The organism is uncultured Exiguobacterium sp. (genome assembly GCF_964277885.1).
Taxonomy (GTDB): domain Bacteria; phylum Bacillota; class Bacilli; order Exiguobacteriales; family Exiguobacteriaceae; genus Exiguobacterium_A.
The window spans coordinates 286,114-343,784 of record NZ_CAXYJR010000005.1 but is presented as its reverse complement, the minus strand read 5'-3'; the positions used below and the strand labels follow the sequence as shown (position 1 = coordinate 343,784).

Annotated in this window: 54 protein-coding genes (2 of these 54 only partly in view); 18 read left to right on the top strand and 36 right to left on the bottom strand. The window is 46.7% G+C overall.

The genetic code is table 11. The features are described from left to right. Together ACHWTJ_RS03435 and ACHWTJ_RS03430 are read right to left on the bottom strand one after the other, a co-directional pair. A protein-coding gene (locus ACHWTJ_RS03435) for a histidine kinase dimerization/phospho-acceptor domain-containing protein (RefSeq protein ID WP_394679111.1) crosses the window boundary here: on the bottom strand, positions 1–168 show its beginning. Its footprint begins 1,098 nt before the window's first position; the window shows 168 of its 1,266 coding nt (coding positions 1–168); the start codon lies at positions 166–168; its stop codon lies off the left edge, out of view. Next, positions 165–821, bottom strand: coding sequence for a response regulator transcription factor (locus ACHWTJ_RS03430; protein ID WP_174316549.1), 657 nt, complete (start codon positions 819–821; stop codon positions 165–167). The genes ACHWTJ_RS03435 and ACHWTJ_RS03430 overlap by 4 nt, the downstream gene beginning before the upstream one ends. A gap of 130 nt (positions 822–951) precedes the next feature. Here ACHWTJ_RS03430 and ACHWTJ_RS03425 point away from each other — a divergent pair, with 130 nt between their 5' ends. The 5 genes from ACHWTJ_RS03425 (at position 952) to ACHWTJ_RS03405 (ending at position 7,196) form a co-directional block, all read left to right on the top strand. Continuing rightward, on the top strand, positions 952–2,103 hold the full coding sequence (locus ACHWTJ_RS03425; protein ID WP_394679110.1) for a hypothetical protein: 1,152 nt from the start codon (positions 952–954) through the stop codon (positions 2,101–2,103). Between the two features lie 199 nt (positions 2,104–2,302). Next, on the top strand, positions 2,303–5,125 hold the full coding sequence (locus tag ACHWTJ_RS03420) for an EAL domain-containing protein (RefSeq protein WP_394679109.1): 2,823 nt from the start codon (positions 2,303–2,305) through the stop codon (positions 5,123–5,125). Between the two features lie 86 nt (positions 5,126–5,211). Further along, the gene (locus tag ACHWTJ_RS03415; protein ID WP_055969019.1) at positions 5,212–6,093 is read left to right on the top strand and encodes a YitT family protein; all 882 of its coding nucleotides are present in this window, start codon (positions 5,212–5,214) and stop codon (positions 6,091–6,093) included. A 23-nt stretch (positions 6,094–6,116) separates the two neighbouring features. Continuing rightward, a complete protein-coding gene (locus tag ACHWTJ_RS03410; RefSeq protein WP_294743873.1) occupies positions 6,117–7,013 on the top strand; it encodes an alpha/beta hydrolase in 897 nt (298 codons plus the stop codon). Between the two features lie 15 nt (positions 7,014–7,028). Continuing rightward, a complete protein-coding gene (locus ACHWTJ_RS03405) occupies positions 7,029–7,196 on the top strand; it encodes a hypothetical protein (RefSeq protein ID WP_394679108.1) in 168 nt (55 codons plus the stop codon). A gap of 60 nt (positions 7,197–7,256) precedes the next feature. Here the strand turns inward: ACHWTJ_RS03405 and ACHWTJ_RS03400 are convergent, their stop codons facing one another. From ACHWTJ_RS03400 to ACHWTJ_RS03340, 13 genes are all read right to left on the bottom strand, one after another. Then, positions 7,257–8,081, bottom strand: a complete 825-nt coding sequence (locus ACHWTJ_RS03400; protein WP_174316553.1) for a squalene/phytoene synthase family protein — start codon at positions 8,079–8,081, stop codon at positions 7,257–7,259. A gap of 194 nt (positions 8,082–8,275) precedes the next feature. Then, positions 8,276–8,500, bottom strand: coding sequence for a carbon storage regulator CsrA (csrA, locus tag ACHWTJ_RS03395; RefSeq protein WP_023469287.1), 225 nt, complete (start codon positions 8,498–8,500; stop codon positions 8,276–8,278). Beyond that, the gene (gene fliW, locus ACHWTJ_RS03390) at positions 8,500–8,940 is read right to left on the bottom strand and encodes a flagellar assembly protein FliW (protein WP_035396203.1); all 441 of its coding nucleotides are present in this window, start codon (positions 8,938–8,940) and stop codon (positions 8,500–8,502) included. Before fliW ends, csrA begins: the two co-directional genes overlap by 1 nt. Positions 8,941–8,944: 4 nt before the next feature. Then, entirely contained in the window at positions 8,945–9,523 is a 579-nt protein-coding gene (locus tag ACHWTJ_RS03385; RefSeq protein ID WP_294743878.1) for a DUF6470 family protein, read from the bottom strand. A gap of 13 nt (positions 9,524–9,536) precedes the next feature. Beyond that, positions 9,537–10,514, bottom strand: coding sequence for a flagellar hook-associated protein FlgL (gene flgL / locus ACHWTJ_RS03380; protein ID WP_394679107.1), 978 nt, complete (start codon positions 10,512–10,514; stop codon positions 9,537–9,539). A gap of 18 nt (positions 10,515–10,532) precedes the next feature. After that, complete coding sequence (gene flgK, locus ACHWTJ_RS03375) at positions 10,533–12,086, bottom strand: flagellar hook-associated protein FlgK (RefSeq protein WP_394679106.1); 1,554 nt, start codon at positions 12,084–12,086, stop codon at positions 10,533–10,535. 12 nt (positions 12,087–12,098) lie between these two features. Next, on the bottom strand, positions 12,099–12,506 hold the full coding sequence (locus ACHWTJ_RS03370; protein WP_294743884.1) for a flagellar protein FlgN: 408 nt from the start codon (positions 12,504–12,506) through the stop codon (positions 12,099–12,101). 121 nt (positions 12,507–12,627) lie between these two features. Continuing rightward, positions 12,628–12,876 carry a flagellar biosynthesis anti-sigma factor FlgM gene (flgM, locus tag ACHWTJ_RS03365; protein WP_023469293.1) on the bottom strand — a complete coding sequence of 83 codons (249 nt, stop codon included), beginning with the start codon at positions 12,874–12,876 and terminating at the stop codon, positions 12,628–12,630. 459 nt (positions 12,877–13,335) lie between these two features. Next, positions 13,336–13,668, bottom strand: coding sequence for a ComF family protein (locus ACHWTJ_RS03360; RefSeq protein ID WP_294749508.1), 333 nt, complete (start codon positions 13,666–13,668; stop codon positions 13,336–13,338). A 302-nt stretch (positions 13,669–13,970) separates the two neighbouring features. Further along, entirely contained in the window at positions 13,971–15,182 is a 1,212-nt protein-coding gene (locus tag ACHWTJ_RS03355; RefSeq protein WP_394679105.1) for a helicase-related protein, read from the bottom strand. A gap of 182 nt (positions 15,183–15,364) precedes the next feature. After that, the gene (locus tag ACHWTJ_RS03350) at positions 15,365–16,207 is read right to left on the bottom strand and encodes a DegV family protein (protein ID WP_294745011.1); all 843 of its coding nucleotides are present in this window, start codon (positions 16,205–16,207) and stop codon (positions 15,365–15,367) included. A gap of 130 nt (positions 16,208–16,337) precedes the next feature. Beyond that, positions 16,338–17,033 (bottom strand): response regulator transcription factor, encoded by a 696-nt coding sequence (locus ACHWTJ_RS03345; protein WP_294743893.1) that lies wholly within the window; start codon positions 17,031–17,033, stop codon positions 16,338–16,340. Further along, positions 17,030–18,202, bottom strand: coding sequence for a sensor histidine kinase (locus tag ACHWTJ_RS03340; protein WP_294743895.1), 1,173 nt, complete (start codon positions 18,200–18,202; stop codon positions 17,030–17,032). Before ACHWTJ_RS03340 ends, ACHWTJ_RS03345 begins: the two co-directional genes overlap by 4 nt. Positions 18,203–18,299: 97 nt before the next feature. Here ACHWTJ_RS03340 and ACHWTJ_RS03335 point away from each other — a divergent pair, with 97 nt between their 5' ends. The 3 genes from ACHWTJ_RS03335 (at position 18,300) to ACHWTJ_RS03325 (ending at position 20,431) form a co-directional block, all read left to right on the top strand. Further along, complete coding sequence (locus ACHWTJ_RS03335) at positions 18,300–18,941, top strand: YigZ family protein (RefSeq protein ID WP_294745008.1); 642 nt, start codon at positions 18,300–18,302, stop codon at positions 18,939–18,941. Positions 18,942–19,008: 67 nt separating this feature from the next. After that, on the top strand, positions 19,009–20,040 hold the full coding sequence (locus ACHWTJ_RS03330) for an LCP family protein (RefSeq protein WP_294743898.1): 1,032 nt from the start codon (positions 19,009–19,011) through the stop codon (positions 20,038–20,040). After that, positions 20,015–20,431, top strand: coding sequence for a GNAT family N-acetyltransferase (locus tag ACHWTJ_RS03325; RefSeq protein ID WP_394679104.1), 417 nt, complete (start codon positions 20,015–20,017; stop codon positions 20,429–20,431). The genes ACHWTJ_RS03330 and ACHWTJ_RS03325 overlap by 26 nt, the downstream gene beginning before the upstream one ends. 51 nt (positions 20,432–20,482) lie before the next feature. On the opposite strand, the gene chrA is transcribed toward ACHWTJ_RS03325, so the two are convergent. From chrA to ACHWTJ_RS03295, 6 genes are all read right to left on the bottom strand, one after another. Continuing rightward, on the bottom strand, positions 20,483–21,634 hold the full coding sequence (gene chrA, locus ACHWTJ_RS03320) for a chromate efflux transporter (RefSeq protein ID WP_394679103.1): 1,152 nt from the start codon (positions 21,632–21,634) through the stop codon (positions 20,483–20,485). Between the two features lie 52 nt (positions 21,635–21,686). Beyond that, a complete protein-coding gene (locus ACHWTJ_RS03315) occupies positions 21,687–22,790 on the bottom strand; it encodes a DUF418 domain-containing protein (protein WP_394679102.1) in 1,104 nt (367 codons plus the stop codon). 52 nt (positions 22,791–22,842) lie between these two features. Then, positions 22,843–23,886 carry a glycosyltransferase family 4 protein gene (locus tag ACHWTJ_RS03310; RefSeq protein ID WP_294743906.1) on the bottom strand — a complete coding sequence of 348 codons (1,044 nt, stop codon included), beginning with the start codon at positions 23,884–23,886 and terminating at the stop codon, positions 22,843–22,845. An 85-nt stretch (positions 23,887–23,971) separates the two neighbouring features. Beyond that, positions 23,972–24,781 (bottom strand): SLAP domain-containing protein, encoded by an 810-nt coding sequence (locus ACHWTJ_RS03305; RefSeq protein WP_294743908.1) that lies wholly within the window; start codon positions 24,779–24,781, stop codon positions 23,972–23,974. Beyond that, a complete protein-coding gene (gene secA2 / locus ACHWTJ_RS03300) occupies positions 24,774–27,149 on the bottom strand; it encodes an accessory Sec system translocase SecA2 (RefSeq protein ID WP_394679101.1) in 2,376 nt (791 codons plus the stop codon). Before secA2 ends, ACHWTJ_RS03305 begins: the two co-directional genes overlap by 8 nt. Positions 27,150–27,362: 213 nt before the next feature. Then, positions 27,363–27,764 carry a hypothetical protein gene (locus ACHWTJ_RS03295; RefSeq protein ID WP_023469307.1) on the bottom strand — a complete coding sequence of 134 codons (402 nt, stop codon included), beginning with the start codon at positions 27,762–27,764 and terminating at the stop codon, positions 27,363–27,365. A gap of 301 nt (positions 27,765–28,065) precedes the next feature. Here ACHWTJ_RS03295 and ACHWTJ_RS03290 point away from each other — a divergent pair, with 301 nt between their 5' ends. Further along, positions 28,066–29,589, top strand: a complete 1,524-nt coding sequence (locus tag ACHWTJ_RS03290) for an N-acetylmuramoyl-L-alanine amidase (RefSeq protein WP_294749518.1) — start codon at positions 28,066–28,068, stop codon at positions 29,587–29,589. 145 nt (positions 29,590–29,734) lie between these two features. Here ACHWTJ_RS03290 and pgmB read toward each other — a convergent pair whose 3' ends face one another. From pgmB to ACHWTJ_RS03275, 3 genes are all read right to left on the bottom strand, one after another. Next, entirely contained in the window at positions 29,735–30,397 is a 663-nt protein-coding gene (gene pgmB, locus ACHWTJ_RS03285; protein WP_394679100.1) for a beta-phosphoglucomutase, read from the bottom strand. Between the two features lie 185 nt (positions 30,398–30,582). Next, on the bottom strand, positions 30,583–30,915 hold the full coding sequence (locus tag ACHWTJ_RS03280) for an Asp23/Gls24 family envelope stress response protein (protein WP_029342549.1): 333 nt from the start codon (positions 30,913–30,915) through the stop codon (positions 30,583–30,585). Between the two features lie 57 nt (positions 30,916–30,972). Then, positions 30,973–32,034 carry an acyltransferase family protein gene (locus ACHWTJ_RS03275; RefSeq protein WP_294744990.1) on the bottom strand — a complete coding sequence of 354 codons (1,062 nt, stop codon included), beginning with the start codon at positions 32,032–32,034 and terminating at the stop codon, positions 30,973–30,975. Between the two features lie 42 nt (positions 32,035–32,076). Between ACHWTJ_RS03275 and ACHWTJ_RS03270 the strand changes: the two genes are divergently transcribed. Continuing rightward, entirely contained in the window at positions 32,077–32,817 is a 741-nt protein-coding gene (locus ACHWTJ_RS03270; protein ID WP_294743919.1) for an SGNH/GDSL hydrolase family protein, read from the top strand. A 344-nt stretch (positions 32,818–33,161) separates the two neighbouring features. Then, positions 33,162–33,629 carry a hypothetical protein gene (locus tag ACHWTJ_RS03265; protein WP_294743921.1) on the top strand — a complete coding sequence of 156 codons (468 nt, stop codon included), beginning with the start codon at positions 33,162–33,164 and terminating at the stop codon, positions 33,627–33,629. 60 nt (positions 33,630–33,689) lie between these two features. Here ACHWTJ_RS03265 and ACHWTJ_RS03260 read toward each other — a convergent pair whose 3' ends face one another. Together ACHWTJ_RS03260 and ACHWTJ_RS03255 are read right to left on the bottom strand one after the other, a co-directional pair. Continuing rightward, a complete protein-coding gene (locus ACHWTJ_RS03260; RefSeq protein WP_294743922.1) occupies positions 33,690–34,286 on the bottom strand; it encodes an alpha/beta hydrolase in 597 nt (198 codons plus the stop codon). Next, positions 34,283–35,218 (bottom strand): VOC family protein, encoded by a 936-nt coding sequence (locus ACHWTJ_RS03255; RefSeq protein WP_394679099.1) that lies wholly within the window; start codon positions 35,216–35,218, stop codon positions 34,283–34,285. Before ACHWTJ_RS03255 ends, ACHWTJ_RS03260 begins: the two co-directional genes overlap by 4 nt. A gap of 178 nt (positions 35,219–35,396) precedes the next feature. On the opposite strand from ACHWTJ_RS03255, the gene ACHWTJ_RS03250 reads away from it, so the two are divergent. The 3 genes from ACHWTJ_RS03250 (at position 35,397) to ACHWTJ_RS03240 (ending at position 37,983) form a co-directional block, all read left to right on the top strand. Next, a complete protein-coding gene (locus tag ACHWTJ_RS03250; RefSeq protein ID WP_394679098.1) occupies positions 35,397–36,290 on the top strand; it encodes an ABC transporter ATP-binding protein in 894 nt (297 codons plus the stop codon). After that, positions 36,280–37,479 (top strand): ABC transporter permease, encoded by a 1,200-nt coding sequence (locus ACHWTJ_RS03245; RefSeq protein ID WP_294749524.1) that lies wholly within the window; start codon positions 36,280–36,282, stop codon positions 37,477–37,479. The genes ACHWTJ_RS03250 and ACHWTJ_RS03245 overlap by 11 nt, the downstream gene beginning before the upstream one ends. 66 nt (positions 37,480–37,545) lie before the next feature. Continuing rightward, positions 37,546–37,983, top strand: a complete 438-nt coding sequence (locus ACHWTJ_RS03240) for a hypothetical protein (RefSeq protein WP_294749526.1) — start codon at positions 37,546–37,548, stop codon at positions 37,981–37,983. Positions 37,984–38,029: 46 nt separating this feature from the next. Here ACHWTJ_RS03240 and ACHWTJ_RS03235 read toward each other — a convergent pair whose 3' ends face one another. The 8 genes from ACHWTJ_RS03235 to ACHWTJ_RS03200 form a co-directional block, all read right to left on the bottom strand. Then, positions 38,030–38,659: a helix-turn-helix domain-containing protein gene (locus tag ACHWTJ_RS03235; RefSeq protein ID WP_294743931.1), complete on the bottom strand. Its 630-nt coding sequence runs from the start codon at positions 38,657–38,659 to the stop codon at positions 38,030–38,032. A gap of 30 nt (positions 38,660–38,689) precedes the next feature. Then, entirely contained in the window at positions 38,690–40,621 is a 1,932-nt protein-coding gene (locus ACHWTJ_RS03230) for an ABC transporter permease (protein WP_394679097.1), read from the bottom strand. After that, the gene (locus ACHWTJ_RS03225; protein ID WP_294744971.1) at positions 40,587–41,351 is read right to left on the bottom strand and encodes an ABC transporter ATP-binding protein; all 765 of its coding nucleotides are present in this window, start codon (positions 41,349–41,351) and stop codon (positions 40,587–40,589) included. Before ACHWTJ_RS03225 ends, ACHWTJ_RS03230 begins: the two co-directional genes overlap by 35 nt. After that, entirely contained in the window at positions 41,344–42,336 is a 993-nt protein-coding gene (locus ACHWTJ_RS03220) for a HAMP domain-containing sensor histidine kinase (protein WP_294749532.1), read from the bottom strand. The genes ACHWTJ_RS03225 and ACHWTJ_RS03220 overlap by 8 nt, the downstream gene beginning before the upstream one ends. Further along, entirely contained in the window at positions 42,333–43,019 is a 687-nt protein-coding gene (locus ACHWTJ_RS03215; RefSeq protein WP_294743937.1) for a response regulator transcription factor, read from the bottom strand. Before ACHWTJ_RS03215 ends, ACHWTJ_RS03220 begins: the two co-directional genes overlap by 4 nt. Before the next feature lie 97 nt (positions 43,020–43,116). Next, a complete protein-coding gene (locus ACHWTJ_RS03210; RefSeq protein ID WP_294744965.1) occupies positions 43,117–45,033 on the bottom strand; it encodes an ABC transporter permease in 1,917 nt (638 codons plus the stop codon). Beyond that, positions 45,020–45,781 (bottom strand): ABC transporter ATP-binding protein, encoded by a 762-nt coding sequence (locus tag ACHWTJ_RS03205; protein ID WP_294744962.1) that lies wholly within the window; start codon positions 45,779–45,781, stop codon positions 45,020–45,022. Before ACHWTJ_RS03205 ends, ACHWTJ_RS03210 begins: the two co-directional genes overlap by 14 nt. Before the next feature lie 156 nt (positions 45,782–45,937). Then, on the bottom strand, positions 45,938–46,441 hold the full coding sequence (locus ACHWTJ_RS03200) for a PTS glucose transporter subunit IIA (protein ID WP_294743943.1): 504 nt from the start codon (positions 46,439–46,441) through the stop codon (positions 45,938–45,940). 175 nt (positions 46,442–46,616) lie between these two features. Between ACHWTJ_RS03200 and ACHWTJ_RS03195 the strand changes: the two genes are divergently transcribed. Then, entirely contained in the window at positions 46,617–48,323 is a 1,707-nt protein-coding gene (locus tag ACHWTJ_RS03195; RefSeq protein WP_294743945.1) for a M3 family oligoendopeptidase, read from the top strand. Between the two features lie 104 nt (positions 48,324–48,427). Here the strand turns inward: ACHWTJ_RS03195 and ACHWTJ_RS03190 are convergent, their stop codons facing one another. Both ACHWTJ_RS03190 and ACHWTJ_RS03185 read right to left on the bottom strand, forming a co-directional pair. After that, a complete protein-coding gene (locus ACHWTJ_RS03190) occupies positions 48,428–51,214 on the bottom strand; it encodes a bifunctional diguanylate cyclase/phosphodiesterase (RefSeq protein WP_294744956.1) in 2,787 nt (928 codons plus the stop codon). A 139-nt stretch (positions 51,215–51,353) separates the two neighbouring features. After that, positions 51,354–51,776, bottom strand: coding sequence for a CBS domain-containing protein (locus ACHWTJ_RS03185; RefSeq protein WP_023469329.1), 423 nt, complete (start codon positions 51,774–51,776; stop codon positions 51,354–51,356). 173 nt (positions 51,777–51,949) lie between these two features. On the opposite strand from ACHWTJ_RS03185, the gene ACHWTJ_RS03180 reads away from it, so the two are divergent. From ACHWTJ_RS03180 to ACHWTJ_RS03170, 3 genes are all read left to right on the top strand, one after another. Beyond that, the gene (locus tag ACHWTJ_RS03180) at positions 51,950–54,223 is read left to right on the top strand and encodes a methyl-accepting chemotaxis protein (protein WP_294743950.1); all 2,274 of its coding nucleotides are present in this window, start codon (positions 51,950–51,952) and stop codon (positions 54,221–54,223) included. 118 nt (positions 54,224–54,341) lie between these two features. Then, positions 54,342–55,502, top strand: coding sequence for a helix-turn-helix domain-containing protein (locus tag ACHWTJ_RS03175; protein ID WP_294743952.1), 1,161 nt, complete (start codon positions 54,342–54,344; stop codon positions 55,500–55,502). A 101-nt stretch (positions 55,503–55,603) separates the two neighbouring features. Then, positions 55,604–57,671 carry the 5' portion of a bifunctional glycosyltransferase family 2 protein/CDP-glycerol:glycerophosphate glycerophosphotransferase gene (locus ACHWTJ_RS03170; protein ID WP_294743954.1) on the top strand. 74 nt of this gene lie beyond the right edge of the window, so only the first 2,068 of its 2,142 coding nucleotides appear in the window; its start codon is at positions 55,604–55,606; its stop codon lies beyond the right edge, outside the window.

The following is a 57,671-nucleotide window of genomic DNA, read 5'->3' as shown; positions in this document are numbered from 1 at the left end:
AATCGCCTGTTTGATGATGTTCGCTTCCCGAGCGAGTTGATCGTACCGTTCGCCTTCTGCGAATCGATTGACGAGGAACGCCGTCAAGACGAAACTGAGAACGCCCATCACGAGTAACGGACCGATGACGGCGTATAAGAATTTTCGGATCAAAGGCCGTCGTTTCATTCAATCGCCTCCAATCGATAGCCGACCCGGTGGACCGTCTTCAATTGTCGTTTAATGACAGGTAGCTTATCCCGCAATTGTTTGACATGCGTGTCGACGGTCCGAGTATCGCCACCGAATGCATACCCCCAGACGTCATCGAGAATCTGATCCCGGCTGAGTGCTTCACCGAGGTGTTCAATGAAATAGAGTAACAGTTCGAATTCCATCTTCGCGAGACTGACCGCCCGCTCACCTGTTTTGACTTGACGTCCCTTCTCATCGATTGTCAAGTCACCGAATGCATGGCGAGCGACCGGACGGACTTTTAGTGCCCGTTCGAGCCGGATCGTCAATTCTTTCAGGACGACCGGTTTGACGAGGTAATCATCGGCACCGAGTTCGAGTCCGAAGACGCGATCATCGGCCTCGCCGCGTGATGTCATCATGAAGACGACCGGCGGCTGAACTTGTGATTTGATGCCTGGTACGAGTGACCAACCGTCACCGTCTGGTAAGCGGACGTCGATCAAAACGGCATCAAACGCTGTCGTCAGGCACTGTTTCGCCTCTGCTAACGAACCAGCAATCGTTACGTCATACGCATGGTGCCGGAGGAAACGGGCCGTCACCTGCGCTAATTTTTGTTCATCTTCAATTAATAGTACGTTCATGGTCATCCCTCCACTACTAGTGTAGCGTCTTTTTGCCCAGATTTGCCTTTCTTCGCAGTTTCTTTGCAACTTCCTCACAACTTCTCTTTCGTGACCCTCTACCATAAAAGGTGAAAGGAGTGATCATCCCATGACATTCAAAAAACAATGGATCACTGCATTGACAATTAGCGCATTAACAGTCGGAGGCGCATCAGCATACGCTGCGACGAACGACGACTCGAGCACGACAAAACAAGCGAAACACGGGCACCACTTCGAAGGTATGAAAAAACACGACATGACGTTACTCTTGAAAAAATTGAACCTGACACAAGCTGAGGCAGATGCTGCACGGGAGAAAGGGCAATCAATCGCCGATCTCGCAAAAGCAAAAGGGATCTCGTTCGCTGATTACAAAAAAGCGGAACTTGCGGCAGCGAAGGAACAGCTCGCAAGTCTCGTTAAATCAGGCGACTTAACACAATCGCAAGCAGACGATATGTTGAAGCGTCAAACGGAACGGTTCAGTGGCGTCAAGAGCTACGATGAACTCAAAGACAAAATGCCGATCGGTCGTCACGGCGGACCCGGTTTCTTCAATGAATCATTGATCGCCGACGTCCTGAAAGCACTCGGACTGAGCCAGTCGAAATTCGACGCCGCGAATCAATCGCTTGCGGCTTATGCGAAGGCACAATCGATCAAGTTCGCTGACTATAAAAAAGCATTACTTGCGGCGCAGACGAGTGAACTCAATCAACTCGTCAAAGATGGGAAGATGACGAAAAAACAAGCAACGGAAATCAAGTCTCGCCTGACAGAGGAATACAAGGATGCGAAGAGCTACGACGATCTTCCCGATCGCGGCGAACACGGCAAGCGCGGTGACCATGGACCAGGTGGCGTCTTCGGTGACTCGACGTCAGCAATCCTAAAAGCACTCGGACTCGATGAAGCGAAGTTCAAGAAAGCGAATCAACCCTTACCTGAATTCGCGGAAGCGAACAAGATCGCTTACGCCGATTTTGAGAAAGCCGTTCTCAACGCTCAAAACGCTGCTGTCGATCAACAAGTCAAAGATGGCAAGCTGACAGAAAAACAAGCGAAACAAATCAAGGAACATATCCAGTCGCGCGCAGATAAGGTCTCAAGCTACGCTGACCTTAAAAAAGGTCCAGCACGCGATGGTCATGGTCCAGGTCACGGACATGGTCCGGATGGTGACATGCCAGGCGCACCGGATCAAGGACCGGATGCGGATCCGAACGCCAGTGACACTTCGGTCGATTTAGCGATTTAACATGTAAAACGAAGCTCATACCGTTGAGCTTCGTTTTTTGTCGTACTTAATCTCTTAATTTTGAAATAAAATTGCATCGTTTTCTAACTTTTTATTCGTTTTTTTGAAATAATAGTCTATTGTTTAAGGAATCATTGCAACGATTCTCGCCTTCATCCGATAGTAAGACTGAAGCGTTACTACGTATGGAGGTGAAGAGATGGCGTTTTTTGAGGCCATGAAAACAATCCGACGATCAGATACGGCACCGATTCATATCGGTGGGCTTGAAGTATCTCGTCTTGAACAATCAGAAGCCTTTTTCCATCATCAAACCGATGCGATTTTTGTCTTTGATGCTGCTGGTACGATCATCTATTTCAATGAACATCTTCCAGAAATCCTAGGATACTCGGAACATACCTTATACGAGCACTTTTCCGTGTTTAATCCTCCAGATCAAATGGAGGCGGTCTCGCAATTTTTCCAGCGTGCGTTACAAGGGGAAACCGTTCATTATACAGCAAGAGGGTTGCACGCAGACCAACATCTCGTCACCTTAAAGATTACGAACATGCCGATTGAACAGGAAGGACATGTCATCGGTGTCTATGGCGTAGCACGTGATGTGACACGCGAAAAACAACTCGAAGAAGACGTCTCGGAAATTCGCTCCCAACTGGAGCTGACCGAGCAAGTGCCTGAGTTAGTCTTATTCTATTATGACTTACGGTCGCATCAAATCGAGCCTTCACCGTCACTTCTCAAGTTTCTCGGGCTAAGGGAAGAACAGTCATCAATCGAGCAACAACGGTTACTCGAACGGATTCATCCTTGGGATTTTGACCCGCTCCGCTTTGAGATCGAGCGCATGGCAGCCGGAAAGCAGGATCAGTTCGAACAAGAGCTGTCCTTGTTGACGTCAGACGGTTCGTATCAATTGTTGCGCTTGAAGGCAGTACGTCGCGCAGGCCATGCGCATCAGGCTTCAATCGTCTTGTATGACTTATCGGAAATCGATGCGGCTCGTCAACAATTGAAGATGGAACGCGCACAAGCCCGTGACATTTATGAGGCTGTGAACGCAGCGATCTCACAAATTGATTTGACGACCGGACGGATTTTATTTCATTCGCAAGGGTTTTTACACATCTACGAGGAGTTACCAAAAAATTTAATTTTAAATGATACGTGGTTGTTGTCGCGAATCGACCCCCGAGATCACGATGCGATGCGAAAGTTCATGCAACGCTTGTTACAAGGGCATGCCGGAACACTTCAGTACCGTCTCCGTTTTCCCGATGGACGGATTAAATGGGTCGAGGATCAACAAATTCCAATCTTTCACTCTGACGGATCAATTGCGTATTCCAACAGCATCTTGCATGATATCACGTTACAAAAAGCGTACGAAGAACAGTTACGGCAACTCGCTCTCCGGGACGTCGTGACCGGTCTTCCGAATCGCCAAGCACTGATTGAGACGATTGAATCGTGGCAAGCACGCACTGTTCCTTTTTTCGTTCTCTCGGTTTCTTTCAACCGTATTACAGAGATCAATAACGCGTTCGGTCACGGTTCCGGCGATCAGTGGCTCCAAGCAACAGCTGCCCGCTTAAACGATGTCAAGCCGGACGAGGTCTTCCTCGGTCATCTCGGTGGGGATGAATATGCACTGCTCGTCTCGACCGACTATGAACAAGATGTCACGCCGTGTGCGCAAAGACTGCTTGCGATCTCGACACAACCGATTTCAATTGAACCCTACGCCTTGTTCGCTCGGGTTTCGATCGGTATCAGTCGCTATCCTCAAGACAGTACGGACGCCGTTGAGTTATTGAAGCATTCTTACACAGCACTACGCCGCTCACGACGCGACGATCACAGTGCGTTTCATCACTATGCTTCGAATCTCGATATTGACTATTACCGGCGCTATCGTTTGGAACAAGACTTGCATTATGCCATCGAACGTGATCAGTTATTCCTCGAGTACCAACCAAAGGTCGATAGCTGGACGGGGAAGATTGTTGGAATGGAAGCCTTGATCCGCTGGCAACATCCGGAATGGGGACGAATCCCGCCGAACGACTTCATTCCGCTTTCAGAAGAAAGTGCGCTGCATATCGACATCGGGGACTGGGTCCTCGAAGCAGCCTGCCGTCAGATGAACGCGTGGTCCAAGACCGGTGCCTCACTCGTCCCGATCTCGATCAATGTCTCACCAAAGCGGCTGTTGATTCCAGGATTCGAGCATCAAATCGAACAGACCTTAACACGATATGCGCTCGACCCGGCCCTGCTTGAACTTGAAATCACAGAAGCGGCCCTCATCATGGATGATCCGATGACGAGTCGCACGCTTGAATCGGTCAGTGCCCTGGGTGTCCGGATCGCCTTAGATGATTTCGGTAAAGGTTACTCTTCGATGGTCTATTTGCAACGTTATCCGATCGACGTCATCAAAATCGATCGTCAATTCGCGACACACATTTATGATGATGCGAAAGCGCAAGCGATCGTCAAAAGTATCTTATACATGGCGAACGAATTTAACTTATATGTCGTAGCAGAAGGCATCGAGACGATTCAGCAGCTCGATACGTTCCGGATGCTCGAATGTCCACGCATCCAAGGATATCTCTTCAGTCGACCGGTTCCGAGTGATGTGATGGAAGGCTTTTTAATCCGCGAAATCCTCTATCCGATCGAGGCTTGTGCTCTATCAAGTGATACAGTTCCACGGTTTTCCGTTCCCGGAAAGATCCGGATGCTAACGCATCATACGGAGTCCTTCACGCTCGCTTTTTCTGACTTACAGGCACATCAGACGAGTACGAAGATCTTGTATTTCTCGACTGAGACACCCCTTCCTTCACATGCAGCGACGTGTGAAATTCGATTAAACGAAGGACTGCAACTCGTCACCTGCACTGTCACGATCATCGGTCAGCAAGACGGACAATATATGGGGGAATATACGAACGAAACGGAAGCCGAACAGATCATGCGCTTCTTCCAATCGTTACGTTACACCCCTTGACTCATTCACGAAGACGTTCACAGACGTCTTCGTGCTTTTTTGTTATAGTAATCTTAAAGTAATTTACTCTAGATGGGAGGAATGACATGCAGTCCCCACTACCGATGAAACATCATCGTCGTTCGACGAAAGGTCAACTCTTTCGACGTCTCCTCATGCTAACGATCGGTGCCATCATCTTTGCAATCGGTCTGAAAGGATTCTTAGTTCCGAATAACATCATCGATGGCGGAATCGTCGGGATCTCGATCATCGGCTCGAAAGTCACGGACACGACCCTCGCCTTTTGGTTATTCTTCCTGAATATCCCGTTCATCTTCTTCGGCTATAAACAGATCGGGAAGACGTTCGCCCTATCGACGTTATACGCGATCTTCATCATGGCAATCGCAACGAAACTCCTCGAACACATCGGTCCGTTGACGAGCGTCGACTTACTTGCGACCGTCTTCGGTGGATTGATTCTCGGAATCGGTGTTGGCATCGTCATCCGATCGAGTGGATCACTCGACGGAACGGAGATTCTCGCTGTCTCGTTTAGCCGATCGACACCGTTTTCAGTCGGAGAGATCGTCATGTTCTTTAACGTCTTCATTTTAGGAGCCGCTGGTTTTGTCTTTGGATGGGACCGGGCGATGTATTCCTTGATTACATATTTCGTCGCTTTCAAGACGATCGACGTCGTCATCGATGGACTCGATCAATCGAAAAGCGTCTGGATCATTTCCGAGAACTACGAAGAGATTGGTCTTGCGATCATGGATCGTCTCGGACGAAGCATGACATACTTAAATGGAGAAGGTGCCTTTACGGGTGATGGGAAGAAAGTGATTTTTTGTGTCATCAGTCGCTTGGAAGAATCAAAGTTGAAGGACATCGTTCGTGACTTTGATGAACAAGCCTTTATTGCGATCGGCAACATCCATGATGTCCATGGCGGTCGCTTCAAGAAAAAAGATATCCATTAACCGAACGAAAGGAAGGAACGCGGGTGTGGAAAAAACATCGTAAAAAAATCATCGCTACCATCATCATCATCGTCACCTTAGTCGTCGTCATCATCGTTGGTATTTCCGGTTACGTCGGCTCATCCTTAACACAACCGGAGCGTGAGGCACTGACGACGAATCCGAAGAAAGCAGAAAATCTGGACTATGAGGACGTGACATTCCGGTCCTATAAAGATCGGACCCGCTTATCCGGCTGGTGGATGCCGAGTGAGGATGCGAAGTTAACAATCGTCTTTGCGCATGGATACGGGAAGAACCGAGAACAAGAAGATGTTCCAGTTTTACCACTCTTTAAGAAATTTCATGATGCCGGCTACAATGTGTTGACGTTTGATTTCCGAGGTTCCGGTGAATCGGACGGCAAACGCGTCACTGTCGGAGCCAAGGAACAAGACGACTTGTTGACGGCTGTGCGGTACGCGAAGTCACGTTCAGCGAAGCCGGTCGTGCTCTATGGTATCTCAATGGGCGCGGCGACTTCGCTCGTCACCGCTCCAAATGCCGATGTCGTCGGCGTCATCGCCGATAGTCCATTCAGTGATTTAGAAAACTATCTTGCCACGAATCTTCCGGTTTGGAGCGGGTTGCCGAACTTCCCGTTCACACCAATCATTCTAGAAATCACACCTCCGTTGACAGGACTCAATCCCGAACGCGTCAAACCGGTCGAATCCGTCCGACGGATTGATTACCCAATCCTGTTGATCCATGGGAAAGATGACGATGCGATTCCAGTGACGGAAAGTATGAAGATTCAAAAGGCAGCGCCACGATCGGAACTTTATGTGACAGAGAACGGCGGTCATGTCCAGTCGTATTCCCACGATCGAAAAGCTTATGAAGAGAAGGTGCTCGCGTATTTAGCTGATCTACACTGATGGGAGGAAAACGGAATGCAGCAATTCTCCGTGTTCTTGACGTTTTTCATCGCACTGACAGTCATGGGGATCGGTTTACTCATTTCGCGCCGCGCTGGGTATCGGTTCCCTTACGGACGAGCGGTTCTTCTCATTTGGATCGGTTCCGCACTGATTGGATTGACGATGTATATGTTACGATGACAGACAAAAACAGCCGCCCGCTTCCTCTATGGAATCGGGCGGCTTGTTCGTTAGTGAAGCTTATCGTTTTAGTACAGCAGCTCCGACGATCTTCAAGACTTCCGGACGACTGAGTTTCTCCTTCCCTCTTGCAAGGGCATCGAGCGTTCCATGCGCGAGTGCAAGTGGAATGTGACAGAATTCATAAATCGTCGTCTCCTTCGGAATGGACGCAAGGTAGGCATCGGCTTCTGCGAGATTCTCACGCGCATAAGCAAACATCGTATCCGTTGTCCAACCAGGTGGGAAGTAACCGACACCACGCTCCGCATCCTCCTGTTGATTGCGAAGGATATTGACGGCTTGCAAACCACGACCGAACCCGATCGCTTGCTGTTTGTCGGTGACGATACCAGCCTTCCAGTACCAGATGTCGGATAACATGACACCGACGAGTCCTGCGACATAATACGTATACTCGTCAAGATCGGCTTCCGTTTCGACCGTCCAGTCACGCTCTGCCCAGACCGCCATGCCTTCTGCCATCTCCGCCGTCGAATCAAGCACCTTCGGACGAATTGCAGCCGGACAGTAGGCAATCCACTCCGGTAAACGGAGTGTCACTTCTGGCAGATGCGCCGTATAGGGCGCAATCAACTCAAGATAGGCCGTAGCGGAGAACGTGCCCCGCATCAGTAATGCCGTCTCGCGAAGCAATGTCGTCTTGACGTCCGTCGCCAAGTCTTCGTGGTCTTCAATCTCATCGATGGCACGCATGCATAGATAAGCAGCACCGACCGCTTCCTGTAAGTCTTGCGATAGTCGACTAATCGGGATATAGAAGGTGCGACTCGTCGCTTTTAATACACGGTTCGCGTCTTTTTTCAGCTGCTTCGTCTCATTCATTCCTGACAACTCCCTCTTTGGCTCAAAAGGTTTCTTTTCTCTCCATTACTATACACGATTCAACGCGTTTCAGCATTTGTTTCATGATAAGAAAGACTCCCTGCACTTGTATGATACGCGCAGGGAGTCTATTTGTATTCTTTTTTCCAGAGAATGCCTAAATCGCGAAAGGATGCACTGGCATTCACTTGACCTTACTTTTCTTGTTGTTTCAAGAGTTGTCCGATCAACCCTGTACTCCGTGATGCTTCCGTATTCTCTTCTTGGATGGCTAAATAGACTTCCTTTCGATGGATGTCGACTTGTCGTGGAGCACGAATGCCCAGTTTGACTTGATCTCCTTCAATCGCAAGAATCGTCAGTTCGATATCGTCTCCGATTTGAATCGCTTCGCCGTTCTTCCGTTTTAATACGAGCATCAGCGTCCACCTACTTCTGTCAGACTTCCAATCTTTTGACGATTCGGATATGTATCTTCTAAGATGATTTGTTTTGCGAGCCGCTGCTTCGTTTCCATGACGAACGGTGCCCGTAAGTTCGTCGTCGATTCCTGGAAAGGCTCACGTAACGTCACCGTCGTGTATACGGCGACTTGCGCTGTTTCTTCGATACTCAACTGCTCTTTTGCAGAATCCGTTAATTCAAAGACATAGTCCGGATCAATCCAAAACGGATTCGTGACGATGAAGGCGCATTCCGGCTGATCAATGGATTGGAAGGACCAGAACGGTACCCCTTCTCCGAACGGCAACAATACGAATTGTTTGGCATCCGGAAACCCCGGCAATTCAGAAGCGAAGGTAATGATCTCACTTGGCTCGATCGTAATCGCCCCAAAAAAATCTGTTTCGATTTGCATAATATTATCCTTTCTCATCGTATATGCCACCCACTGGCCACATATCTAGCTGATTTCGTTCTCGTAGGAAAATGTCTGTTTTTCCTTCCGTGACCTCTAGTTCCGGCCGATGCGTCGTGACATCGATGATCGGCTTACGCGCAGTGTAGCGAACATTCACTTCGGCCGGTGTAAAATTAATTTTGACCCGGTCCAAGCTCCGAGGAATGAAGCCCATTGTCGTCACTTCTGCTGGAGGCGTATCGTTCATCTTCGCAATCCGCGCGATGACCTCACCTTTTTGCTCGATCCGCATCAATTGATCACCTTCACTTGCGACACGTCCCGTTCCTTCACGTACCATTTGTTGACCGAGATCCGCATATCGCCTGACGGATTCGAATGCCGGGATTCGTCCCATTTCCATCCAAGCTTGCGACGAATCGATTTCGAGACGAGCCGCTACGGTTTCAATCGCTAGCTCGCCTTGTGGTTGTTCAATCGAAAGATCAGCCGGACGTTGCGTTTGTCGCATTTCAAGTGGTGTCGTCTGCATACCGATTTTAGCAGAGGTCTGTCGCATCTCTAGATGAGGAAGATTCATCCCGGTTCACCCCTTATCGAAGAAAATCAAGTAACGATGGTTGGATGATGCGTGCGCCGGCACTGAGTGCAGCACGGTGCAACGTTTCATGTGATTTCAGTTCCATGATGACCTGTTCGGTTTCGATGTCTTCATTGTCAGACATGACCGTTTTTGCGATGATTTCTTGATCTTCTAAGCGCGACGCGTTCAGTTCCAGTCGATTCACGCGTGCCCCTAAATCCGAACGTACTTCAACCGTCTTGTTCAACATCGCTGTTAAATCTTTCAACATACCGGATAATTCGGTTCCGTTATTCGTGCTACTATCAGCACTTCCATCTGCTTTTGTACCACCGAGTGCATTAAATAATTTCTTTAGCGTCGTGAATGTATCTTTTCCAAATACACCACCGTCACCACCATCTGTTGGTGTGACATTGACTTGTACTTTGATTCCTGAAGATACTTCATATTCGATTTTACCGTTCCCTGGACCAACCGATGTCGTGAAGATGGAGTCGACTGTCGCTGTATCTACATTATCCTTTAAAAATGCCTTTAGTTTTTCCATATCAATGAACGGTTGATCCGTCTTCGTTCCGTTAAAGATTTGCTTTTCGTTATACTTCGTATTCGCCAATGTTCCGATATGTTCGATCAACTGTCCGACTTCGCTTTGGATGGCTTTCCGCTGTGTGCCATCATACGTATCGTTCGCTGCTTGTGTCGTTAATTCATTGATCCGACGCATCGCAGACGTCACTTCATCTAAGGCGGAATCCGTTAAATCCATCCACCCTGTCGCTTCATCGACATTTTTTTTGAACTGATCGACTTCCCGGACTTCTGTCCGGTACCGAATCCCCTGCATCGCAACGACCGGATCTTGAGACGGCTTTTGAATTTTTTTACCGCTAATCAGTTGTTCTTGTAGCGTACTTAATTTTTGATAGCTCGAAGACAAATGACCGATATTCGTCTTCGTCAGCATCGTTTGTGTGACCCGCATGTCCTCATTCCTTCCTTATCAGCGACCGACTAATCCCATACCGTTTATGATTTTATCGAGCATTTCATCGACCGTCGTGATGTTTCGAGCTGCTGCGTTATATGCATGCTGATACTGAATCATCATTGTCATCTCTTCGTCGAGCGAGACCGCTGAGACTGACATTCGGCGTTGATCGGCATTCTCCATCAAAACACTAGCATTTTTTCCGAGGTCAATCGTTTGGCTTGTCGCTACCCCCATGTCACCGATAATCGATTGATAGAATGAACCGATCGGAGCACTTAAATCACTCAATGATGTTGTTTTGATGTTGGCTAAGATCAATGCCCCAGAACCATCCCCGATATTTCCGTCTCGTGAACTCATAATGTTCGAAAGGTCTTTCCAAATCGTATCTCCGACTGAAATCGTTCCGGCCTTGACCGTTCCACCATCTGAAGCAACAAAAAATTCATTTGTCCCATACGTATTGCTGACAGTTCCAGAAGCATCCTTAGATTTAATGAAGTTTTTTGAATGAGCATCATTAAATTCCTTCGCAAAAGCAGCAGCCATCTTATCCAGATTATCGAGCATCTTAGGATATTCACCTGTCAGTGTCGTTTCACCATCTCTTTGGTAACCGTGCATTTGTAATAAGGCCCAAAGTTTACCGTTTGAAAAACCTTTTGTCGGTGTGAATAAAACGGGAGTCGTATCCGTTTTGTATCCAGTAATCGCTTTTGTCGTAGGATCCGTTGTGAATTCGATCGAACGTGCTTTTGTATCCGTCTTCATATTGACGACTTCAGAAGTAGCTCCGCCAGGCATGATCAACTTGACGTTCACACGCCCTTCTGCAATCTTCGCCGCATTCCCCATATTGCCAGAGACGATGTCCGATGCATCGATTGATTCCTTTTCGAAATCCACATATGTCGATAGTTCATCGAAGTAACGATCGCGTTCATCATATAAGTCGTTCGGTAAGACGCCAATCGGTTCAATTTCGTGAATTTGTGTATTAACGTTATAGATTTTCTGCAGAAGGTCATTTACTTTTTTCGTCGAGACGTCTAGTTCATTCTTTAAGTCCCCTTGTACCTTCGTTAAAGAAGTCGCTAAGTAGTTGAATGTCTTTGACACCGTATCCGCTTGCTGCCGAACGACGCTTCGCGCACCCGAGTCTTGCGGGTTCTTCGACAATCCTTGTAACGATGCCCAAAAACTATCGAGCGTTTTCGCGAGTCCCGTTTCAGACGGTTCATTGATGATGTCTTCCATTCGACCGAATGCCGCAGCCTTCGTCGAATAGTAGGCATACTTCGTTGATTCATCCCGGTATTGTTTATCGACCATCACGTCACGTAATCGCTCGACGAGTTCTCCACGGACACCGGTTCCGAACTGAACGTTTTTCCCGCCGCCTAGGGAGACCGAAAGTTGTTCCGTCGTCGCTTGGACGAGACGCTGTCTTGAGAATCCTGCCGTTCCGGCATTTGATACGTTATTTCCTGTCGCTTGTAACGCCCATTGACTCGTCGTCAGCGCACGACGCCCCGTTTCAAGCCCCATGAATGTTGATCCCATTCGACTTCCTCCTTATGCATTTCGATTGAAGTGTGTCCGGTCAAACGTCGATTGACCATATGTAAAGTCATCCGCTTCCGGTACGAGCAATTGCAAATGCCACTCGATATAATGTAACGATTGTTCTAGTAACTCTGCATTTAACGTATTCGCTTTTCGCAGTTGTCCCATTGTTGATAGGAGCGCCCGAAGCGACTCCACATCTTCAGGGTGTGACGCGATCCACTCCGTCATCGTCACAGTTCCCATGTGTTCGATGCGATCTTGTTCCAAGATTGCGATCCGCTTCAGCAAAACTGGTTCGTCCTTGACGATCTTTGAAAGGAGGCTCATATCATTTTGAATCAATGCCTCTTTTTTCGAGAGTGCGAGCGCCAGTAACGCTTCATGCGCCTCCGTCAACTGTCGGATGATCTCCATATCGTGTTTGCTCCTTTTATGATGAGTCCCACTACTTTACTAACTTGCTATCGTTTCATATAAAAAGCGACCCGCGCATCCGTGCCCCGAGTCGCTTCTAATGTCAGTTTCATTCACCTTATTACAAGTTCAAGAAACGTTCCGCGATTTTGTTCGCATCCGGTTTATAGGTTCCATCCTGAATGGCTTGTTTAAGGGAGGCAATTTTATCTGCCCGTGATGAAGTTGTTCCTTCGAAGCGTACGCGTGCTTCTTTTGAAATCGTCACTTCATCTGTTCGATTCATTCGTTTCGTTTCGGTTCCTTCTACGGGTTGATTTCTTTCATACGTCTTGGGCATGTTCACCCATTTAGTCGAATCAATTCGCATGTGAACACCTGCTTTCTAGATTACGAGATTCTTGATTTAAGTTCGATACGTTCTCGGTTTCGAAGGGTCCATAGAATCTTGCATCGCTTGGGCGAGGTCACGTCGTAATTTCTCACGACATTCAGCACAAATCGTTCCTTCATGAGAGGGTTTCCCACAACTCTCGCACGTGATTTCCATTTGAGAAATCTCGGAAATCAACAAACGTCCTTCCTTGATATACCGAAAGACCGTTTCTCGTTTGACTCCGGTTTGTGCCTCGACATCATTTGGTGAAGTTCGGACTTTTCGCCGCTCTCGCAAGAATTCACGTACCTTTTCGAAATTCAGATGATCTTGACGCATACACGTCGGACACAGATCAGAAGATTGCTTCACAAAAATTTTCCCGCAAGATTTGCAGTTTACTACATCCATTTCCTTCACCTCATTCAGAGTATCGGCAGGAATGCCGAAATATTAAATACTCCGAAATAAAGTTACTGCAGAAATTTCACTTGCGCCCGCTTCCTTGAGGCGCACCATCGCTTGCCGGAGTGTTATTCCTGTTGTGTAGACATCGTCGACCAGCAAGATCCGTTTACCTGAAACTTCTTTCGTGACATGAAATGGATTCGTGCGGTTGAGGCGCTCTTTTCGTGATTTACTACTCTGTGCCGCCCCTTCGTCTCGCTTTAATGCTGAGATGACCTTCCCGTTCATTCGTCTAGCAATTTCTTCTGCTTGATTGAACTTTCGTTCAGACAGACGATTCTCACTCAGCGGAATCGGAACGATCCATCCTCTTCTCATTTTTACCTTCTTCAACTCAGCCGTAAACATCTGAATAAGAAACGTGTCTCCTAAAAATTTATAACGATGCATGAACGTCTTCGCTTCTTCATTGTAAAGATAGAGGGTCCTGGTCTCGAGAGTCCATCCAATTTCCCTCCAGTGTCGACAGTCCTGACAAAGCTCGACATCTGGTTTACCACAATCCATGCATCCCCCACTTTTTACAAATTTCATTTTACAGGGATTACAAATACTTTGGCTAGTCCACATATTACTCAGTTCCCAAGTAGGTAGAAAGTCATGATGACAATATAAACAGATCATGTCATTGACCAACGATTCGCTTTTTTAATCTGATGGATCGCATAAAATAGGGCATCCGACCGATCATTAGCGAAAAATGATATATTCCCGTCCGGATAAGCCGTATCTCGTCCAACACGACCGCTGATTTGAATCAAGGCTTTCGTACTAAATCCCTGATCCGCATCTAGGACCGCCACTTGTACATTCGAAATCGTCACGCCTCTCTCTAGGATCGTCGTCGTCAACAGGATGCCGTTCGTCGTCCGAAATGACTGGATTTTCTCAATCCGCTCCGGATCCTCCGCGTGGACGGTCGTGACATGAATGCCAGCTTTCTTTAATCGTCCTTGCCATGCTTCGAGTGCTGCGATACGGGGAACGAACACGAGACGTGGTCGATCTTCATGATGGCGCAACCATTCAATGATCGACTGCGTCGTAAAAGGAGATTGGATTTGGGGAACCGGTAAGGGATGTCCATGATAACGCCGCATCAAGCGTATCGTCGGATAACGATGGTGCCACTTTGACGGTGTCGCACTCAGTAAGACCAGAGCCGCCTTTTTCGTCATCGCCCGTTTGACATAACGATGTAGCGTCCAGTTCATATGGAACGGAAAGGCATCGACCTCATCCAACAAAACGACATCAAAACACGAGCGGTAATGAATCAACTGATGTGTCGTACTGACCGTGATCTCACCAAGCAAAAGCCGATCCGTTGATCCACCGTATAAGGATACGATTTGAGCAGTCGGAAACGCCTGTTTGATATGATGTGTCAATTCACGGACGACATCCGCTCGTGGTGCTGTGACGAGGACACGCTTCCCGCTCGCTAACGCGCTTTCGATACCGGGAAAGAACATCGGTGTCTTTCCTGCTCCGCACACTGCGTGGACAAGCAACCTTCCGCCGCGGAGAATCGTCTGTTCGATTGCCGTCGCGACAGTCGTTTGGGCAGACGTCAGGTGGATCGGTTGATGCGCAGCTGGGCGAACCCGGTCGAGCGGACGGGTATCCGTAATCAGTTGATCACACGTGCGCAACTTTCCATAGGCGATGCATCGTCGACAATAATAGCAATGCTTTCCGCACGTACAAGGTCCTTTAACCGGAAAGGCTCCGCATCGCTGACACCTGATCGTCACGGCTGGAATGAGTCGATGTGTTGACGATCGGACTTCGATCCGTTCTGCTGAAATCCATCTTCCGCGTATATCCATTTCGCCACTTCCTTCGTTGCCGATTTGCTTCATCTTGACGGACGGATGACCAATTCGGCAACGCATGTTGGATCAGAATAATACGTATGGAATACGCAGCTTCCTCAAAAAAAGTTTTGTTATGCTATATAACACGAAACGAAAAAGCACATTGACCGTGTATGTCAATGTGCTTTTTCATTTTATTCTTTGTACCATGTGATGCCGATTGCACCCGGTCCAAGATGTGTACCAATGACAGGTCCAAATACACTCATCTCGACTCGTGCATTCGGATATTTCGTCTGTAACACCGAAATCTCTTGTTCCGCTTTCGTCGAATCTTCTGCATGGATGACGCCGATCGTATATCCGGCTCCGTCTCCTTGGATATCCTCTTGCATCATCTCTTCGATTCGATTAACGGCTCGTTTGAACGTCCGAATTTTTTCGAACGGAACAATTTTACCATCGACGAAATGAAGAACAGGTTTGATCTTCAAGAACGAACCCACGAATGCTTGTGCGACACTAAGACGCCCTCCGCGTTGGAGATGTGCGAGATCATCCACGACAAAATACGCACGAATGCGCTCTTTCAATTCCTCTAAATGATGGACGATCGTTTCCGCCGTGGCTCCTGCATCTCGCAAACGAACCGCTTCTTGGACGAGAAACGCTTGCGGCATACAGGAAATACGTGAGTCGACAGGATGGACGTTCACATGATCAATCATCATATTGATCGTGTGCAACGCTTGATACGTCCCGCTGATTCCGCTTGAAAGAGTGATGCCGATGATATCTGTTCCTTCTGGCAGTTGTTCGAACGTCGCAACAAGATCTCCGATATTCGGCTGTGAGGTCGTCGGAAGACTCCCCGTCTGAATCCGCTCATAAAAATCAGCAACCGAGATATCGAGTCCTTCCCGGTAAGCGTCTCCTTCAAAGATGACACTAAGCGGTGCGACATGTACTTGATGTGCTTCACAATACGTTGTTGGCAGATAGGCAGTGCTATCCGTTACGATCACAATCTGACTCATCCGTGATTTCCTCGCTTTTATAGTTCCGTCGCGACGTATATCTTCATACGTCACAATCGTTTATAAGTGTAGCACTTCTGAGTGGATAAAAAAAGGAAGACGGGAGCGTGCCTCCCGTCTTCCTTTTTGTTCATACGACGACGACCCATCCGCGACGAATCGCTTCGACGACCGCACCGGTGCGGTCCGGTACATTCATCTTCCGAAGAATCGAAGATACGTGGTTTTTGACTGTTTTTTCACTGATATATAACGTATCGCTAATGGCACGATTCGAGAATCCATCCGCCAGTAGCTGCAATACTTCACATTCACGCCGTGTCAGTACATGCAGTGGCGCCTCGGCCACCCGGCGTTCAACCGGCTGCGACGCCATCGTTTGTTTCATTTTCATGAGACGTCTGTATTCTTGAAGCAGATTCGGTGTCACTTTCGGGTGTACATACCCACCTTCTCGATAGACGGAGCGAATGGCGTTGACGAGTTCATCCGTCGCCATTTCCTTCAATAAATATCCGACAGCTCCTGCCCCTAAGGCATGCATGACATATGTCTCGTCATCATGAATCGATAAGATGATGACACGGACTTCCGGATGTACTTCCATCAATCGTTTCGTTGCATCGACACCGTTGACTTGTGGCATGTTGATATCCATCAATACGATGTCTGGTTGGTGTGCTTCTACGAGAGGAATGACATCTACGCCGCTCTCTCCTTCCGCTACGACTACGAACTCTTCCTCGAAGTCCAGAATTCGTTTTACTCCCTCACGGAATAACTGATGATCGTCAATGATGACTACTTTCACTTGCTCGTTGTTCACAGTGTTTCCCCTCTCGCTTCGGATTCCTCGATCGGAATCTTTACCTTGATGACCGTCCCGCCCCCAGGGTACGTTTCGACCTCGAATTCTCCATCGATCAATTCAATGCGTTCACGCATCCCGATCAATCCAAACGACTCGTCATGTGAGTCGACGATCGAGTCGAAGTCGAATCCGACCCCGTTATCCTTTACGTGAATGCGAATGGAATGTTGATATTGTTCTATGATAATACGAATGTCCCTTGCATTGGAATGCTTCACTGCATTTTGAACCGCCTCTTGAACGATTCGGAAGACCGCGACCTCATAGGTGGAATCGATTCGTTCCCCACCACCTAGGTATTTAAATTGAATCTCAATATTCGAAATTTCTTGCATATGTCGTAAATACCGCTCGAGCGTCGGTACGAAACCAAGGTCGTCCAACGTCATCGGACGGAGATCATAGATGATGCGACGAATATCCGCCAATCCATCTCGAATTAACACACGAAGACGATGAATTTCCTCAAAGGCGGCTTCTGCTCCGTTATGTTGATGAATCTTCTCAATCAGATCCGCACGTATCAATACGTGTGCCAATGTCTGGGCAGGTCCATCGTGCATTTCGCGAGATAACCGTCGCCTCTCATTCTCAGCGGATTGAAAGACTTTTAAACCCATCTCTTGTTTTTGCATCGCTTTTTCGTACTTTTCGTTCATGACTTGCATATCGTCTGTTAAAAAATTCAAGACGACGGATACTCGCCCAATCAGCATATCTGCACGTTCAATCGTTTCGTCCAACTGAACGAGACGACGTTCTAGTTCATCGCGTCGCTTTCGACAATTCATCTCATCCCGCTGATTGATGAACGACTCGAGTTGCAAGGAGTTGGCCGTTTCATAAGCTTTACGTACGTCTTGCTCCGAATAGTTTTCAAAGTTCTTACTGACGACGACTAATCGTGTCTTGGCATCCTTAATATGACGTTCTAATCGCTCTGCTTCTTTTATATAATCATGGACCCGAACCTTCAAATCGCGTAACTCCTGCTGGATTTCAGCATATTGTTCCCTCGAATCCTCCGTGATTCGAACGATTTCTTCGCGACTTTCCTCTACGACACCAATGATGTTTTGTACGATATCATTCAACGACAGTCGCTCCTTCATTTCATGCGTCATCGTGACTCCCTCCGCTCCTTACCACTCAAATGGTTGTCTCTCTCTTTGAACGTCGTTATGCTAGAAAGAACTAGTCAACGAGGAGGACATTAATAGTATGACATTATCTCATTATTATACAGTAAAAGAAAACGGTTTCCACGAAATCATTATTCAAAAGTCTCGATTCATTACATATATTTCTCGCATATCTTCAGAAACAGAGGCGCAAGAGTTCATTGCTCAAATCAAAAAAAAGCATCATGACGCAAATCATAACTGCTCGGCATATGTCATTGGTGAACAAAATCAAATCCAAAAAGCGAACGATGACGGTGAGCCGAGTGGAACGGCTGGTGTCCCGATGCTTGAAGTATTGAAGAAAAAAGATTTACGCGATACCGTAGTCGTCGTCACGCGTTACTTCGGCGGGATTAAACTCGGTGGTGGTGGATTGATTCGGGCTTACGGCTCCAGTGTCTCAGAAGCGTTGAACGCCATCGGTATTGTCGAACGCATTCAACATCAATTAGTTGAAGTACACATGGATTATACGTGGCTCGGAAAAGTCGAGAATGAACTTCGCTCAAGCGTTCATCCGATTGATCAGATTCATTATTTGGATCAGGTTCAAGTCGATGTCTTGGTCAAATCGGCAGACGTTCCCGCCTTCATCGAATGGATGACCGATTTGACGAATGCGCAAGTCCAGTTCCAGGAAGGCTCTTTCCGCTACCTCGAACGTGACATTATTTCCTGACCTGCTATACTGATTGTAAAGATTCTGAAAGTTTTTTAATAATTCTGTTAAGTAAGGAGTATTTAAAATGGATGAACCGATACGATCAAGATCAAAGAAGAAAAAGAAGCGTTCTTGGTTCAAGCGTCTTGTTTTTTTATTTTTGATCATTTTAGTTACTGGTGGTGCGGCATTCGCCTACGTCGCCAATAAGACTATTCAAACGGCTAATGAGACGAAAGTCGACTTAGCACGCGGAGACAAGTCAGAAAAACGAGAAGCTGCCATCGATTTGACGAAGGATCATTTCTCCGTTTTGCTCGTCGGTACGGATGAACGCCCTGGGGATACGTCTTCCCGTGCTGATACGATGATCATCGCCACATTTAATAAAACGGATCAGACTGTAGACATGGTCAGCATTCCCCGAGATTCTCTCGTCCAAATCCCCTCTGTCGGGTACGAGGATAAAATCAATCATTCGTATGCATTTGGCGGAATAGATTCAACAATCGAGACAGTCGAAACATTATTCGACATTCCCATCGATTACTATGCCTCGATCAACTTCAATGGCGTCGTTGCCATCGTCGACGCACTCGGCGGTATCGACGTAGACGTCAAATTACCGATCGATACACTCGACTCTTCCGATAAACGAAACAGCATCAAACTCGAACCTGGTCAACAGACACTCAATGGAGAAGAAGCGTTGGCATATGCCAGAATGCGTTATGAAGACCCTGAGGGTGATATCGGTCGGACAAAACGACAACAACAAATCGTACAAGCGATCATCGAACAGTCGACTTCCTTCGGGTCGATCACAAAACTCAATGACTTGATGGACGCTACAGGCGACAACTTCAAAACGAACATGTCACTGACTGAAGCATTCCAGCTCCAACCATTCGTGAAATCGCTCGGATCCATTAATCGAATTGACTTGACAGGTTCGGATACGAAAATCAATGGTATCTATTACTATCAAATCGATCCGACATCACTTGCTGAAGCCAAAACGACATTAAAAGAACAACTCAACCTCGCTACTGACGAGACGCCAGACGTGACGACAACAGAAGAGGCGACGGATGATACGACGACTACGATCAACTGATCATGCAGCTTTGCTAGAACTTCAACGTCTTGCTTATCGAGTCGAAGCGCGCCTACTTGGAACAGTACACTTTCCACCTTTATCGGAAACGATCGATGACATCAAAGCGGAGCAACCGAACGGTTTTGTTTATCTCTTGCACAATAACGTAGTCGGTGCGATCACATATGCTGATAGAACGATCACACGTCTCGTCGTCGATCCGGTACACTTTCGTCAGGGAATCGCACAATCCTTATTACAACATCTGCTCGAACATGAGCATGTGAAGTACGTCATGACTGGTGCCCGTAATCTTCCAGCACTTGCGCTTTATACACGATTCGACTTCATAGAGGTTCGACGCGAATGGCACCAAGAGATCGAACTCGTCTTTTTGAATCGCGTATGACGCGGGTAAAACGAAAGCAGCAGACAGACGTCTGCTGCTTCTTTGTGCGATTCAGAAAAACAGGAATCCAAGAGTGGCTCCGATGAACACGATCCGCAACGGCGACTGTTTATAAAAACGCAGTAAACAGAACAAACCGAAGCCAATCAAGAAATCAAGACCACTCTTGATGCTTGACGTAAAGATCGGATCATATAGCGCAGCAAGTAAGATACCGACGACGGCAGCATTGAAACCGATCAAGATCCGACCGACCGCTTGATTGTTTCGAATACGGTCCCAGTACGGTAAAACACCGATGACAAGTAAGAAGCCCGGGAGGAAAATAGCAAGTGTCGCAAGCATTCCCCCGGAAATACCTGAGATGATCGTACCGAGATACGTTGCGAATGTGAATAGTGGACCCGGCACCGCTTGTGCCGCTGCATACCCAGCAAGGAACGTATCCGTATTCATGAGTCCTGGCACGAGCATTTGCTCAAGAAAGGGTAAGACGACATGTCCGCCACCAAAAACGAGTGCACTGGCACTGTACATGATACTCGCGAGTTGGATGGTTCCCGTCGTCGCTTGAGCGAGAAACGGTGCGGCGGCGAGCAAGACGAAAAATAAGACGAGTGCCGTGACGCTAAGTACGCGGGGTACGCGAATCAACAGGGTTCCTCCTGTCGCCGTTTCTTCTTTGAACCAGAAGAACGCGAGCAGACCTGCGAGCAACAAAACACCGACTTGCGCCAGTGGATGGGCGATCAAGAGGACGCCCGCTAGCGCTAGTAGCATCAACGTCATCCGCTTGACTCCTGTCGCAAGCTTCATGCCCATACCAAGGACGGCGTCAGCGACGATCGCGACGGCAACCAGTTTCAATCCGTGAATGAAGCCGGCTTCTGCGACATCGAACTGAGTTGCAAGAAGCGCGAACAAAATCAAGGTGATACTCGACGGTAATGTGAAGCCAATAAAAGAAACGAGCGCACCCACTACGCCTCCACGGATCAGACCGATTCCCATTCCGACCTGACTCGAGGCGGGACCGGGAAGGAATTGACAGAGCGCAACTAAGTCAGCATATGCTTTCTCATCGATCCATTTTTTCCGTTTGACATATTCTTCATAAAAATACCCAAGATGGGCGACTGGACCGCCGAATGACGTCAATCCGAGCTTGAACGATACAAGAAAGATCTCCATTAAACGATGCATGTTTCACCTCCACCTCTTATATTAAACAAAAGATGTTAAGTTCTTGTGAACTTCAACGTTTTTTCTTTCCGTATGTTCCTTTTCGCCACAATTTCTCCATAGGACCTTGTGGATGAGACTGGAGATATCTGTTTGATGCAACGCCTTGTGAAATTAAAAGTAGGAAAACGAGTAACAGTCCTTGCCACAGGGGCGTCGTTTCATATTGACCACTCATGAAAATGAAACATGTGAAGACGAGTGTGTGCATCAAGTAATTCGTCAATGCCATTCGTCCAAGCCCGGCAAACCACTTCATCCTTCCAGCTCGAACGAGCAACGCGACAGCACAAGCATAGGTGATGGCCAGCGTTCGACCTGATAACCAGACATAAAATAGATTGATTGATCCGTCCGCTACATCAGCATGTGCTCGAATGATTCCCATGAGTGATGGCACCGTCAGCAAGAAGCTGATTCCTAACGTCCACCACAGAAAACGATTCGTCGGCGGTCGCGAGCTAAAACGTTCCATCAAATAGACTCCAATCAAAAACAACGATAGAATCTCTGGCCAAATGATACCGGTATTCATCAGCGCTTCCGGTAATTCAAGCGTCGCGCGATGCGACAAAAATCCGATAATGTCGCGTGATGCGACGAAAGACTGAAGTGTCTCATCTAGCTCGACGAGTGGAGCATCCCCAAATTCGCGAGTCCCTAAAAAAATGAGCAAATAAAGCAGAAAAGCATAGAATTGAAATGCTATCGCAAACAAGAGCTTCGTGATCGGCTTTGCATTTATGAACAATAACAAGATAAAACCAGTCAACGCATACGTATGTAAAATGTCGCCCTGCCAAATGCATAAGTGTACTAATCCAATGACGAGAAGAATTCCAAGTCGTCTCGCGAAAATCGTATTCGGTAAGCCTTTTTGTCGCAAACGCTGGATGAACAGAAAAAATCCCGCGCCGAACAACACACTGAATAACGTATAAAACTTTGTTTGGATGAAGAGATCAAACACTAAACGAATCATTTGATCGATTTCCCCCATCATCGCATGGGGACGATCTCCGAGAAAACTCGGTATGTTGACGAACAGAATGCCACATAGAGCAAATCCCCTCAAAATATCTAAGTATTGAATTCGTTCATTCTTTAGTTCTTGCACTTTCCCATCTCCTTAAAAAAAGACCGCACATTGAGATGAGCGATCTTTTGAATCATTTGGTTGTAATCCGTTCTAACAATTTCAAAATCGGTCGATATTTATCACCTAGTAATCCTAATGATTCTACTAAAATATCTAATACGATCAATAGAATGACGAGTGAAATGAACGCACCGAGAGAGTTCGTTTGTGAAAATAGAATCGCTGTCATCCCGAATACACCACAAAGCCCGTAGATGACTAGAACGGCTTGTCTCATCGTAAATCCTAAATCAAGTAAGCGATGATGCAAATGCTCTTTATCGGGTGCAAATGGTGGTTTTCCTTGTAACACGCGACGCACGATAGCAAATAGCGTGTCTGAAATCGGAATCCCGAGCAAAATGACCGGTACTGCAAGCGAAAATAGCGTCACATTCTTGAATCCGAGCAAGGAGAGTACCGCCAGCATATAACCGAGATACAGTGAACCTGTGTCTCCCATGAAAATCTTGGCCGGATAAAAATTATGAAACAGAAACCCGAGTGTACTCATCAACAAGAGAATCGCGACGATCGTCACGTAGACATTTCCTTGTATCACAGCCAAGCTGATCAATGTCAACAAGACGATACCCGATACACCAGCAGCAAGTCCGTCTAATCCATCAATTAAATTGACAGCATTCGTGATACCGATAACCCATAAGAAGGTCAATGGGACACTCCACCAACCGAGATACAGCTGTTGATCAAACGGCAAATTGATGAACTCAATCCGAATACCACCATTTAAAACGATGACTGCCGCTACGATTTGTCCCATGAGCTTCAGCCTAGCATTCAATTGAAAGCGATCATCCAACATACCGGTCATGATGATCACGAAACTACCGACTAAAATATGAGTCGCATACGGACTCGATGGTTGTAATATAAAGTATCCGACCATGAATGAGATATAAATCGCAAGTCCACCTAGACGTGGCATGATTCGAACATGTACTTTTCGCGCATCCGGACTATCTACCGCGCCCACTGCAATGGCAAAACGTTTGACAACGGGGGTAATCAGCAATGCAGCGATGAAACAGACAATGGACGCTGTCCATAACATAATAACATCACGCTCCTGCGCGAATTATACCACATTCTTCTTCCAAATAGCGCTCGTTCCCATTCTGTAAACAAATAGCGATGACTTAACCTTGTGCGACGCGGAATTGCAACATTTCTTGATCGTGCCACTCTGACACGTCGAGGACCACTTTGACCGCTCGTGTCGTACGCGCTTCAATCGGTGACGTCAACGATACGTGTAACGATTGCAAGACCTGCTCCCCACTCAGGAGTTGTAATGGCAACGTCCCGAGTTGAATCGTCTGTTCATATCCGTTTCGAATCAAGAACAGTCCTGTCAGCATATTTTCACTTCTATCGTTCCAAACATTCATGACGTTGACTTCTTCATTCTTTAACGTCGGAGTCGAATAGAACGTCTGACGTACACGTCGCGCTTCAGCATCTAGAAAGTCCGGTGGAATCTCGAGATCATGCGTCTCCTCTAGACTAAATAAAAGACGAATCTTTTCCGGAAAGCGTTCTTCTTCCGCTAAGAACAGTTCTTCTTCGGAAAAATCAAGCCAACACGGCATGCTACTCATCGGTACGAACTCTGGAATATCTTCCGTCGTCAATACCTTTCTGCCGATCAATCGATTCGCTTCGTCTAACACGAGGAGCGGGAGACCGTCGACATGAAAACTATTTTCTAATGTGTTTCGAAACAATGCAACAATCGAAATCGGTGACGATGACAGATCCACCTGGAGCGCTTCGACGGAGAGTTGATTCAGTTCGAGATCTGGAAGTTGATTGGCATGATACCGGAACAGATATTCATCTTCCTTCTCGATCAACATATCTTCCGTAAAGATCAGTCGAGGCTTATAAAGCCCTGTATTTTCTGGTGCCTCTGCTTCTAAAATGATTTGTTTTCTGCGATTAAACATCTAACTCCATCTCCTCGATTTCTTCATCTAGCATGATATATTCGGACAGTCGTTGTAAGACATAAGCAACGGGATACTCGATTTCAGCAATCGTATAGTTGAAGATTTCAAATCCTTCTTTTTCGTACATTCGAACGGGTTGTTCCTGACCGTAACTCCGAAGATGGATCCCCTCTTTTAACGTATTCATCGTCGTTAAGTGTTCCGTCCAGTGCTCTTCGATCGATGCTAATAACTGATCCCGGATCAGCTCGTCCACTACTGGATTCTTTAATTCCTCCATCCATTTTTCACGACGAGAAGAGACGATGTCCACATAATACGCTTTGACCTCTTCTGGCTGTTCAAGATCATCTGGAAGTGGTACTTCGTCATGTAATAATTCATTCATCGCGAACTGGAATTCTTCCTTAGGCCACTCTTCCGGTACGAGCTCTGAAGATAGATAACGATCCACGATGCGTTCGACCGTTCGCTCGACCATCGGTAACACCATGTCTTGAATCTCATCTGCCTCCAGCACTTGATTGCGGAGCGCGTAGATGACAAGGCGATGCTGATGGAGGACGTCGTCTAGTTTGACGAGCTCTTCTCGAATCGAATATCCTGTTCCTTCGCATGTTTCTTGAGCATAACTTAATAACGCTTGCGCTTCCTTTAGCGTAACGGGTCCCTGCGGACTAGATTTTACTTTTTTCAGGACCTTCTCGAGGCGATCCTTTGCAAAACGCCGGACGAGGTCATCTTCAAGTGATACGATGAACTGACTTTTCCCTGGATCTCCTTGACGTCCCGAACGCCCTCTTAGCTGGTTATCGATCCGAACTGATTCATGACGTTCGGTACCGATGACGAACAATCCACCAGCTTCTTTCGCAATCTCATCCAATGTAATATCTGTTCCACGACCTGCCATATTCGTTGCGATCGTAATGCGTCCGTGTCGCCCGGCGTCACGAATGATGTCAGTTTCTTGATCGACCGTCTTCGCATTCAGGATTTGATAGGATAGCTGATGTGTATCTAGAGCCTCTGCTACGGAAAATGACTGTTCGATGGACGTCGTTCCAATCAATACGGGTTGCTGTCTTGCATGAGCTTCCTTCGTCGAACGCGCCACAGCGTCATATTTCTCCTCTTTCGTCGCATAAATGATATCAGCCGCGTCTTCGCGGAGTTTCGGACGATTGGTCGGAACTTGTACGACATCCATAGCATATGTTTTTAAGAGTTCTTGTCTCGAAGTTTGTGCCGTACCTGTCATGCCTGAAACAAGTTCGTACATTCGGAAATAATGTTGGATCGTAACTTGGGCCGTTGTTTTATTTTCTTCCGTGATATCAATGCCCTCTTTTGCTTCAATCGCTTGATGAAGCCCATCCGACAAACTTCGCCCTTCCATGATCCGTCCTGTAAACAGATCAACTAACTCGATTTTGCCATCTTTAACGATATAATCGACATCTCGCTTCATAACGATATGGGCACGCAATGCTTGAACCATGTAATGATAAAGGACCTGGTGCTCAGCTGCGAAGAGGTTATCGATGGCAAAATTCTCTTCGATGATTGAAATGCCTTTATCCGTAAGCGAGACCGCTTTAATCTCTTCATCGTACTCATATGCATCTGAAGGGAATTTTGATACAATCCGTTTCGCTACGGTTTGTAGCCCTTCATGGACAGAACCTTTCCCTGCCATGATGAGTGGTGTTTTCGCTTCATCGATTAAAATACTATCGACTTCATCAATGATGGCGAAATGATGTTTGCGTTGCACACGATCCTCTTTCCGATTGACAAGATGATCACGTAAGTAATCGAATCCAAATTCTGTACCGACACCATATGTGATGTCTGCACCATAAGCAGCACGTTTTTCATCAGGTGAGAGATCGGGAATATTCAGTCCGACTGTCAGACCAAGAAAACGATGAATTTCACCGATCTGTTCTACGTCGCGTCGCGCTAAATAGTCATTGACGGTAATGACATGGACACCTTTACCGATCAAGGCTTTTGTGAAACTCGGTAGCGACGCGACAAGCGTTTTCCCTTCGCCCGTCGCCATCTCTGCGATGTGACCGTCTAGTAACGCAAGACCACCGATCAATTGGACATCATAGTGACGCATACCCAGTACACGTACGCTTGCCTCGCGGACAAGGGCAAAGGCTTCCGCCTTCAGTTGATCGATCGTCTCCCCCGCTTCGAGGCGTTCTTTCAGATGCACGGTCTGATTCGTTAGCTCTTCATCCGTCATCGCTTGATAACGACTTTCTAACGCATTGATTTCTTTTACGATTTTCATATAGTTCTTCAGTCGCTTTGACTGTTCGTTGAATGTATTTTTTACGAGTTGAAGCACTGTTTTTCTCCTCTCCCCACGTCCACGTGACGTCAGGTCCGAAAATTTTTTCATCTACGCATCCATTATATCAGTTAAAAAATGGAACAGAAGAGATAAAACCCATTTTTAAGAAAATCATTTACTTATTTTAAAAATAAATCTTTATTTTGGAATTCATTCAACAAAAAAAAACGCCTTTCTTTAAAAAAGAAACGACGTTTTTTGAAAAAACTACATAAAAATCGGAACTTCTGCCGATGAATCATATGTATAGATTCCACGACCCACTTTTTGAATCGCCGGGTTAGCCTGTTCAACTTTTGCCATCAGTTGATAGATGTTACTGATTTGATGACGATAGCGAAGCTCAAGCTCCATCTGAATGTCGCGTGCAGACATCGACTCGCGTTCGCGCATCAAATCGCTGATTTGATGTACGTAGACTTCTAGCGGATACCGCTGATTCACTCTCCGTTGTTTCAGTGGACGTTCCAGTGCGACGGATACTTCCTGTGCATGATCCTGATTCGTTCGGCTTAATTCAGCCACTAAGTATTCTGCTCTTCGTTGAAGACGGCGATATTCTTCTTCGATTTCCATCAGCTCTCTGTAAATGTGTTCGTTCGGATCCATATTATTTACCTTCTTTCTTGGATTGATAACACAAAAATATTTCATTTATGTTTCAATTGTATGTTTTTTGAAATAATATTACCATTTATTTACCTTTTTGTTATATGATTTCTATGTTATTTTAATTTTTTTGTAATATTGGCAATTTTTTATCTGTTGCTGATTTCCATTTTTATCTTAACAGAAAGGAGCTAATCTAGAACATAAAATTATTGTTTTTAATATATAATTTTACATCTTTCTTCATTTTGTCATTTTTATATCCTGTTTTACAATACTAAATTCAAAAGGAGAGCACACCATGCCTACTAAAACTTCCGTCCTCATCGCAAGTATTGCTTCGGCCGTACTTTTTACAGTAGCCGCACCAACACCCGAGGCATCTGCTGCCTCTATCACAAAAGCTACGTATCAAACAACGGATGCTTTGAATCTTCGTGTCTCGGCTTCCACTTCATCTAAAAAATTATTGACAATCCCTAAAGGAAAATCAGTCGTTTCTTCGTATAAAACAGGAAACTGGTACAAAGTCTCTTACAGTTCTAAGACAGGTTATGTCTCAGGAAGTTACTTGAAAAAGAAAGCGGCCGTCAAAGCTAGCACTGTCGGTACATCTTTTACGAAGACGAACTACACGACGACGGATTCGTTAAGCTTACGTAAATCTGATTCTGCGACTTCGACGAAGTTGTTGACGATTCCTAAAGGGACGACGCTTTCCTCCGCTTACAAAAAAGGGAGCTGGTATAAAGTATCGTATAAATCAAAAACAGGTTATGTAGCAGGCTCCTACCTGAAAAAGAAAACGACCGTCAAGACAAGTTCTGCCGGCACGACATTCGCGAAGACGAACTACATCACGTTGGATGCGTTGAACTTACGAACGTCGAACTCTGCTACTTCCACCAAGCTGTTAACGATTCCTAAAGGTAAAGTCGTTACCTCGTCATACCGTAAAGACAACTGGTATCAAGTTTCGTATGGTAGCAAAAAAGGATACGTTTCGGGAAGTTACCTGAAAAAAACAACGTCTACTTCCGCTTCTTTACCACCTGTCTCTACAGCGGATTATTCGGGTTCAACGATGTATGTTCTCGTTCCATTTAACGATTCTCTGACGTTACGCTCTGGTGCAAGTTCGATTAGCCCGTCTATCGGCACATTGCCTCGTGGTTCTGTCGTCACAGTAACGAATGCTTTACATAAGACAAAAGGATTCGTCGCTGTCAAAACATCTGATGGTCGTTATGGATATGTGGAAGCCACGTATCTCTCACTCTTCCAGCCTTCTATGTCTTCACGTCCACTCGTCGTCTTAGACCCAGGTCACGGTGGACATGATGTCGGCGCTGCGCGCTATGGCATCTATGAACGCGATATCGTCATGTCAGTAGCGAAACTCGTAGCAGAACGACTTTCGAAGACTGTCGATGTCAAATTGACCCGTTACACGAATGATTATTATCCGTCATTGACGGATCGAAGCGTCATCTCTAATGCGCATAAGACGAATATTTTCGTCAGTATTCATATCAATGCTGCCACTTCAAATAGTGCTTACGGAGCTGAAAACTTCTATTACAGAGGAAATTCATCCGTCGCTTTATCACGGAACCTTCAAAAGAATCTCGTCAACTCGATCGGATTACGCGATCGTGGTATCAAGTTCGGGAATCTCGCTGTCCTTCGCGGAACGAATGCTCCTGCTACATTGACGGAGCTTGGCTTCCTATCTAACGCTGATGATCGAGCGAAACTAGTCTCTCCTTCGTACCAGCAACGTTATGCTGATGCAGTAGCCAATGCCATCCTTTCTTCTCTCTAATTAAAAATAACGCTCAGCCGAATGATTCGGCTGAGCGTTATTTTTTGACAGAGAAACAATTCAGGGAAATCGTTCCTCTTTCTCACACATAAAAGAAAAGAGAGGTTCAGTAAGATTGGATCATCAGGGAATGAATCAATCTCGGTTAGCGACTAGCGAGGATTTGCTCAAGGGAAAGCAAATCTGTCGAATCGACACGATAGTCTGCCTCATGGAGCGCCGACTCCGACCCAACGCCGACGGCATACATACCGGCAGCGTGGATGGCAGTGATGCCAGCCGTCGCATCTTCTACACCGATGCAACGACTCGGTTCGACGTCGAGCGCTTCCGCAGCACGGAGAAACACTTCAGGGTGTGGTTTCGATTGTGCAACGGTTGCAGCGTCTACGATGTCGTCGAAATAATGTCGAACCTTCAATGCTTCAACGACCATCAGCGCATTTTTAGAAGCGGACGCCATCCCGATTTTCAGCCCAGCGTTTCGGATTTCATCAAGGAATGCAGTGATTCCAGGAAGAAGATCCTGTTCAGAGATATGTTGGATCAATGTGACATAGTGTTCATTTTTCTTCGCAGCGAGTGCTAGCTTCTCGTCTTCCGAAAAAGCGTTCTGTTTTCCACCAAGTGCAAGGATGCGCTCGAGTGAATCCATCCGGCTGACACCTTTTAGTGTCTCATTGAATTCCCGATCGAATGGGATATCCAAATCCTCTCCTAATTGTTTCCACGCTAAGTAATGATACTCTGCTGTATCCGTGATTACGCCGTCTAAATCAAAAATGACCGCTTCGATCGTTGGTGCCATCCGACATCCGTCCTTTCATACATCGTCCGTGAAAGGCAAGAAATCGAATGACACGTTGCGCAAACGATTGCACTTGCCTTATCAATAATTTTACTAATTCTCCACTCGCTTTGCAAGCGTTATCAATTTTTTTTCTACCAAAAGAAAACACCTTGCGATTTTCGCAAAGTGTTTTTTTCGTTCTATTATCCTTTTAAGAGACCGATCACACGAACGTTGATCGCTTTCGGTTGAAACGCGAGCATGTTCTCCATGTCTTGTGCGATTCGTTCCTGTACTTTTCCAGCCGTCTTGATGATCGACATGCCGTACTTGATATGAACAGACAAGCTGACTGTGATATCGCCACCGACATCTTCGACCTTCACGAGTTTGACCATCTGTTTCTCCTGCAGTTTCGAATCATCTGCTGTAAACGCGATGCCTTCCGTTTCCTGAACGGCTACGCCTGCGATGACCTCGATGACTTGCTGTGAGACGTTCACGACACCATCCGCATTATTTAAATTATATGACATTCCTTCCACGCCCTTCATCTTGTAATCCATCTACCTTAAAGTGTAAAGCATTCCGTCTTATTTTGAAAGGTCTTCCCGCTTCTCGACGATCGGGCGAATATCAATCTCAATCAAAGGACGGAGGACACGAACGACGAGCGGGTGTATGATGATACCAACGATCAACAAGGCGACACCAATCATGATCAGTAAGGCGAGCCATGGTTGCGGCACGAACGCATCCGTCACGTACTGGCGCCATGCCATGACGAAGAAGACGTGGAGCAAATAGACATAGAGACTGAGCTCTCCTGCTCGTGTGATCAGTGGTAAACGACGCATCGGAATCAACATCATGAATCCAAGGGATGCCGCGATTGATAGGAAGTAGATAACACTATGTTTGATGACACCTAACCACGCATCGCTATCATATTGTTCGACGTATGGGAATCGATGTTTAAACGCGTTCGCAAAGTCGATGATTTCTTGAGGAGTATCGCGCCATGCTTCAAACAATAAGAATCCCATGACAGCTACGAACGTGATACCACCAATCAAGCGGACGTTCATGCGTCGCTTGAAGTTTTTCGGCATCTCGAAAATCCGGATGAACTCATGCTCCGATAAATAGTTCCCGAGTAAGAAATACGGATAGAACATGATCAACTTACGAAGTGCTAAGAAGCCTGTATTCTCTAACTCGAATCCATACAATAACGCAAACGCGAGACCGAACCACACATAACCACGTAAATGAACGACATATGGCGTCACGATATACCAGACGACCATGACGAACAGATACCAAAGTGCCCAGTAGGGTCGTAATAGATGTGTTCCGATGTTCTCACCTGAGAAGATCGGATTTCCTTCCCCAAGCGTCGCCCAAGACCCAATCAAAATCTGCCAGACACAATACACGGCGAATAGTTGAATGACACGCAAATACTTGTTTTCGCGGAAGAAGTAACCACTTAAAATAATGAATAATGGCATATGAAATGAGTAAATCAATAGATAGACCGTTTCGAGCAATTTTCCATCATAATCAAACCGTAAATCCGTCAGCATGTGACCAATGACGACGAAAATGACAAGAAAACCTTTGATATTATCAAACCATGGATTCCGATTCATGTTACACTACCCCTTATACTCCCTCGAAAGGAACGAATGTTTATGAAAAAGACACTCCTGATTCTATCCATCGTCTTGAACGTCGTTCTCCTTGCATTGTTACTGGGACGTAAACCGCTCGAAACCTTCGAAAGCGTCTTACCTGCAACGAGTACGACTCCAGTCACGACATTTCAATACGATAAGAATCCGAACTATGTCCGTTTGAATAGTCTATTCCATACTTATCAATACCCAAAATCAGCGAACGCTGTCATGTTAGGTGACTCGATGACGAATTTTGCCGATTGGCGCATCTTGATGGATGATCCGACCATCATTAATTTCGGGATTCCTGGTGATACGACAGAAGGCTTTTTGACTCGTCTCGACCTGATCCTCGAGATGAAACCAAAACGCGTCTTTCTGATGGGTGGTATCAATGATATTCGTCACTATACGCCGATTCCACAAATTACCGAGAACATGACCACGATCGTGACGACACTTCGAAAAAATAACATTGACGTCGTCATTCAGTCAACCGTTCCTGTGGCACCGAAGTATTCAGACTCCGTCCGAATCAACCGTGATGTCGAAGCATTGAACCGGAATTTACAAAATCTCGCTCAATCGCTCAAGATTCCATTCGTCGACTTACGACCTGTCTTGACGAACAAACAAGGATATCTTCAGAATCGCTTGACGTATGATGGATTGCATCTCGTCGGTGGCGGTTATCTACGCTGGAGCGATGCTTTGAAACCTTATGCATCGCAAGCAGATATAACAGCAAACAAATAATCGATGGTTCATCAAAAAAACGGCTCATCCCGATAATCAGGATGAGCCGTTTTTCGATTCTTAGTCTTCTTGGTTTTTAACACCCATATAAGCTGCGACGCTCGATGCTGAGAAGACAGCAACGGCAACAATTCCGACAGCGATCCAGACAACCTGATCCATCATTTTTTCATATCCCCCTTTATGTAACCGCTCACTTCTACATTTAGCGTACACGAATTTCGTCAAGAAAGAAACACATTTTCCATGTCTAATGACTAGACGATTCGGGAAAAAGTAACTATAGTAGAAGGACAACTACAAATTGTCAGAAAATTCGATTATTTAACAAGGAGGTGTTTCTGATGGCCACTTCATTGCTTACGCCGAAAGTGACGTTACGACATCGAAGTACTCTCAACTTTGGATATTGGCTTGTCATCGGATGCATAGGATGGGTGATGCTTGCCCTCGTCACGAATGTTGGTACCGTTCTTGGTCGTCTTCCTTTATATGAAAGCATTCCCCTTGCCGTCCTTGTACTTGGGCTCACGGGTGTCGTACTAAAAATGGTGCGTGACGAGTGGTGGATTCATTATCTTGAACGTCAGACCCAGTATTACATCGGACATGAGACCGTCACTGGTTGGTGTACGACAATCGAAAGCATGTGGCTGATCCGTAAGACGATGCGTCGTGAACTTCGCCTGCTTTACCGGCAGCTCGCTCAAACGAAAGCATCGGAAGAAGTGAAACAGATCCTTGCCCTCCAGCTTGTCGAGCGCGGTGTACTCATCGTTTACTCCCGTCCAAAAAGTGATCATCCCGCTTGAAACGAAAAGAGGACTGCCCCATCACCTTCTATGAAAGAAGCAGATGGGACAGCCCTTTTTTTACTGTTTCAGCCAATTCGTTGCTGCTTCGATCGTCGGCATGACGAGTTGGTGTCCGTAGTTCGACCATGTGACGTCGACTGATGCACCAGCTTCCGTCAAGAGTGCTGATAACTCTTCCGTTTCCTGAGCCGGACAGATCGGGTCATTGCTGCCTGCGCCGATGAAGACGCGCACGTCCGATAAGTCCGGTAACGTCACACCACGACGTGGTACCATCGGATGCAACAGAATCGCTTGTTTGAACAAAGCTTCTTCGAACAACATATTCGCCGCGATGTTCGCCCCATTCGAGTATCCGACTGGAATCAGACGATCAAGATCAAAACCACGCTCCGCTGCCTGATCACGTAAAAACTGAATTAAACGTGCTGTCCGTAAAGCGAGGTCTTCTTCATCGAAGATGCCTTCCGCGAGCCGTTTAAAGAATCGTGGCATCCCGTTTTCCGAGACTTCCCCGCGGACGGACAAGTAGCCAGCTTCCGGATCGAGCAGCGAGACGAGTCCTACGAGATCTTGTTCCGTTCCACCTGTGCCGTGTAAGAGTAAAAAGATTGGTGCATCTGCTGTTTTTGGTGCTTGATATAAATGAATCATACGAGTCTCCCCTTCGGTACTGTAATAGGTGTTACATGATTCGTTATTGCGGTGCGATGGGATTCGAATTGTTCCGGTAACTTCAAGTCTTCCCCGAGCATTTCGAACTCTTCATCGATCGCGAACCCTGGATTGTCAGTTGCGATTTCATGAAGGATGCGTCCACGGTCATGGAAGTAGATCGATGTGAAATAATTGCGATCTTTCACTTCAGTCGTCAGTAAACCAAACGCGTTAATTGCGTTCATCCAGTCGAGTTGTTCCTTTTGATCGGTTGCCCGCCAAGCGATATGGTGAACCGTCCCGGTCCCCGGACGACCAACCGGCATCTGACCATGGACGACATCAATAACATTCCCAAACTCACCTTCTGCGATGTACCGGTCAACGTTTTCCGTCCGTTTGCTGAGTGTCAGTCCGAATGTATCTGTCAATAATTTTGCTGTGTCTGATGGATCCCGCGACAGTAACGTCGCTCCTGCGAATCCTTTAATTGCAACCTCACGTGTGATACCGTCGATTTCATAGCGACTGTCTGGTCCCTTGCGTTCGACGAGTTCAATTTGGAGACCATGTGGATCTTCGAAGGCGATCTGTTGCTCTCCGAACCGAACCGTCTCTTCAAACGAGATGTTTTTTTCTGTCAGCCGCGCTTTCCAAAAATCTGTTGCACCGACCGGAATCGCGTAAGCTGTCGTTCCGACTTGTCCGGCACCCACCTTCCCTTTTGCCATGCCTTTAAACGGAAAGAACGTGATGATCGTTCCCGGTGCTCCGGATTCGTTTCCAAAATAGAAGTGGTATGTTCCTGGATCATCGAAGTTGACCGTTTTTTTGACGAATCGTAGTCCGAGAATGGTTCCGTAAAAATCGAGATTTTCTTGTGGATCGCCGACCATTGCTGAGATATGATGGATGCCTTGCGTTTTCATATGATGCGTTCCTCCTTCAGTCGTATCTATTAACACAATAATAGTAACTAAAGAACAAAAAGTAAACTAATAAGCCTTTTCTCGTTCTTTTCTGGAACCTTTATCCAATTTAGACCGTAGAACACTAGGTAACAATGGTACACTTGTCGTGCAACAGACGTCTTTAAAGGAGGTTCATATGTTAGAAATCAAACACATCACGAAGCGTTTCGGCGATTTTACAGCCGTAGATGCGCTGACGATTGAGGTGCCGCGCGGGCAAATCTTTGGTTTGCTTGGTGCGAACGGTGCCGGGAAGACGACGACGTTCCGAATGCTGCTCGGTCTACTGCAACCGACTGAAGGATCGATCACCTGGAACGGAGAGCGCATCCCGACTTCAAAGATCGGATACCTTCCGGAAGAACGAGGTCTGTATCCAAAAGTCCGCGTTGACGAACAACTCTTGTTCCTCGCAGAACTCCGGGATATGAAACGGAAGGATGCGAAACGAGCGTTGACGGAATGGCTCGAGTATTTCCAAATTCCGCAGTATGAAAAAATGCGTGTCGAACAACTCTCAAAAGGAAATCAACAAAAAATCCAGTTGATCTCCGCTGTCCTACATAAACCTGAACTGCTGATTTTAGATGAACCGTTCAGCGGACTCGATCCGGTCAATGCGGAACAATTAAAACGTGCCGTCAAAAAATTGACCGTCGACGGAACGACGATCGTCTTCTCAAGTCACCGGATGGATCATGTCGAAGAACTCTGCGAACATGTCGCCATTCTCGATCATGGTAAGCCGGTTGTTGCCGGATACCTCCCTGACATCAAAGCGAGCTACGGAAAAACTCGGGTCCTCTTAAAGACCGATGCACCACCTCTTTTATGGGATAGTTTATCGGGGATCCTCCAAGTCGAGTCGGATAATAACGGGTATGTCGTCCAAGTCTCTTCAAAAGAAACCGCTGATCAACTTCTTCAACATATCGTCAGCGAAGGACATCACGTCGATCGTTTCGTCTGGGATCAATTATCTCTACAGGATATCTTCATCGAGGAGGTCGGCAAACGTTATGAATCGTAAATTCCTGACTTTATACCGCTTCAATCTATTGCAAAAATTGCGTGCCAAAAGCTTTTTGATTTCGACGATTCTGATGGTCCTGTTCCTCGTAGGCTTCGGCAACATCGAAAGGATTCTTGACTGGTTCTCCGGTGACGATCCGAAAGTCGCTCTCGTCAGTGAACTATCAACCGATCTTCGTCCTGCCTTGAAGAAGGCTGGTGTCACCTCGGACATCACGACAAAGGACTATACGATCGCAGAAGCGCGCAAAGCGGTCGATCGGGGAACGTTTGACGTCGTAGCGATCGTCCAGGATTCGTATGACGTGACGCTCGTCAGCGCTAGTCCTGAATCCACATTACAGACACAAGTCACGACGGTCGTCCAACAAGTCCGCGATCAAGCTGTTATCACGGATGCGAAGATTGACCCGAACGTCCTTGCGTCACTTGCTAAGCCTGTTCCCGTCAAACAAGAATTGACGTCGACTGGCGGAAAAAGTGAGGACGAACTCTTCGCCGCCTCCGCGCTCGTTTATGTATTACTGTTCTTGATGTACTTCACGATAGCACTTTACGGTGGGATGATCGTCACGGAAATCGCGAATGAAAAATCATCACGCGTCATGGAGTTACTGATTTCTGCAGCCAGCCCGATTCAGCATATGCTGGCGAAGATTCTCTCGATCGCAACCGTCAGTCTCGTACAATTGTCGATTCTCGTCGGTGTCGGCTACTATAGCGCACGGAGCAGTAGTTTATTCAATCAGTTATCACTCGATTCGTTGAGTGTCCGGACGATCATTTATCTATTCGTCTTCTTCCTGCTCGGATACTTCCTGTACGCGACGCTCCTCGCGGCACTTGGTTCGCTCGTCAGTCGGGTCGAGGATGCGCAGCAAGTGACGTTACCGGTCATCTTGTTGATTGTTGCTGCCTTCTTGATTTCAATGTTCAGTCTGAATGCACCAACGAACCAAGCTGTCGTCGTCCTGTCGTTCGTGCCATTCTTTACACCGATGGTCATGTTCCTGCGCGTCATGTTGACCGATGTACCGGTATGGCAAGTGTCGATTTCTTTCATTTTGATGCTGATCAGCATCGTACTTGCCTTGTTCATCGGGACGAAGTTCTATCGTGGTGGGGTTCTGTTCTATGGATCGAATCCACTTAAACAACTCCGCCGGATCTTGAGTGGTCGCCGGTAACAGTTTACAAGACGAATCGTTTCCGCTATCGTTAGGTGAGAAAAAGCCTTTAGGAGGAACTACGTTATGCGGTCTCGTTTTTGGGCAGCGATCCTTTTCACAGCTGCTGCCATGGTCTCGTCACTTGTCATGTTCACGAAATTCCCGCAGGCGAGTGCGACATGGGAACTCGTCCTTGCTTACGGTGGGATGACGTTTGTCGCCAGTCTATTTTGTTGGTCCTTCGTTGCAGTACGCCGTCAGTCTTCGCGCTTATACGGAAGCTGGGTTGGTGTCTTCATCGCTGGATTGACGGTTTTACTTGTCTGTATCGCACGTTTCGTCTTGCGCGGTGATATGATGATGATTTTCAAATGGCAAGCGATGCTCGGTAGCTTAACCCTCAATTTCGGCTATGTCGGTTGGGTACTCGTCATCGCGAATGCGATCATTGGATTCGTCATCGGTCGGACACGTATTAAAAATCAACGTTTACGTCAGATGTCACAAAACAATACACGTTAAAAAAAGTCGCTGTCTTCTGAACGTCAATCAGAAGACAGCGACTTTTTTATTTTCGATGATAACGTGAGCGACTTTTTCGGTCACTATAATCCGCATAATAAGTCGAACTTGATAAAGAGATCCCGTCCGTCATGCGGTCGAGGTACTCATCGAGCTGCATCATCGAAGGCAGTTTATCTTCAAACAGCTCATACGTCTCTTCTGCTTGATCGCGTCGTAACTCTCCGGCTTCCATCACAGCATCGACCAATTCATGAAAGATACGCTGCTCGGTTGCGCTCATCGTCTGTTCGATACGTTTGACGTCTTCGTCGTACATCAGGTCAAACAGGCGCATTCGCTCTTCAAGCTGTTCTTCGACCCATGTCCCGTCTTGTCCGAGCGTCTGTTCATAAGCAAGCTTCATCTCTTCCAGTGGCGTCTTCTGTTGCATGATGAACTTCAATGATTCTCCTGTCCAGATATGACGGGCCAAGTAACTCGCATCGATGTTCAAAGCATCAGCCAGTGCCTCGATGTACGCTTTTGTTGGATAGACTTCGCTGAGTTCCGTTCGACGAATGAAGTACGGTGCGACACCGAGTCGTTCTGCCAACTGCTCGATCGTAATCCCGGCACGCTCTCGTAAAATTCGAATCCGGTCACCGTAACCTCGATATGGTGAATGGTCTAGCATACGTTTCCCTCCCTTGTTCCTATGGTATCATCATACCCTTGAATTCGGTGTTGGATACATCGAACTTTCGGATGATTTCCGGAACAGATGACGCGGGTACCGTAGCCAAATCGGTAAGACACTCAGGAAGTACCCGACGGTGACGATACTGATCCAAAATACAGCGAGATTCAGAAAAGGCTTCATTTCCAGTCCTGCCTGTGTCACGACGACTTGGAACAACAAAAAGGCATGAAAAACAGAAATCAGATACGGAATGAGTAAGACCGCACCATATTTCATAAGTAAGTAACGACGGATGTTTCTGGATCCAAATCCGAGCGCAAACAATGTCTTCATCCGTTTTTGTTCCTGCTCTGCCGTCATCTGCATCCATACATGCAGGAAACTCGCATTGATGACGAACAACCAGATTGTCAGAAGGATGACGACGAACGTGACGAGTCGTACGATCCGGAACCCATCGATCTCATCTTCCGTCTCATTAATCAACTGATAGGGAACCGGCTGCTTCTCATCCAGCTTGGCTGCGGACTGAATGTTGCGAACGATCTTCATCCACTGCTTCCAGTCCCTCGTTCCATAATCATGATAGGCTGGCGTATCGAAGACGACGATTTGCCGAACAGGTTGTTTAAGTGTCGGGAAAACGGCATCGCTGACGACGAATATCGTCTCGATTTGATAGTTATAGCCGAACACTAAATCATGGGAAGACGGCGAGAGCAGCTTAAACCCTTCTTGCTTCATCGCCTGCTCCGCTTTTTTCATCGTCGGTGTATTCTCTTCGAGTTGCACCGGTCGCGCAGGTACGAAGAAACTCTGTCGACCGTTCGCCGTCCGCTCCTCAAGGTGCAATTGACGCATCATCTTGTTGTAGGCAGAAATCGGTAAAAAGATACGCTTTCCTTCTGCTTTCACTTCAATATCTTGCTGATAGCGATCCGGAAATGCGTCCGTCATCGTCTGTTTAATATCCTTCAATCGCTTCGTCGGCTGAGCGGATTCTTCATAATAGACGAGTCCAAATTGATTTTGGGACGAGAGATCGAGTCCAATCAATTGAAACAAGAAGACAAGTCCGACTGCCGTCAGTGCACATGACGTCAAAATCGTCCCGAGTGCAATCAGCGTACTATTCGTTCGTAACTGATTGGCGATTTCCGAAACGATCAGCTTCCGAAGAGACAACCGACATGGACGATATAGCTGGATCAACCACGGTAAGATATAGCGACAAATGAAAAAGGAACCGATGAAGATAACGAGCGGGAATAACATATAAAATTCATACATTCGAACGAAAGCGAGGACATATCCGTAAATCAAGAGCAATAGAGCAAGGACTTGTGTCAGAATCCAAACTCTTCTTCGAAAAAGTGAGCGCGAACGGACCGGTCGATCCGGACGAAAACGGTAAATCGCTAGAACGGTCGCAATCAGTAATACAAGGAAGGCGCCACCAATCAAGGCAAGAATCGCATAAAACGACAGCTCGAACTCAATCGGTGGCAAGAACATGATTTTGACGACAGAAAGTAACAGCATCTTCGTCAAGACATTTCCAAGTATCATTCCTGCCGTGATCGCTAATCCCCCGACGATCAGTACCTCAATCAAAAAATACTTCAAGAAGTGCGATAATCCACTACCGAGCGTCCGCATCGTCCGGAGATCGTTCTTCCGGTGCTCAAGCATCGTGTATGTCGTCGAATAGATGAACAGGATACTAAAAAATAGAATGATCAGTTCTGCAATGAAGACGAATAAGATCGTCATCTCGATGACTTGGTTCAATTGGCTGAGTATCTTGGCGACGTTTTGAAACGATCCGTTCGTCAGCAAGTTCCAGTAACTCGTCACGATCGTCATTGCGATGATGATCGTCAAGGCATACCCATAGTACAACCGCTGGTAGCGCTGGATATTACGTAGGGCGTATTGCAGATAATTGATGCTCATCCCCTCCTAATAACGATAACGACTCAATGACACGTTGAAAGAAGACCCGTCGCGGCTCATCACGGAATAACTCGGTTTGCACGCTACCGTCCTTTAAAAACAAGACATGATTACAATACGAAGCGACTTGCGGATCATGCGTCACGATGACCATTGTCATCCCCGTCGCATTCAGTTCTGCTAATACATCCATGACATGTTTTGTCGCTTGGAAATCAAGCGCTCCGGTCGGTTCGTCCGCAAGTATCAGACGTGGTGTATGAATCAAGGCGCGCCCGATTGCTGTTCGCTGCCGTTGTCCACCACTTACCTCATCCACCTGCTTATCGAGCAAATCATCAATCTGAAGGCGACGAGCTAACTGCTCCATCTCTTCACGCGCCAGTTTTGCTTTTTTCCCAGACAACATCAATGGAACGAGCATGTTCTCACCGAGCGTCAAAGAGTCGAGTAAGTTGAATTCCTGAAAGATGATCCCAAGCGTCTCGCGTCGGAAGCGTGTCATCTCTTTTCGCTTGAACGTCGCTGTATCGACGTCATCAATCAGAATCGATCCCCAGCTTGGCTCGTCGAGTGTCGCAAGCAAGTTGATCAGTGTCGATTTACCGCTACCGGATGGTCCCATGACTGCAACCATCTCGCCTTCTTCGACTCGGAAGTTCACGTCCGTCAACGGCTGTTCTGTCACCTTTCCGGGATAGACCTTTCCTAGTTGTTTCACCTCAATCATGTGCGCGACCTCCTACTAAACGAATCCGACATGTCGTCCCGACGCCTTCCTCACTCTCAAGTTCAATCTCGTGTCCGAGTTTCATCGAGACTTGCTGGACGAAATACAGTCCCATTCCGGTCGATTCCCCGTAGCGTCGTCCATTCTCACCGGTAAAGAACGCGTTGAAGACGCGTGGGACGTCTCGTCTCGGAATCCCGACGCCGTCGTCTCGAATCGACAAAACGACCTGTCCATTTATCTCCTTCGCCTTCAGGACGACTTCTCTGCCATGCCCTGTCGTATATTTGATTGCATTCGTCACAAGCTGTAAGACGAGGAATCGAAACCACTTCGCATCCGTATAGACGTACATATCCTCCGCGATATCGAGTTTCGGAAAGACCTGATTTTTGACAAATAGTCGTTTTTCCTGGTTTATGATGCCGGTAATAAGTGGCTTTAAGGATAACCGCTCTGCCTTCAGGTCCGTCTCAATCGCTTCTAGACGTGAGGAATAGAGCATCTGATCAAGTCCACTGCGCAGCCGATCGACCTCTTGGCGCAAATCTGCTTGATAGTGTTCCCCCGGATGTTCGAGAATCAGTTCGATGACGGATAACGGCGTCTTCATCTGATGAATCCACTGGTCGACATACCGATGCCGCTCTTTTTCCTTCCGTCGTTCGGCGAATAGACTGTTCCGAAACAGTGTCTGTTGCCGCTCTAAAAATTGTTCGACAGCGACGGAAATCGGTTCTTCACTATCACTGCGAATCGGTTCTGCGACCGACTGGACAGGCTGTTGCATCCGTCGCAGCAACGGGAGCATGCTGAAGAAACGATAACTGAGATAGATCAGAAGACCGATGCTGTTCAAGAGCACGATATAAAAGAAGGCTGCTGGTCGGTAGAGATCATAGAGCCATAAGACCGTGTATAAAATCAGCATCTGTCCGACGAAGAACAGAATGCCTGGGATCGTATGTCGTAAAAAGAGCTTCATGATTCAAGAACCAGTTTATAGCCGACACCCCGAACCGTCTCAAGACCGGCGACACCAATCTCGGCAAGTCGTTTGCGGACACGGGTGATGTTAACGTTCAACGTATTCTCGTCGACAAATGCTTCGTCATCCCAAATCCGTTCGAGCAGATCGCCCCGACTGACGATCCGGGGACTTGCCGTCAGCAGCATCTCAAGAATCAGCCCTTCTTTTTTCGACAGCTCGATCGACTGCTCGCCGTACTCGACGATATAACGATCCAAGTACAGCGTGACTCCTTCTTTTGTCACGGTCCGCTCATCTGTTTCGTTCGAGAGCGTGCCATACGCTCGGCGAATCTGACTTTTGATTTTCGCGATGACGACCGCTCCTTGAAACGGTTTGACGATATAATCATCAGCACCATATTCGAGTGCCATGACTTGATCCATCTCTCCAACGCGCGCCGAGATGAACAGAATGGGTGCCCTAGTCTTCATCCGTAATTGGCGGCACCAATAAAAACCGTCGAACTTCGGTAAATTGACGTCTAACAGAATGACATCGGGATTCGTTTCCTCGTACGTCGAAACGACATCCCCTCGTCCATCCTCGACGACGACCTTAAAATCATACCGTTCAAGTAGTTCCTTTAATAATGTCGCAATCTTCACATCATCTTCGACTAATAAAATCGTATGCATCGTTCACGTCAACTCCTTCTATTCCTATCATAACGAACTCAAAAAGGACTGGAAACGATTATTCCGTTTCCAGTTCTGTATATCCCTATTTAGTTCATCACGTGACGATGCGGCGATACGCACGGACCGTGACGATATAGTAAATCAGATAGACGATCGTGTAGCAAATGATCGCAAGCAACGTCGGACGAACGATATTGTAGTTCAACAGTTTCTGCAGAACTTGCATCGCAACTAAACTATGAACGAGTCCGAGCACGTACGGTAAGGAGAAGACGAATCCGACAAGGCGACGGATGATGCCCGTCTGTTCCTTTTCATCGACACCGATCTTCTGGATGATCGCAAAGCGTTGTTTCGATTCTTCTGCTTCCGCGAGCATCTTGAAGTAGATGATTGAACCCGTCGCAAGCAAGAAGACGAGTCCGAGAAAGCCGGCAGCAAATGCGAGCAAACCAGTCGTTGCCGTCGTCATCGCATAGACCGGATAGTACGCTGCCATCTCCGTATCCGCTTGTTTTCCATACAGTTGCGTCAATTGCTTCATCAATCCATCGTCGTGACGTTCATCCGAGAACTGATAATTCGTTAGCGTGAAACCTTTTTCCGGCATCTTCGCGAACGCATCATCGTTTACGACGAAGGCGAGCCGCTGTTTCTCATAAAGTTGAGCGATCGGTAGATTCGTCGCAGCGGTGATGCGAAAGGACTCATGAACGTCCTTAATCTTGACACCGACGGGTGATTTGACTTTCATCTTCAACAAATCGTTTCCTTTGAATGTCTCAAGAACGATCGCTTCGCCTTGTTTTGGTTCTTTGATGACCGTTTTCCCATTCGCTTTCGCAAGCTTGACGTAGTCTGAATAGTTGACGTAGCTGAATTGACCGGGCTGATCTTCATACGCATACGTCGCGTAGTAACGTGTAAACGTCAGAGGATTTGGCAGATCGGTCATCTGATGATCGACGTTCTTGACGTTAACCATTGTCCGGCTTTCAATTTTTTGGTCGGACTTCGCAATCAGCTTTTCTGCTTCTGCTTGTTTACTCGCAATCGATAGACTATACGGAACTTGTTCCTCGACGGTCTGATCGATGAAATAATAGATCGACGTCGCCGTACCGACCGTCGTCAATGTCACGGCAGTAATGACTGTGATCGTCGATAGCATGACAGCATTCGATTTGATTCGTGACAGCAATTGTCCGTGCAGAATCAAATTCGTTCCCTTGAAGTGGCGCGCTTGATTACTTAAGAGGCGTAATAAGAAGATCGTGAAGTAACTCATTGTTCCGAACGTCCCGAGAATGACACAGAGCATCAAGAGCGGTGCGACGATCGTAAAGTGATCCATCAACGGTTGTCCCGTCAAATAGTAACCGACACCAATCAAGATGACTGAGAGGACGGCTAGGATTGGATGGACTTTCGGAAGCGATTCCGCTTGTTGCTCTGCCTTGAACAGCTCGATCAATGTAAAACGATAGATCGTCCGAGCAGAGCGTAAGGCGATGATCAGGAAGATTAAAAGGAAAACACCAATCGTCTGTATAACCGAAGCTCCGCTGATCGTAAAGGTTGCATCGACTTGCATCGCCATGACAGAAGCAAGGAGTTGCACAAAATATTTCGAAGCAACGGTACCAATCGCGATTCCGAGGATCAGACCGATCACCCCATATCCCATTGTCTCAAGGAAAATCAATCGGGCAATCTGTCCTCGCTCTAGACCGAGCAACGCATAGAGTCCGATTTCCTTCTTACGACGGCGTAAGAAGAAGTCACTCGAATACCAAATGAAGATGGCGGAGAAGAGCGCTAAAATGACGCTTGCCCCGGTAAAGACCGTTCCGAGTTTTCCGTACAATTCGTTCGCCTGAAGCATCGCTTCATTGGAGCGAATCGCGAGGAATGTGTAGTATATGAGAATTGCGAACGTGACCGCACCGAGGTACATCACATTTTGACGCATGTTCTTTAGATTTTGAAATGCCAGTTTAGACAAGCTCACGGACGGCACCTCCGAGTTCGCGCTGGACTTCCATGATTTGCTCGAAGAATTCCTTCTGTGAACCGAAACGATGCACTTCCTTGAACAGCTCTCCGTCCTTGACGAACAGAATCCGTTCCGCATACGACGCCGTCATCGGGTCATGCGTTACCATCAAGATCGTCGCACCTTCATTGTTGAGCGCTTGCATTGCTTCAAGCAATCCTGTCGCCGACTTCGAGTCAAGCGCACCGGTCGGCTCATCCGCTAAGATGAGCGACGGATCATGAATGATGGCACGAGCGGCAGCCGTCCGCTGTTTTTGTCCACCGGATAGTTCGACTGGACGCTTATCGAGTAAATCATGGATACCGAGCTGATGCGCCACACGATCGACACGTTCTAAGATCATCTTTTTATCGACGTTTGCGAGTGATAACGGTAAGGCGATGTTTTCCCGGACCGTCATCGTATCGAGGAGATTGAAGTCTTGGAAGATGAAGCCGAGTTGTTCCCGACGAAAACGGGCTAATTGTTTTTCCTTCATCGCCGTCACATCTGATCCATTGATCAAAATCGTTCCGCTCGTCGGCTGATCAATCGTCGACAATAAGTTGAGGAGTGTTGATTTTCCGGCACCCGATGGTCCCATGATACTGACGAACTCTCCTTCGTGGACGCTAATCGTCGTCGGACGAAGTGCTTCGTGACGTGCCGTCTTCGTTTGATAGGTTTTGGAGATCTGTTGTGCTTGTAAGATTGCTTTCATTGTATTGCCTCCTGTGTTTGATTCGTTACACTCAGTCTAGTCCTTCCATGCTTTTCTCAAAATGGACTTTGCTTTCACTTCTCTTACAAAACGGTAAGACAAGGATGGAGACATCAAAAAAGCCCCCATCCGTAAGGGATGGAGGCATGTCGTATCTTATTTGTGTGTTGCTTTGAAGAGCTCAGTGTCTCCTGCGACAACAGAAGTTCCTTCAGCCGGTACAGCTGAAAGCGTGAATTGATCGTGGTTCGTCACGATGATCGGTGTGATCGTCGATGGTGCATTCGCACGAATGTAATCCAAATCGAACTCGACAAGGACATCTCCCGCTTTGACTTTGTCACCTGACTGGACATGAGCCGTGAAGCCTTCACCTTTGAGGTTTACTGTATCCAGACCAACGTGGATCAAGAGTTCAAGTCCATCTTCACCTTTTAGACCGATTGCGTGTTTTGTCGGGAAGATCGTTTCGACCGTTGCGTCGATCGGCGAGACGACTTTACCTTCTGTCGGCTCGATCGCGACACCGTCGCCCATCATTTTTTGAGAGAAAACTTGATCGGGTACGTTCTCGATGTTGACGATTTTACCTGTAAGCGCAGAAGCGATTTTCGCGTTTCCTGCGTCGTTACCACCAAACAATTTTTTTAAGAATCCCATGATACTATCCCTCTACTTTCTCGATCGTTTTTCTTCCATTCGGAAGTTTCGATTTTTTCTAGGAGTAAGCTGTCAGACAGCTCGCTCACGTTCTCACAAAAAGCATACGTTTGTCCCTCTAGTTTTGCAAGTATTTTTGTGTGATAATAGTTAGAAATCATAAGGAGGCGCTTACATGTTACCATTTTCAGAAATTACATATGTCCGTCCAGATCTCGCCTTGCTTGAAACATCTATGAATCAAGCAATCGCTCGATTGACGGCAACCACACAGGTAGATGAAGCAAACGCAGCCATCACTGAGATTAATACCCTCAGAAATCAATTTGAAACGGCAAGCCAGCTCGTTGAGATTCGCCATACGATTGATACACGCGATACGTTCTATGAGACGGAACAAGGGTTCTTCGATGAAGCGAGCGCAATCTACCAAGGACATGTCTCAAGCTATTACCAAGCGTTGACGACGCATCCACTTCGGAGCGAACTCGAACAAACGCACGGAAAACAATTATTCTTGATCGCAGAAGCGAGCCTAAAGACGTTTTCGGAAGAGATCATTCCCAAGCTCCAAGAAGAGAATCGTCTCTCGAGTGAGTATACGAAACTGATGTCTGCTGCCCAAATCGAGTTTGATGGCAAGACGCTCAACTTATCGCAGTTCGGTCCGTATCTCCAGTCACCAGACCGTTCCGTCCGTAAAGCAGCTTCTGAGGCACGCTATGGCTACTTACAAGAGCAAGGGGAAGCAATCGATACGATCTACGATAAACTCGTCCGCATCCGGACAGATATCGCGAAAACACTCGGCTTCCCATCGTTCGTCGAGCTCGGATACGCACGGATGCTCCGCGTCGATTATAACCAATCGATGGTCGAACAGTACCGCGAACAAATCCGCGAGACAATTGTCCCACTCGCGACACAACTTAAAGAACGTCAGCAACGACGTATCGGTGTCGATCAGTTGTATTACTACGATGAAGGATTTGCCTTCAAGTCTGGAAATGCGACACCTCAAGGTGAAGAGTCATTCATCATCGAAGGCGGCAAAAAGATGTATGCTGAAATGTCACCGGAGACGAACGAGTTCTTCAACTACATGCTCGATCGGGAAGCGCTCGACTTGACAGCGAAGCCTGGGAAAGCCGGTGGTGGGTATTGTACCTACATCGCAGACGAAAAACTCCCGTTCATTTTCTCGAACTTCAACGGAACGGCAGGCGACATCGATGTTCTGACTCACGAAGTCGGACACGCCTTCCAAGTCTATGAGAGCCGTCACCTGACTGCTCCAGAGAGTGCTTTCCCAACGTATGAAGCGTGCGAGATCCATTCAATGTCAATGGAGTTCTTCGCTTATCCGTGGATGGAAGAGTTCTTCGGTGAAGAGACAGCGAAATACAAGTTCAACCACCTCGCAGGAAGCGTCACGTTCCTTCCGTATGGTGTAGCGATCGATGAGTTCCAACACGTCATCTACAACCAACCGGAATTGACACCTGCTGAGCGTCGCGAAGCATGGCGGACGATCGAGAAGAAATACTTACCGCATCGTGATTACGAAGCGAACGATTACCTCGATTCAGGCGCATGGTGGCATCAGCAAGGACACGTCTTCGGAAGTCCGTTCTACTATATCGATTACACGCTCGCTCAAGTCTGTGCCTTCCAGTTCTATGCATGGATGGAACAGGACCGGGAAGCGGCTTGGAAGTCGTATCTCGATCTCTGTCGTGCCGGTGGATCGGAAAGCTTTCTTACGCTCGTCGAACGTGCTGGGTTGAAGTCTCCGTTCGCACCAGGTACGGTCGAGGCAGCAGTTGCACCGGTCAAAGCGTATCTCGAACAAGCGGACGACCTCGTACTCGATCGCGTCTAATTATTCGATTCCCTCAATTTATCCATTGAAAAAGGTGAGTTTCCGGACGGAAACTCACCTTTTTTATTTTAAGAGACCTCAATCTTTAGACTGTAACTAGTGATTCATTCAGATAAAAGCGTTTCATGATACTTTCCGTACCAGACGCGGAACTCGTCTGCCGGGATTGGTCTTGAATAATAAAAACCCTGTGCATACTCGCAATCCAGCTGTTGCAGATGATTCGCCTGCTCCAGTTCCTCGATGCCTTCGGCGACAACATCATATTTCAATGTATGCGCCAGTTTAATGATTGTCTCGATGAGCGGTGCGTTCGAACAGGCATCCGGACCGCTGATGAACGAGCGATCGATTTTTAGACGCTGAATAGGCAATCGACTCAAGTAGGACAAAGACGAATAACCAGTACCAAAGTCATCGATCGCAAGACGATAACCCATTTGGTGTAACGTCTGAAGCGCCTCGAAGACACGTCCGTCCGAAAAGACACCGAAAGATTCCGTGATTTCGAGTTCCATCCGATCTTCAATTCCAGGATGAATTTCTCGGACGCCTGTCAGGTAATCAACGATGCGCCCTGAAACGAGTTCTTTCACCGATAAGTTAGCAGAGACGCGAAGCGATCCGAGCTCCGTTTCTTTCCACGCCTCTACTTGGCGAACCGTTTCAGCGACGACCCACATCCCAATTTCTTCGATGAGCATCGATCGCTCGGCAATCGGAATGAAAACTGCCGGACTGATCATTCCACGTTCTGGATGGAACCAGCGCAAGAGCGCCTCACAACCATCTACCTGCCGTGTCGCAAGGTTGATTTGCGGTTGGTAGAACAATTGTAACTCGTTCTTTTCAATCGCATCCCGTAACTCCCCTTCTAATACGACGGATTCGAGATACTCCGCGCTCATCCAAGGTTCGAACCAGACCGGTCCACCTTCCACCTGTTGTTTCGCATGCTGCATCGCGATATCGACTGAAGATAATAAGGAAGTGACGGCTATCGCATCATCCGGATAGCGGACCATACTCATACTGATGTTGACATTGACATACTCTCCATTGATTTCATAGACGTGTTCAATGACTTGCTTTAATTTCTCGTAATCGACGATATCCTGTTGTGCGACTAATACAGCGAATTCATCTCCACCAATACGTGCTGCTTGTCCCGTTCCAATGAAATGATGCTTGAGGCGGTTAGCGAGATCCTTCAGGATTTGATCGCCTGCACCATGTCCATAGATATCATTGATTCGTCGAAACTGCCGGACACTGATCGTGACGAGTTCACCGGGTTGTGGCGCCTTCAATGCATCTGTCATCTTCTGTTCAAAGCCGTTTCGATTCAATAGACCCGTTAACATATCAAATAGCGCGAGCTGTGTGATCCGCGCTTCTCGTTGGAATTGATCCGTCTCATCATGACAAGACAAATACAGGGCAACACCCGTTTCATCCTCTTTTTTCGGAACATGGATGATATTGACCGACATGTTCAAAATCGATTCATCAAAAAGCATTTTACAGCGAATCGTCTGACTGTGCCCATCGATTGCTTGACGTAACGCTCGCCGCATCCGATTGAGATCTGCCGGATGAATCAATTCCTCGATCGTCCAGTCCGATGTCGCTTGTGTCAATTGTCGAAAACGTTCATTTCCACTTAGAATCGTATAATCCGAGGAAAGCGCGAGAATCGGATCTGTATTTTGTGAAAAGAGAGATTCGATTTCTGCTTTCTTTTGCTTGATTTCTTTTGTCTTCGCATCATTATGATCGAGGAGTCCAGCGATGATTGCCGTCATCGTCCGAAACGCTTGAACGACTGGCTTGAAATCATTTCTTTCATGTACATGATATCCGGATTGTCGTCGATCTTCCGCAAACGTATTCGCCTCATTTTGGAGTAAGGAGATATCCTTCCGAAAAGCACGTAACAGTAGCCAATTCAGTACTAACAATACCGTAATCACAAGACTGATTGCCGCAAACAGCAACCAAGCATTCTGAATGATTTGTGATCCACGGCTCTGCATTTCTGTTTGCACCTGCTTTAGCTTTTGATCGTATATCCGATACATGCTGGCTTCATAGTTTTTAGATGTCTTTGCCAACTTGGCATACACCGGATCATCTGATGCCTTCAATAGATCATCCAATGTCTCCGTATAATTTTGCATCTGACTTCTCATGTTGGCAAGATTTTGCCTTCCTGTATCATCTTGTAACGAAACCACTTCATACAATGCATTCATGAGTGCTTGTTGTCGAATCGGCAAGTCGGTTCGCATTTGTTGGATGCGCAAACGATCAATCGAGCTGATGTCTGAATCTTGACGTGCATCCCGGAGAATTTGCGCCGCTTTTCCTAGCTGTTCCTCCATCATGATGAGATGTGAAAAAACATCATAGTACGAACCGGTCTCCTTACTTAAGACAAGTTGATTAAAGATGACTTCGCTCTTGAAATTCGTAGACGTCGTAAAGAAACGACGATTGGAATCATACCCTTGACGCTCCAATTTCGTAATTTCTTCTAACAGCTCTTGACGCGCTGGTCCAGCCGCTTGATCTTGCTTCAATTGATCATGCAAACGCAAGAGGGAGGTTTCCGCCTGTTTCGTCGCGCTAGCTCCGTCTACCTGATCATCTAAGGAAGCTAGATAATATGTAGTGAGATCACGCGTCGCATGATTTGCTGGGATCACGATGTCGATCGCTTGTGCTGCCTGCTCGAAACGTGTCCCTTCTTCGAGTGTTTTGTTCAAATGATGCAAGGCAACGATAATCGCAAGTAAACCGATGATCGCAATCATCCACGAGAACGTTTTATAGTAGGATCGTCTTCGAAACACTTCTTCGATGAAGACTGGTGATAAACGTCGCAACACATCGTCCTCCCCAAAATGTCATTATGCTTCTATATCGTCTCGTTTATAAGTTTCGTGAAGTCGATTTAAGTCAATAAAAAGCACTTCTTCCCACATTCCGTGAAAATAAGTGCTTTTAATACTAGTTTTATACGTTTTTTTAGTAACTGACGTTTTCACGCGCTACTTTCTTAGCGAAATAATCGATGATATCTCGCCGACGAATGATTCCGATGAAGTGCTTCCCGTCATCGATGACCGGAACGAAGTTTTGATCCGTGATGACCTCGATCATCTCTTCCATTTGTGCTGTGATCGAGACCGGTTTATAACGAACGCGTTGTTTGATATCTGTTAGACGTGTCTGTAAGACATGATCGTAGTCCGCATGTTCAAGATTCGCTTCAAGCGCCCACAGCACATCTCCCTCCGTCAATGTACCAGCGTATTTCCCTTTATTATCGACGAGTGGAACGGATGTAAAACGATGATGTTTCATCTTTTCCAATGCTTGTCTGACCGTCGACTCAGGATCTAGGTATTTCACCTCATCTTTTGGTAGTAAGAAAAAAGCAATATTCATTTCTGTTCCTCCCTAGCCACTCTGTGACACCTTCTTCATTTTATCACGAAGCCTCCTTGGATTCATTTCTCAAATGATGAAAATCTCTACATAATTCCTTCATATTTACCCGTACCCTTCCGATAGTCTGAATAGACAGATTTTAAAGACTATTTAGGATAGGAGAATTCATAATGCGCCTCCCGATCACTCGTCGTTTGTTCATCGGGCTTATTTTGTTGCCCGCTCTTACTCTCGGTGTCTCCACTTGGTTTTCGTATGACCAAACAAGCCGAACTGTCGATCAACTGGTCGACTCTACATCTCAAACTGCTTTAAAACAACTCGAACAATCGTTTTCCCGCATCATCGATGATACTAAAAAAGATACGACACTCCTTGCCGGACTCCCTTCCAACCGTGAAGACGGTATCCTACCGAATTACATAGATACAACCAAACAACCCAATGCTTCAGAGGCTCCTTCTCAAAAAGCGACAGATATCTACAACGTCCTTGAGAAATATGGCTCCTCAAAAATCGAAAATTCATTTATCCAATACGCTGATACGAAAGGCGGCTATCTTAACTGGCCCAAACAAGACGTCGCACCTGGATACGATCCTCGAAAAGAGATCTGGTACAAACAAGCGCTGGAGAATTCAAGCACTGTCGCCATGAGCGAGCCCTACTATGATAGCGCGACGAAATTATCCATTATCGGTTTCTCTAAAGCGACACTGGATGCTCAAGCGAACATCAAAGGTGTATTGTCTGTTTATAAAAGCATCAATCGTCTGGCTGAAGACATGAAACGGATTGAAATCGGACAAAAAGGATTCGTTTTCAGCTACACACAAGACGGTAAGGTCGTCACGCACCCAAATCGAAATTATTTCTTCAAAAAAATCAATCAACTACGCGAAGATGGAAAAGCATACTTCTCCGCTCCGAAATCCATGTTAGAGCAAGAATCCGGTACGAAGATCATGGAGGTCGCCGGAAAAAAATCGGTCGTCATTTGGCAAACTTCTTCGAAAACAGGATTCAAGCTAGCCGTCGTACTGGATTATGCTTCCTTGTATGCGCCTAAAGAAGCCATGCTCAATCAGTCGTTGATTAATTTCGTCGTTGCGATCGCCCTCGCGACATTGATCGCTTGGTTAATCGGGCGTTCGATCAATCGCCCGCTGTCGATGCTCCGTCGTGAAGCATTAGCGATTGCATCAGGTGATTTGCGAACACAGCATCGTCCTAAACGATTCATCCGGGATGAATTAACGGACCTCAGTACGAACTTCGATGCGATGCGCGCGCGCTTGCGACAAACGATTCTAGCGATGACTACATCTGCTACGACGGTTCGCGATGCGTCAGAAGAGCTCTCAACCAACGCTACTCATGTACAAAAGGCTTCACGTCATATCGGACAGACGATGGAAGAAATCGCTGCTGCTGGTGAAACCCAAACGAAACAAGCCGAACGTTCTTCCCATGCAGTGTACGGTGTCAAGGAACGTTCTACAGCAATGCAGCAGGTCGCGTCCACGACTCTTTCTGAAGTCGCTTCTGTCGCTTCCGCGGCGACACGAGGGAGTAATGTAACGAAACAGACGATTTCTGATCTATTGAATCATTCGGACTCATTGGAAAAAGAAATCGAGAACACTTCTGATTTCTTGGGCAAACGTTCTGATGAGATTGGAAAGATCCTCGGAACGTTACAAGCCATCTCGAGTCAGACGAATTTACTTGCCCTCAACGCAGCAATCGAAGCCGCACGTGTCGGTGAACAAGGGCGCGGATTCGCTGTCGTCGCGAGTGAGGTAAGAAAACTGGCCGAGGAGAGCGACGAATCCGCTAAACAAATCAAGCAGCTCCTCGATAATATTCAACAAGAAACACATACTGCCATGAGTGCGATGCACCATGTCATGAGTGATTTGAAGCTGTCTCTTGAGTCTGTCAAAACGACAGGAGATGACTTCGAGCGTATCGCAGGATCCGTACATCATGTCTCAAATCGAACAGAAGTATTGACTGGTGACATCGAGGCGCTGACACTTGCTACGGAAGAAGTGTCCGATGCCATGGGAACCATTCTTGCTTTGACGGAGGAGAATGCAGCTGGTCTTGAGACAAGTGCTGCAAGTATTCAAGAAACGAACGCGACACTTGAATCCGTGACGACGGCAGCGGCTCACCTCGCTCATATCGCAGGTGATCTCCATGCGCTCACATTAGAATTCCAGTTAGATGAAACCGTATCTGAAGAACATTCGATCGAAGAACAAGAAGACGTCATTTCATCAGAACACGACACTAGCCATTCTTCTGACGATGCCTACGCGGAAGCCGCCAGCACCGAGTTGATGGAACACGATATCGAAACGAACAATCCTGAAGTCGAGACGGAGCACGAGGAGGAACCAACACCTGAATCCTCTCCGTCTACTACGAATCCATAAGTCTATCGATCCGAAGTCTTGAAGAAAGACTTCGGATTTTTTCATTCCCTACTCGACTATCGATTGTCGAGCACATACACTAGATACAATCGATGTATCATTCGAAAGGAGTCGCTTCATGAATCCCTTAAGCCCCTCAGACTTGACACAAATCGCGGAACATTTGTTTGGGATGACTGGTTTTTTTATTTCCTATCAAGATCAAGAGCATGTCTCAGTCGAGTTACGTCCTTCTGCACCTAAGCATCCGGCTAATCTATTGATTGAAGATACGTGGCCAACTTTAAAAAATCATCGACCTCTACTCCATACCTTAAAAGACGGAACTGCCTATCTGTTTGTAGACGTTCCTGCCCAAGGCATGTACCGGATTGGTCCCGTTCTCTTACAGTCAGCACTTTTTCGTGCTCATATTCAAGATGAAACCTATCATCAATTTTATAAAGTTCTACCTCGAACGACGGAAAATCGTCTGATTGACTGTGCCCATCTGCTCTATCGCCTTCTACATGGTGAAGGATTGTCTTCTCGTGACATCGATCATGTTTCAGACATACAGGAAGAGGAAATTCCTTTAGTGTCTGAAGCTCCTTCACACACAGGTGTGACCGCCTATCGAAAAGCTTGGCAACGCGAGCAACAAATCATCGACTGGATTTCATCCGGACAGAGCGAACGGTTGGCGACGACCTATTCTCTTCCCGCATACGGTGAGTTCGGAACACTCGCACGTCACCAACCACTCCGAGCAGAAAAGAATCTGCTCTTAGGAACGGTTCTTCTGAGCGCGCGTGCCGCTATTCGTGGAGGACTCGAACCAGACGAAGCCTTTTCACTTAGTGATCGGATGATCGAGACGATCGAAGCTGCGACGAGTATTTCAGAATTGCGAAATCGTCACGTTCGGATTACGGTATCTTTCGCGGAAGCCGTCAAAGAAATACAGGCTTTGCGTCATTCGCCACACGTCCTAGCCGCCATTCGATACATTCAGCAGCATCTCTATGATCCATTATCCGTCTCATCCATTAGTCAAGCGATTCATGTATCTTCCAACTATTTATCCGTTTTATTCAAGGATGAAACGGGGTTACCGCTTGCACGGTATGTCATTCGAGAGCGGATTCGAGAAGCGAAAAGACTACTGCGGTCTTCGGACGATTCCTTGTTGACAATCTCAAACCGACTACACTTTTCCAGTCAGAGTCACTTCAGTCAGGCTTTTAAACAAATCACGGGCGAGACACCTACTCATTACAGACAAAAGACAGATTTTTAGGAACACTGCTACGTTTTTCAGATTTATGATATCCTATTCAACAGAATACTATTTTGCCGAATCGAATATTTTTCGATTCTTTCATCAAAAGGAGAGTCAACATGAATTCAATTAGCGTCATCATTCCAGTCTATCAAACCGAATCGCAAGCAAAAGCAGCGATTCAATCTGTTCTCGACCAACACGTGTCGGTTCCCGTGGAAGTCGTCGTCGTTTTTGATGGACCAAGCTCTTATATCGATGAAATCCGGTCATCCTACCCGACATGTACCATCATCGAACAGTCACATCAAGGCGTATATGCGGCTCGACGCAATGGTGTTCAAGCTGCTTCCGGAGACTATGTCATCTTTTTAGATAGTGATGATATTCTTGCTCCCCGTGCGCTTTACACATATATCAAGGCATACGAGAAGTCTCGTGGAGAAGTCATCATCGGTAAGATTTCCCCTGTCTACAATAAGAAGAAATGGTTGATGCCGATCGATGACGATCGCTACTTCTTTTACTCACGTACGAAGTTTAATTCACGTCATCTGACGACGATTCATGGATGGATGATCAAAAAGGAACTTCTTCAGACGCTTCCGACTCTAGAAACGACATGGTACGCGGATACGATCATTGCACACACGGTCATCTCGCAGTTGACGAACATCACGTCTGTCAACTATATCGTGTATGGACGGAATTCAAGAAGTACACCACTCGATGGTCAATCCTTATTCCAACTGCGTGATATCACGACACTTTCAGACATCTCCCGCATCTATGGCATGTTATCGGCAGAAACAAAAGATGAAGAAGTCCAAAAATTCCTGAACACATGGTATAAACGATTCATCTCAAAACGTGGACGGACTCTACTTGAACGGAGTGCCTCGAATACACAACAGGCAGAAGTCTTCAATCACGTCGCATACGATCTAAAACGAATGCCGATAAAGAGTAAATATCTGAAAGCTTGGTCAACGGGTTCTTACGCGATGTTCAAGTTTTACATCACGGCAGTGAAGACGAAACGTACCTTACGCACGGCTCGTCGTAAAAAAATTAAAAATGGTCTTATGCTGTATCGACTATTCCAGAAGATGCCGATCAAAGACAACCTCGTCCTCTTCGAGAGTTTCTTAGGGCGGAGTTACTCTGACAATCCGAAGGCGCTTTATCTTCATCTACAAGAAAAACATCCGGAACTCGAACTCGTTTGGATTTTCGCTCAAGAACCTTCAGACGACGTCAAGGAAGCCTGTCCGAACTGGGTGCTTCGAAACAGCTTTACGTATTATCAGTATATGGCTCGCGCGAAATATTGGATCTTTAACACACGTCAGCCACTTAGCTTAAAGAAGCGCGAAGAGACTATTTATCTTCAAACATGGCACGGTACGCCATTAAAACGACTCGGTCTTGATATGGAAGACGTGCACATGGCCGGAACGAATGCCATCCGTTATAAGAAGAATTTCTATAACCAAGCGCAAGAATGGAACTACCTGATTTCGCCAAACGCATACTCAAGCGAAATCTTCAAGAGTGCATTCGGTTTCCAAAATACGATGCTTGAAACGGGTTATCCTCGAAATGATCTCTTGTACGCGGATAATCAAGCAGGCTTGATCAGCGAGATCAAGACAAAACTGAATATCCCAGCGGATAAAAAGATCGTTCTCTATGCACCGACATGGCGGGATGACGAGTTCATTGCACGCGGAAAATACCGATTCGACTTGCAATTGAATTTAAATGAGATGCAAGCACGCCTCGGTGACGAGTATGTCGTCCTTTTACGAATGCACTACTTGATCGCACAAAACATGGATATTAGTGGTCATGAAGGATTCGCCTATGATGTTTCCTCGTATGGTGATATCGCAGAACTCTATCTGATTAGTGACATCTTGATCACGGACTACTCTTCTGTATTCTTCGACTATGCGCACCTGCAGCGTCCGATGATTTTCTTCACATATGATTTAGAGAAATATGCGTCGACACTACGTGGATTCTATTTTGATTTCGAAGAAGTCGTTCCTGGACCACTTCTGAAGGAAACAAATCAAGTCATCGATTATATCGAACAAATCGATACGAAGTCCGTCGCTTATCAAGAAAAGTATGATCGCTTCCTCGAACGGTTCTGTAGCTTGGATGACGGTACGGCAAGTG

Excerpts from the sequence above, each read along its gene's own strand:
- ACHWTJ_RS03420 (WP_394679109.1), top strand. The coding sequence starts at position 2,303 with ATGGCGTTTTTTGAGGCCATGAAAACAATCCGACGATCAGATACGGCA.
- ACHWTJ_RS03215 (WP_294743937.1), bottom strand. The coding sequence starts at position 43,019 with ATGCATACGATTTTATTAGTCGAAGATGATGTGAAGATTGCGACATTA.
- fliW (WP_035396203.1), bottom strand. The coding sequence starts at position 8,940 with ATGCAAATCGAAACAGATTTTTTTGGGGCGATTACGATCGAGCCAAGT.
- ACHWTJ_RS03400 (WP_174316553.1), bottom strand. The coding sequence starts at position 8,081 with ATGAATGAGACGAAGCAGCTGAAAAAAGACGCGAACCGTGTATTAAAA.
- ACHWTJ_RS03295 (WP_023469307.1), bottom strand. The coding sequence starts at position 27,764 with ATGGATCCGAACGAACACATTTACAGAGAGCTGATGGAAATCGAAGAA.
- ACHWTJ_RS03425 (WP_394679110.1), top strand. The coding sequence starts at position 952 with ATGACATTCAAAAAACAATGGATCACTGCATTGACAATTAGCGCATTA.
- ACHWTJ_RS03360 (WP_294749508.1), bottom strand. The coding sequence starts at position 13,668 with ATGAGAAGAGGATGGATCGTTCCGATTCCGCTGAGTGAGAATCGTCTG.
- ACHWTJ_RS03205 (WP_294744962.1), bottom strand. The coding sequence starts at position 45,781 with ATGAAAGCAATCTTACAAGCACAACAGATCTCCAAAACCTATCAAACG.
- ACHWTJ_RS03270 (WP_294743919.1), top strand. The coding sequence starts at position 32,077 with ATGAAAAAGACACTCCTGATTCTATCCATCGTCTTGAACGTCGTTCTC.
- ACHWTJ_RS03230 (WP_394679097.1), bottom strand. The coding sequence starts at position 40,621 with ATGAGCATCAATTATCTGCAATACGCCCTACGTAATATCCAGCGCTAC.
- ACHWTJ_RS03220 (WP_294749532.1), bottom strand. The coding sequence starts at position 42,336 with ATGAAGCTCTTTTTACGACATACGATCCCAGGCATTCTGTTCTTCGTC.
- flgL (WP_394679107.1), bottom strand. The coding sequence starts at position 10,514 with ATGCGGGTCACACAAACGATGCTGACGAAGACGAATATCGGTCATTTG.
- pgmB (WP_394679100.1), bottom strand. The coding sequence starts at position 30,397 with ATGGCACCAACGATCGAAGCGGTCATTTTTGATTTAGACGGCGTAATC.
- ACHWTJ_RS03405 (WP_394679108.1), top strand. The coding sequence starts at position 7,029 with ATGCAGCAATTCTCCGTGTTCTTGACGTTTTTCATCGCACTGACAGTC.
- ACHWTJ_RS03225 (WP_294744971.1), bottom strand. The coding sequence starts at position 41,351 with ATGATTGAGGTGAAACAACTAGGAAAGGTCTATCCCGGAAAGGTGACA.
- csrA (WP_023469287.1), bottom strand. The coding sequence starts at position 8,500 with ATGCTCGTATTAAAACGGAAGAACGGCGAAGCGATTCAAATCGGAGAC.
- ACHWTJ_RS03430 (WP_174316549.1), bottom strand. The coding sequence starts at position 821 with ATGAACGTACTATTAATTGAAGATGAACAAAAATTAGCGCAGGTGACG.
- ACHWTJ_RS03250 (WP_394679098.1), top strand. The coding sequence starts at position 35,397 with ATGTTAGAAATCAAACACATCACGAAGCGTTTCGGCGATTTTACAGCC.
- ACHWTJ_RS03385 (WP_294743878.1), bottom strand. The coding sequence starts at position 9,523 with ATGAATCTTCCTCATCTAGAGATGCGACAGACCTCTGCTAAAATCGGT.
- ACHWTJ_RS03235 (WP_294743931.1), bottom strand. The coding sequence starts at position 38,659 with ATGCTAGACCATTCACCATATCGAGGTTACGGTGACCGGATTCGAATT.
- ACHWTJ_RS03290 (WP_294749518.1), top strand. The coding sequence starts at position 28,066 with ATGCCTACTAAAACTTCCGTCCTCATCGCAAGTATTGCTTCGGCCGTA.
- ACHWTJ_RS03245 (WP_294749524.1), top strand. The coding sequence starts at position 36,280 with ATGAATCGTAAATTCCTGACTTTATACCGCTTCAATCTATTGCAAAAA.
- ACHWTJ_RS03355 (WP_394679105.1), bottom strand. The coding sequence starts at position 15,182 with ATGGATATACGCGGAAGATGGATTTCAGCAGAACGGATCGAAGTCCGA.
- ACHWTJ_RS03305 (WP_294743908.1), bottom strand. The coding sequence starts at position 24,781 with ATGTTTAATCGCAGAAAACAAATCATTTTAGAAGCAGAGGCACCAGAA.
- chrA (WP_394679103.1), bottom strand. The coding sequence starts at position 21,634 with ATGCATCGTTTAATGGAGATCTTTCTTGTATCGTTCAAGCTCGGATTG.
- ACHWTJ_RS03325 (WP_394679104.1), top strand. The coding sequence starts at position 20,015 with ATGATACGACGACTACGATCAACTGATCATGCAGCTTTGCTAGAACTT.
- flgM (WP_023469293.1), bottom strand. The coding sequence starts at position 12,876 with ATGCGAATTGATTCGACTAAATGGGTGAACATGCCCAAGACGTATGAA.
- ACHWTJ_RS03275 (WP_294744990.1), bottom strand. The coding sequence starts at position 32,034 with ATGAATCGGAATCCATGGTTTGATAATATCAAAGGTTTTCTTGTCATT.
- ACHWTJ_RS03350 (WP_294745011.1), bottom strand. The coding sequence starts at position 16,207 with ATGAGTCAGATTGTGATCGTAACGGATAGCACTGCCTATCTGCCAACA.
- ACHWTJ_RS03310 (WP_294743906.1), bottom strand. The coding sequence starts at position 23,886 with ATGTTATGGACAGCGTCCATTGTCTGTTTCATCGCTGCATTGCTGATT.
- ACHWTJ_RS03175 (WP_294743952.1), top strand. The coding sequence starts at position 54,342 with ATGAATCCCTTAAGCCCCTCAGACTTGACACAAATCGCGGAACATTTG.
- ACHWTJ_RS03195 (WP_294743945.1), top strand. The coding sequence starts at position 46,617 with ATGTTACCATTTTCAGAAATTACATATGTCCGTCCAGATCTCGCCTTG.
- ACHWTJ_RS03335 (WP_294745008.1), top strand. The coding sequence starts at position 18,300 with ATGACATTATCTCATTATTATACAGTAAAAGAAAACGGTTTCCACGAA.
- ACHWTJ_RS03255 (WP_394679099.1), bottom strand. The coding sequence starts at position 35,218 with ATGAAAACGCAAGGCATCCATCATATCTCAGCAATGGTCGGCGATCCA.
- flgK (WP_394679106.1), bottom strand. The coding sequence starts at position 12,086 with ATGGGATCAACATTCATGGGGCTTGAAACGGGGCGTCGTGCGCTGACG.
- ACHWTJ_RS03370 (WP_294743884.1), bottom strand. The coding sequence starts at position 12,506 with ATGGAGATCATCCGACAGTTGACGGAGGCGCATGAAGCGTTACTGGCG.
- ACHWTJ_RS03330 (WP_294743898.1), top strand. The coding sequence starts at position 19,009 with ATGGATGAACCGATACGATCAAGATCAAAGAAGAAAAAGAAGCGTTCT.
- ACHWTJ_RS03240 (WP_294749526.1), top strand. The coding sequence starts at position 37,546 with ATGCGGTCTCGTTTTTGGGCAGCGATCCTTTTCACAGCTGCTGCCATG.
- ACHWTJ_RS03415 (WP_055969019.1), top strand. The coding sequence starts at position 5,212 with ATGCAGTCCCCACTACCGATGAAACATCATCGTCGTTCGACGAAAGGT.
- ACHWTJ_RS03260 (WP_294743922.1), bottom strand. The coding sequence starts at position 34,286 with ATGATTCATTTATATCAAGCACCAAAAACAGCAGATGCACCAATCTTT.
- ACHWTJ_RS03200 (WP_294743943.1), bottom strand. The coding sequence starts at position 46,441 with ATGGGATTCTTAAAAAAATTGTTTGGTGGTAACGACGCAGGAAACGCG.
- ACHWTJ_RS03180 (WP_294743950.1), top strand. The coding sequence starts at position 51,950 with ATGCGCCTCCCGATCACTCGTCGTTTGTTCATCGGGCTTATTTTGTTG.
- ACHWTJ_RS03265 (WP_294743921.1), top strand. The coding sequence starts at position 33,162 with ATGGCCACTTCATTGCTTACGCCGAAAGTGACGTTACGACATCGAAGT.
- ACHWTJ_RS03280 (WP_029342549.1), bottom strand. The coding sequence starts at position 30,915 with ATGTCATATAATTTAAATAATGCGGATGGTGTCGTGAACGTCTCACAG.
- ACHWTJ_RS03340 (WP_294743895.1), bottom strand. The coding sequence starts at position 18,202 with ATGACGCATGAAATGAAGGAGCGACTGTCGTTGAATGATATCGTACAA.
- ACHWTJ_RS03185 (WP_023469329.1), bottom strand. The coding sequence starts at position 51,776 with ATGAATATTGCTTTTTTCTTACTACCAAAAGATGAGGTGAAATACCTA.